This window comes from Paenibacillus sp. JT22N15, assembly GCF_059383755.1.
Genome location: NZ_JBXENV010000011.1, coordinates 115343 through 173013, shown reverse-complemented (window position 1 = coordinate 173013; position 57671 = coordinate 115343). Strand labels below are relative to the sequence as shown.

Sequence of the window (57671 nt, the reverse complement as noted above, 5' to 3'; positions counted from 1 at the left end):
GGAAATTTGCTGGATGAACCCGAAAGTATAATCTATGCTGAAATAAATGAAGGTAATACAAAAATTATTACAGATAACGATTATCTTAAAGATTATTATGATTTTTTAAGGGAAGCTGATGGTGCACGATGTGGAATGTTCGACCTGTGGTCATTTGGAGAGTTATCAAAGCATCAATTTCGTATATCTGATTTCTCTGGAGCAGAAGAAAAATGGATTGAAATTGGACAGGTTTTATATGAACCGGTAGTAATTAATAAAGAATCTGGACAAGTATACCTCTTCAATCAAGAAGAACCTGATACTGAAGGGAGAGACCTAGGATCTGTAAGTGATTTTCTGGCCAATTATGTATTCGGTCCCCAATACGGTGAGTTAGTACCGAATGCTGATTCTGAAGAATGGTATCTATTCCTTAAGAAGAATTTACCGTTGTAGTTGTAAAGCGGATAATTCTTTTCAGCCAAAAATTTAATGACAATGATCTTGGACTGTCAAGCACTAACTTTTAGATTGAGCCCGATTAAAAACTGTTTTGAGAAATTGAAATAATAATTTATAAGTCCATTCCGACTGGCAATTTGAGAAGGAATAGGCTTTTTTCTTAAATCTTACTTTTAACCGCTCTGGTCACGTGAATGGCGATCCGGTTATTTTAATTGACGCATTTGGTACCTTAGTAATAGATAGAGTCTTCTATAAAGCATGTGATTAGTACGTTGAAGAAAAATCCATTTGATAAAATAAATCTATTTAAATAAAAACATGGAGGTGCACAAATGTTTATTAAGGGACTTCATTTTGATAATTGGGTTAATGGCAGAGACAAAGGGGAATTTATACAGGATCAAAATCAAGATTTGAATTGGGGAATGATAGAGAAAATACTAACGGAGCTTAATGGGGATAACAAAACGCAGGTCGTGCTAAGCAAGGATGAAGATATTCATATGGGGATAGGTGGCGGCAATTCGGGTTTATACAATGTATATGCGAATTTCGACAATGTATCTTTTTTTAATCTATTAGATTCATCAAAATCCGAAGATAAAATCATTCAACTTGTAACAGGAGGACAGAAAGGAGATTTTTCTGCAAATAATTGCGTTGATTTGGAAACTATGCTTAAAGCTGCTAAACTATTTGCGCTAGAAGGGGAAATTAATGATCGTTTAAATTGGCAGCATGTATAATAGCTTTGAGGTGATCTAACTTTGCCATCCAAAGATACGTATTCTATTGGTGAAGCGGCTAAAATAGTCGGCTCCACCGTTAAAACGATTCGGTATTACGATGAAATCGGGCTGATTAAGCCATCCCTTCATACAGAAGGAGGCCATCGCCTTTATATAGCAAAGGACTTATGGAGGCTGGAGCTAATCTCTACGCTTCGTTTCCTGAATTTCGGAATACCGGATATCCGTAAGCTGATGAGTGGGGAATTGGGTATGGATCAGGCGCTCGACTTGCAGATTGAAGCGTTGGAAACCCAGGTATATACGCTGAATGCCATGCTTTCGATTTTGCATCAGGCGAAGCAGCACGAAACCGAAACCAAAGCTTCCGGTGATACTAGGCAATCTCTTGGTTACGTATCAAGCCTAGTTGAGTCGCTTACGGCAAATGCTGAAAGGCGGAAACAATTCGTTTCCGCCAAAATGGATGAATCCCGTCTGCTGGAAGGCATTCCACAGGAGTGGAGAGACCGCTGGCATGGAACGAGCTTCAGAAAATGATAGGTGATCCTGAGTATTTAGCCGATCTGGCTCGCTGCGAGCTCCCCTTTTTCACAATGGTCCACCATCCGCAGGTGCAGGCGGAAATCTGGGTCAAGAAAATGGAACAAATCCACGTCCGGGCTTCCGAAGCTTTGAAAAAACAGTGGCCAGCGCAGCCCTTCAGTGAAACCGATGCGAGTAGTTTTTCGTTAGCTGAAAAAGTAACTTCCTCTGTCATGCTTCGTTATACTTTGTCTGGCTGTTTATAAAGAAGAAAGGCATCAGCGATCGTCCATTCTGAAAATGAATCGTTAAAACCTTACATGTCAAGTCACATTGTTGAGCTTTACTCCAATAAATCTGTTAAAATCCCAGCAAAAGTTGCGGAACCGCAATAAACTTGCGGTCGTAATTGCGTTTTTTTACGGTGAAATTACCGTTCATATGGGGTAAGGTTATAAGACAAGCAGTGGTTGCCGGCAGAAGATCAGAGAAACGGGGTTATGCCATAACGTCTTATCAATCAGGGAGGCGACAATTAGGTGAGAAGGACAATGATTAAGGTAGACTCGGTATGTAAAGCTTATGGCTCAAATCAGGCAGTCGATAATATTTCCTTGCGGATAAAAGAAGGAGAGTTATTTGGCATTATTGGTACGAACGGCGCTGGAAAGACGACGCTGCTCGAAATGCTGATGGGACTGCGTCAGCCCGACAAGGGACAAATCGAGGTGCTTGGCATTAATCCGGCTGTAGAAGCAACTGAGCTTCAGGAGCATATTGGCCTTCATTTGCAAAGTATATCGCTGGTGGATAAGCTGAGTGTGAGGGAGGCGCTGGAAATGTTCCGTTCCTTCTATAAATGTTCAACTGAAATGGAAGAGATTATTGACCGCTTTGGTTTGGAAAGCTACTTGGATCGTCCAGTTAGGCGTCTATCTGGTGGCTGGCGGCAGCGTGTGGCACTGGCGATTTCTGTCGTCAACAACCCAAAGATTATTTTTCTGGACGAACCGACTACCGGGCTGGACATGCAGGCGAGAGAAGAATATTGGTCCATCATATTGGAGCTCAAGCGCCAAGGGAAAACGATTGTTTTGTCCTGCCATGATATGGGGGAAATGCAGCATCATTGTGATCGCATTGCCGTGCTGCGCCAAGGAAATTTAGTGAAATGCGATACCCCAAAGCGATTAATTTCGCAAATTCCAGCCGGTGGTTTAACGATGGAAGCCGTATATGTCCATTTTGCTTACGCGGGAGCCGTGTAACAGCAGCAGTTGGAAGGAGGGCTTAACATTCATGAACCGGGATCGTGACACCACAGGCCCATTTGTCAATCGTGCCGACATGCTCAGGAAACGAATGGAAATGATCGCTGTGCTGGTGAACCGAATAAACGAGGAGGAGATGGAACAGGAGCGGCTAAATTCAAAGAGGAAGGCGGGTATTATTTCTAATATATTGAAAAATGTTGGTACGTTTTTACTCCATCGTGTAAAATAGAAAAATCTTGAAACGATGGGGGTCTAAAGTTGGAGGACTGTGTACCTAAAATCGAATTTGAAATGCGAGAGATGGTCAAACGCCATTTTACAGTTGATTCTTTAATTCAGTACGCCTATTTATTTTTAATGGACCGGCTGAATGAGCAGCTTCCTTTTGGACGTTTGACCGTGCTTCACTACCGGATGTTCGGCGGTGAAGGGGCGGCAGTATATCGTGCGGCGGCAGCCGTTGAATTTCTTATTTTAGCGACCGATATATTCGATGATTTACAGGATCAGGATGCGCCAAAGCAGGCCTGGTCTGAAGCTCCTCTGCCTATAGCGCTGCATCTTGCAGCCGCTTTTTTGACCCTTTCGCAGCAAGCGATGATGGATTCTGAATTCGATAGCTCCCATGTGCAAACAACAATGAAAATGATGAACCTTCAACTCCTGCAAGCGGCCAATGGGCAAATGATGGATTTGATGAACGCTGTATCAGATGAACACTCTTATTTTCAATCCATTAAGCAAAAGTCGGCAGCCTTGATCGTTCATGCGTGCATGACAGGCGTTATGCTGACCGGTCGAGGCTGGCATCCGATTGTTGCGGAGTATGCCGTTGAGGTAGGAATGGCGGCTCAAATTAAAAATGACATTCGTGATCTGCTTCGCTGGGATGAGAAAAATGACTTTTTGCAGCGGAAGAAGACGCTTCTTACTTTGTACATGCTTGAGGATGCTGTAGATCAGCATAATTGGATCAGGGATTATTTTGAAGGTCGCTTGAATGAGGCTGATGTAGCTGATAAGCGCGGACTGTTTGAGGAAGCGTATGAAAAATCCGGCGCCATGCTGTACGGCTTAGTTGTGATGCGTACACATTATAACCGTTTTATGGAGCTCATGGAATCGGTTCCTGAAGTGGCCGTGCACAAGGAAATGCTGTTAAGCATATTGGCTAAAGAATAGCTTCGCCATAACACCGCAATGGTAGTTGCGGTAAATACGAACTAGATTTGCGTTTGCTTACCTATCATTTCCTGCTATAGTTATCTACAGAAAGACCTTTACACATTCCAAGGAGGAGTTCCAGTGTTGAAAGAATATATTCGTTCTTTAGCCAAAGACTCGCAATTGATGGATTTAGCAATAAGCGGGAACTTGCAAATGGCTGGAGTAACTCCAGCGGAGAAAAAAGCGATTTTTGAAACCCTGAGCATTCAAGCAGATAAGAAAGATAATTACCAAATGGTCTACTGGACATAAGGTAATGCGCTGCATGAATTTAGGGGGAGAAAGATGAAGCTGTTGCGCTCAAGGAATCTATTGCTTTTTCTCTTCCTGAGTGGATTATTCGCTTTACTTGGTTACCTTACAGTCGTTATCATTAGCGATCCGTTTATTGGTATAGTGACTGTGAAAAATTCGCAAGGTGAATACTTGGTAGAGTCGCTTGAGCCAGCAGGACAAGCTGTTTTGAAGGGTATTCAACTTGGGGATGTTATTGATGAAGTTAATGGAAAGCCAGCTGGACAAAATGTTAATATCATCAAGTTTTCTTCCGTAGAGAGAGTTGAGAGCATTGTCGTTAGTGAAAAAGCTGGCGAACAAAGGCTAGTGACTTTCAATCGAGGTTGGAACGGTGATCATACAGGTTTGGAGCTGCTCATTCAGCTTTATATTCCATGGGCTTCCCTGTTGTTGTTTCTGGGGCTATCCACCTTCCTGTATAGGAAAAGGAAAAATGATAATGCTGCCATTATGCTCATATTGTTTTTCTTGGCGATTGGGCTGAGTTACTTTTCTTCAGCCGCAGCCTATCGTAATGATTTGGTAGGCGTTACCGTCATGTATGCAGTCATTCCATTTGTAGCTATTTTGTTCCTGCTATTTATGAATATGTACCTGCGAAGATATGGCATGATTTTTATTAGCCCTAAGCTAATATGGTATCTGTCGGTAGCTTTCAGTATTGTTTCCTTGTTTTGCCTCGTCTATATTTGGACGAATTTTATTCCGGAGAAAGTATTTCTAAACGCTAGAATGGTATATCATGCCACACTGATAGTCGGGAATTTCATTTGTGTCTATCAGTTGTTTAGGAAGTACTTTTATTATCGGAGTAGCAGGTTCAACTCTTTATTCAAAATAACGCTAACCTCGCATTTGGTTGCTTTTACTCCATTTACGACGATGAATTTATTGCCGTTGTTGGGAGGAAACATTCAAATTTTGCCGGCGGCGTTCACAGCACCGTTTTTGTTCGTGCTGCCGATCGTTTACTTTTATTTATTAACATCCAACCAATTGTTTGATGTTGATTTTATATTGACCCGCTTTAAGTATTATACATTGCTGTCCTTGTTGCCAGCACTTATCGTTACATTGGCGTTTGCTGCGATTGTAAGTGGGGACGTTGTATTCTCTTGGGTCAGATGGCTTCAAATCTTTATCGTTAGTTACGTTGTTATGACCCTGTTTCTTTATTCCAAGGAGCAGATTGATCATAAATTTCGTCCCAAGCTTTTTAAAGCCATGTACAGCTACCAAGACAGCCTCGATCGTTTCTCACGCAAAATTGCACGAGTCATGAAACGGGATGATCTGGAGATGGTGCTGAAAGAAGAAATTGGGGCATTGCTTCCGGCTAGCCGAATTGATTTTCTCATTGTAGACCAGATCGAAGCAGTGGTTAACCCGGTAGGAGAGAAGGAAGACGAGCAGAGTACAGCTATTTTTCTGCTGCAAGTGTCTGATTCGCTTCAAGTCGGGGAAGTCGTTGAGTTGCCTCATGGTCTGGGACTAGTTATTGGCTGCCAGAAGTCAAAGCAGTACATCGTATGGATTGGCTCCAAAACCAACCATACCCGCTTCAATTCAGATGAGCTTCGTTGGCTCAAGACGCTTGCGAATTATGCAAGTATCGTGTTTGAAAACTTATATCTGATTGAAAGCTTAATCGAGGATTTGGAATCTGAGGTTAAGAAAGAGCAGGCGACAACACCTTGGATTTTAAGATTGTTGTTTTGCCTCTCGGAAAATGAACGGCGGAAGCTTGCAGCAGATCTTCATGACTCTGCGCTTCAAGACCAGTTATTGTGGTACCGTAGGCTGGAAGCACTCATGCTGGACCATCCGATTACGGAAAAGCTTGAAGTCGAGCTTGACGAAATCAAAGAAGGGCTGCTTGATGTCATCCATCAAATTCGGGAAACCTGCAATGAGTTAAGACCGCCGCTGCTTAAGGAAATGGGCATTGTTGAAGCATTGGAGTCGATTATTGAGCATACGCAAATGAGAAACAATTTTGCGGTGGATTTTCGGGCCAAGCCTTTCGACAACCTGCTTAACGAAGAGCAGATTACAGCGATTTATCGCATTGTCCAAGAGTTGCTTCGCAATGCTGATAAGCATGCGCGTGCCAATCTGGTCACGCTAGAATTAGAGCAGCGAACAAACATGGTTTATTTTCACTATAAGGACGATGGGGTCGGCATGGATGTCGATTATATGGAGGCTTCTTTCGAGCATATGGGTTTATCCGGTATTAAAGAAAGAGTCGCTAGCCTTGAAGGTGAAATAACATTCCGGTCGAAACGTGGAAAAGGTCTTGAGGTCATTATAATATTGCCGCAAAATATGACGACTGGCCGATCGGAAAGGGGTTTGCTGCGTGATTCGTATCTTATTAGTTGATGATCATCCATCTGTTGGAGAAGGCACCAAAACGATGATTGAACAAGATCCTGAAATGAAGGTGACGGTTGTATTATCGGCCATGGAAGCACTGGATGCGATTAGCAACGAAGGCTTTGACATTATTTTATGTGACTTGAACATGCCAGGCATTAGCGGTCTTGAGCTTGCAAAACGTTTGATTCAGCAGGATCCAGATCGCAAAGTGCTTATATATACTGGGTATGAAATTAGTACGCACTATAATTTATTGATTGAATGCGGCGTTTCCGGCTTTATCTCTAAGACGGTCTCGCGAGAACAGCTGCATAACGCCATTCGATGCGCTATGCGAGGGGAAGCGGTTATTCCGATTTCACTACTCAAGCAGCTGCGACGCAACGAAGTCAAAATTACGCGTGCTGAGAAGGTAATTGAAGAAGTATCGATCAAAGAACGCGATCAGGATATTTTGCAGCAGGTCGCGTACGGCAATAGCAACAAAGATATTGCCATTAAGCTGCATATGAGTCAGCGTACTGTAGAGTACCATCTAACCCGGATATTTGAAAAGCTTAACGTTAGGTCCCGATCGGAAGCGATCGCTGAGGCAAAACGGCTTGGTATTATCCGACTTGAGCAATTTGTCCCTTGAGTTTTACCGTCGCTGCCTATATATTCGATAGGCAATGACATTTCTATATTGGGATAGCTGCGGCAATATTTGCAAGCTGCAGTCACTTGATCCCCTCAGTAATACCCTAAAATTGGTTTCCCTCTCAATGCTTGCGCTTTTATAGCGCAAGCATCTTTTTATATTTTTTAATGACCGCGTTTACCAGCACTATTTTTATATAAAAAAGAACATTAACCAATTCATCTAGCTTGTGAATGGTTAATGCTCTGCTAAGTTATTCTAAAGAGGAAGTGATGTAGCGGATATTATTCACTAAGCGTTTCCCATTGCTCATAGGCTTCGCTTAATGCGATGCGCTTCTGGTCGATTTGCGACTGGATTTCCTGGATCCGCATGTAATCGTTGAAAATAGCAGGGTCTGTCAGCTGAAGCTCCAAATCCGCAATGGCTTGCTCCAAGTCGGCAATATCAGCTTCTACCTGCTCCAGCTTGCGCTGACGGCTGCGTTCTTCTCGCTTTGCCTGCTTGTCCAGCGCGTAATCGCTAACGTTGTCAGAAGACGCAGCTGCTTTATTGCTTGATGCAGCCCGCTTAGCCGCTTCCTCCAGCCGCGCTTCTTCGAGTTCATGCTTTTTCTCTATCATTTCGTCATAATTTCCTAGGAAATGTTCGGTGCCCGCCGGTGTCAGTTCGACAATACGCTCCGCCATTTTATTAAGGAAATATCGGTCATGAGAAATAAAGAGCAGCGTGCCTTCGTAATCGAGCAAAGCGGATTCCAGCACTTCCTTGCTGTATAAATCCAAATGGTTGGTAGGCTCGTCCAAAATGAGCACATTGGCTTGAGCCAGCATGAGCTTTGCTAGTGATACGCGAGCCTTCTCGCCGCCACTGAGCGCCGAAATGCGTTTGAGCACATCTTCGCCGCTGAATAGAAAGCTGCCAAGAACAGTCCGAATACGGGACTCCTCCATATGGGGGTATAGCCCCCAAACCTCTTCCAGTACGGTATTGATCTGATTAAGTCCGGTATGCTCCTGATCGTAATATCCGAGCTTGACGTTCGAGCCCCAGGCGATGCTGCCGCTCGAAGGCTGGCGCTGGCCGACAATCGTCTTGAGCAATGTCGATTTGCCAATGCCGTTAGGCCCGATAAGAGCTACCGTCTCGCCACGCTGCAAGCGGAAGGAGACATGCTGAAACAAGGGCTTGTTTTTCTCGTCGAACAGCACGGATAAATCGGACACCTGCAGCACATCTTTGCCGGTTTGGCGCTCAATTTGGAACGTGAAATTAGCTTTCTTTAAATCGCCCAGCGGTTTGTCGAGCACGTCCATTTTGTCGAGCGCTTTACGGCGGCTCTGAGCGCGTTTCGTAGTCGAGGCACGGACAATGTTGCGCTGAATGAACTGCTCCATCTTGGCGATTTCGTCCTGCTGCTTCTCAAACTGCTTTAAATCGCTTTCGTATTCTGCAGCCTTCAGGTCAATATAGCGGCTGTAGTTGCCAGTATACCGTTTAGCGGAATGCCGTTCGATTTCGACAATCGTCTGCACAAGCGCATCAAGGAAATAGCGGTCATGAGAAACGACAAGGATGGCGCCAGAATAGCTGCGTAAGTAACCTTCGAGCCAAGTGAGCGTCGGAATATCCAAATAGTTGGTCGGCTCATCGAGCATGAGTAAATCAGGCGCTTGAAGCAAAATACGGGCGAGTGCCAGCCTCGTCTTCTGACCGCCGCTCAGCGTATGGATAGGTGTATCCGGCGGAAAAGTACCGAAGCCCATGCCGTGGAGAACGCTGTTGATGCGCGTATTGATTTCAAAGCCGCCTTGCTCGCGGAACCAGTCGGAGCGGCGGGAATAGCGGTCGAGCACCTCTTCATATCGCTTCGGCTGTTCATGCAGCGCAGGATCAGCAATTTGCTGCTCCAGATCGCGCAGCTCCTGCTCGGCCTCCAGCAAATGAGCGAACACGGCGCGCATTTCGGCTTCAATGGTGCGGTCGGATTGCAGGCCGCTGTTTTGAGCCAAATAGCCGAGCCGCGTTTCCTTGGCCTTGTGGATGGCGCCGGAGTCGAAAGACAGCTCTCCGGCAATGATTTTTAACAGTGTGGACTTGCCGGCGCCATTGACGCCAACGAGCCCGATGCGTTCGCGTTCAAGCACCTGCATCGTAATGTTTGATAATATGGGATCTACACCGTAGCTTTTACTTATATTAGAAACTTGAAGCAGCATGAAAAATACCTCCAACGAATAATTGCTTAGCTTTCGCTTGCTTGCTGTTTCATTATATATTACCACAAATGCAAGCCGCCATTGGCGAAAGTTGCATAACAATGGTAAACTGAACATAATCGAAATTGAGGAATTGGAAAGGCAGAATAGCGGTTATGGCGGACAATGAAAAATCGCAAATTAAAGCGGAAAAACAGCGTATTCGAGCGGATGCTGCTAAAGTCCGTGATCGCCTGTCGAAGCAGGATCGGGCATTATGGTCCGGGCTTGCTTGCGGCGCGTTAAGCCAGTGGCTGGAAGCGCACCCACAGCAGCGCGAAATCATGTGTTATGTTCCGTTTCGCTCCGAGCTGGATATGTGGCCGCTAATGGACTGGTTGTGGTCAACAGGACGTGAAGTAATCGTGCCTCGTTGCCATCCGCTTGATCGCTCGATGACACTGTACCGATTGCAATCGCCAGCAGATTTGATGGAGGGCGCATACGGAATCCGTGAGCCTGATCCGGCAAAATGCGAGGAGCTTCCGCAGGGGCATGTGCCAGACAGCATCATCGTCCCCGGCATTCGGTTTGACCGCATGGGCGGACGAATGGGTTATGGCGGAGGCTATTATGATCGCTTCGCCGAGCGGGCAGGCGAAGCAGGGAAGCACGCGATATGGATTGGCGCAGCTTTTGAGGCGCAGGTTGCAGAGCAGGTTCCGATGCAGGAGCACGATTTGAAGATGAACGGAATCGTAACGGAATCCGGGATTCATTTCATATAAAAGCCGTGAGGGGGAGAGTGTGCTGTGGGGTTGACGCATTTTAACGAGCAGGGCAGAGCCAAAATGGTGGATGTAAGCGATAAGGACGTTACGTCTCGCAGCGCTACAGCACAGACGACCGTTACGATGCACAGCGAGACGCTGGAACGGATTAAAGCGGGAACGATAGGCAAAGGCGATGTGCTGGCCGTCTCTCAGGTTGCAGCTATTATGGCCGCAAAAAAAACATCGGACGTCATTCCAATGTGTCATCCGCTTCCATTGACTGGCGTGGATGTGCGCTTTGACGACAATGGCGCAGATGAGCTCTACATACAGGCATCCGTGAAAACAACAGGTAAAACTGGGGTCGAGATGGAGGCGCTGACGGCGGTTTCGATCGCCGCGCTTACCGTTTACGATATGTGCAAAGCAATCCAGAAGGATATGGTGATTGGCCCAACACATCTTGTTTCAAAAACCGGTGGCAAAAACGGCGATTACCAGTTTCAAGCGGAAGCAGACTCGAGAGAAAAATAAAGCAGGGCGGCTGTTTCCAGCGATGGAATCACCCATGATCGGACAAGGGATGGGAGGAACGGTATATGCAGTGGAAAGTGGCTATTTTGACGGCTAGTGATAAAGGCTCGCGCGGTGAACGTGAAGATACGAGCGCTCAAGTTATCAGGGAACTGGTAGAGGAGGAGCTTGGCGGCGTTATTGTCGATTATCGCATCGTTCCGGATGAGCAGGATGAAATTATGGCAGCCATCATTGAGATGACCGAATATTATCAGGCGGATTTACTGCTGACAACGGGAGGGACAGGCCTTGCGATCCGTGATGTGACGCCTGATGCTACATTGCGCGTGGTTGATCGGGTCATTCCAGGGCTGGCAGAAGCGATGAGGTTTGGCGCTATTCAAAAGACGAGAAGCGCGATGCTGTCCAGAGGCGTATGCGGCATCCGTGGCAAGTCGCTGATTGTGAATTTGCCGGGCAGCCCGAAAGGCGTCCATGAAAGCTTAATGGCCATTATGGATCAGCTGCCTCAGGCGCTTGAGATTATTTCCGGTACACAGGGCGAGGACGTGCTATGAGCAGCTCCGGACAGCAAGAGCAGCAGCAAGAGCAGCAAAAGCAAGCAGTCACAGCGGCTGAGCTGAGTTTGGAAAGCAAGACGGTGCTAAAGGAAGTATCCATCTACGATGCTATTGGTTTGCGGCTGGCTCATGACCTGACCCGTATTGTGCCGGGCGAGTTTAAAGGCCGAATTTTTAAAAAAGGCCATATTATAACCGAAGCCGATATTCCCAATCTGCTCGATATTGGCAAGGAGCATATTTACATTATGGAGCTTGCCGATGGCGAGCTTCATGAGGATGATGCTGCAAGCAGGATGGCAAAGGCGCTTAGCGGAGACGGCATTTGGCTTAGCGAGCCGCATGAAGGCAAAGTAAGCATGAAATCAGAGCTGCTGGGGCTCGTCGAGGTTGACGAAGCATTGGTGCATGCGATTAATTCGCTGGGTGAAATTGCGCTTGCGACGGTAAAGACGAATAGCGTAGTGAAGAAGGACGGGCAGCTCGCGGCTACTCGCGCCATACCGCTTGTCGTGCCGGAGTCCAAGGTAGAGGAAGTGGAGCGGCTGGCGGCTGAATATCGCTCGGCACATAAGGGCGCTGCTCCACTTCGGGTAAAGCCGTTTCGCAAGCTGCGAGTTGGTCTGCTTACGACGGGTGGAGAAGTATACGGCGGAAGGATCGAGGATAAATTCGGTCCCGCTGTCCGCAGCAAGCTGGAAGCCTTCGGCTCAGAGGTCATCGAGCAGCGTTTTGCACCCGACGACAAGCAGGTGATCGTTAATGAAATTAACTATTTGCTTAGGCAAGATTATGATATGATATTGGTAACAGGCGGAATGTCTGTCGATCCTGACGACCGCACACCAGGCGCAATTAAGGCGTCGGGTGCACACATTGTTAGTTATGGAACGCCGATGCTGCCTGGCTCCATGCTGTTAATGGGTTATTTGAACGAAGTGCCAATTCTTGGCTTACCGGGATGCGTCATGCATGACCCGTTTACTTCATTCGATGTCCTGCTGGCACGCATACTTGCTGGGCATCAAATTGTGAAGGAAGATATTACACAGCTCGGTTATGGCGGTTTGTACGGATGCTGAGTTTGGACAGACAACCAAGAGTGAGAAGGAGGTAGACGATTATGCCATCTATTGGTGCAACGGGAATTATTTTGCTGGTGCTAGTGGCCCTGCTGTTGTTTGGTCCGAACAAGCTTCCTGAATTGGGTAGAGCTTTCGGTCGGACGCTTAAGGAATTTAAAGCGGGTGCAAGAGATGTATTGGATGACGAGCCTAAGGAAAAAGAGGAGAAACGGATCGACGTTTCCAAATCAGAAAATACTGAGTCGAATAACAAGCGGCTGCCGGATTAATCGGGCCCGCTTTTTTTCTGGAAGGAGATTGTGACAGATGGGAATCAGGCAAGACAAAGCTACCGAACAACCCTTTAATCGCGAACGGCTGCGTGAGGAAGGCCTGATGCCGCTGCTGGAGCATATCGGAGAGCTTCGCAAACGGATTTTTTATATGCTGCTTGTTATTTTGGTCGGTCTTATTGCCGGATTGTTTGTGGCCAAGCCTGCATACGATTTCATTATGAGCCTTGAGCCAGCGCGCTCTCTGCCGATGCATACGTTTTCCTTGTGGGATGGCGTCGGCGTCTATATGAAATTTGCGCTCGTCATTGCGCTTATTATTACGATTCCGTTTACGGCATATCAGCTATGGGCATTCGTTAAGCCGGCTTTGCATGTGAAGGAACAGCGGGCAACGCTTAAATATATTCCATTCGCTTTATTGATGTTTTTGGTGGGATTGTCGTTTTCTTATTTTGTCGTTTTTCCACTCGCGTTCCATTTTACCAGAAATGTATCGGACAGTTTGAATTTGGTGGAGACGTTCGGAATTATTCAATATTTCACCTTTATGTTTAATATTTTGATTCCGATTTCGCTCTTATTTGAGCTTCCGCTGGTCATTATGTTTTTGACCGCAATCCGGATTTTGAATCCGATTCGTTTGCGCAAAATGCGCCGTATCTCTTATTTTATTATGATTTTTATTGGGGTTGTAGTGACGCCGCCCGATTTTGTATCGGATGCGCTCGTTGCTATCCCATTAATCGGCTTATATGAAATGAGCGTCTTCCTGTCCGCTGCAATATACCGCAAGCAGCTTGCGGCAGACAAACTGCGGGAAGAGGAAATGAATGAAGAAGCGTCATAGCTTCATGCGATCGGCATGATAAAAATCCCTGTATCCGTTGCTTTTATGGCAGCGGGCACAGGGATTTTTATCATTTATTTGGCTGAAGCTCGACTTAATAAGCTAGCTGGAAATCATAATTTTCATGTTGACAATTTTTGAAGCAAAATATATTATTAAAACAGTTGTTTAAATCGATTGTTTAAAACATTTGTTTAAACCGGATAAATAGACACAGACAGGATGGGATTGGCGATGAAAAACACGATTCAAGCTTTTATGAAGCGTCCAACAACAATTGTTGGTATTATTACGGCGCTTATGTTTCAAATTGTATTTTCAGTTATATGGATGACAGGTTATAATGGAGTGACCGATCGTATTGATAAATTGCATATTGCAGTAGTCAATGAGGATCAACAGTTCGGCACGCAAATTGCAGGCTCCTTGGTTAGCAGCTTGCCTTTCCAAATGTCGCAGCCATCCAGTCTTGAGGATGCGAAGCAGCAGCTTAACGCACGCGAGCTGCAAATGATCATTTATTTCCCTGCTGATTTTACGCAAAAGGCGATGGCAGCAGATGGCAAAGCGGATATTGGCTATATTATTAATGAATCCAATCCTGCATTAATTAAATCTATTATGAGCGGCGTTGCCGCAGAAGTAACGAAAGAAGCTAATGCACAGGCGATAGAGCAAGGTATTGCCGGTACGCTTGGCAAGGCGGGTATTCCGACGGAGCAGGCGGCAATTGCCGGTCAAAGCTTAGCGGAACGTATTACGGCGAACATTGAATCGACCAACCAAGTCAAAGGCATGAACAATCAGATGGTTCCGATGATGATGGTACTAGCTTCTTATGTTGGCGCGATGATTATGGGGATGAACCTGGAGCAATCGTCGATGATGGTTAGTGCTGGGGCAGGCCGCTGGAAGCGTTTTGCAGCTCGCAGCATCATTACGGCAGGATCGGCAATTTTCGTTTCTCTGATTGGTTCTTCTTTGCTTGCTGCATTCAATGGACAAATGGAGCAGGGCTTCTTGAAGCTGTGGCTGTTCCAGCTCATGTTCGTGCTTGCTTTTATGTTTGTTTCTCAAATGTTCCTGTACGTGTTCGGCATGGCTGGCATGCTGTTTAATATTATTGCGCTGTCTGCGCAGCTCGTTTCTTCCGGCGCAATTGTGCCGCGTGAGCTGCTCCCAGATTTCTATGTAAAGCTTGGAGAAGCGCTTCCTGCAACTTATGCAGTTGAGGGGCTAATGAATGTGCTGTTCGGTGGCACGGGCATCGGAAGCGAGGTCGCAGCACTGGCTATTATTGCGATCGTCGGATTTGTGATCAGCATGGCAGCGGTTGGCTTGAAGAAGCAAGCTGTGATGAAGCCAGGGCAGATGGCAATGAAGTCTAATTAATTCGTTTCCGCGCTTTCTGGTCAGCCCCGAGTGCTTGCGTCAAATAAAGTGGTTGCCGTTAGGAGGCTGAGATGAAAGCTGCGGATATCGATGTGAAAATGAGAATTTTGCTGGCAGCGAAAAAGCTGTTTGCCGCTCAAGGCTTTGACAGGACATCCGTCCGGCAAATTTGTGAGGAAGCGGGCGCGAATGTGGCGCTGATCTCTTATTATTTTGGCGGAAAAGATAATTTGTTTTTCGCCCTGTTTGAAGCTTTTTTTCCTAGCAGAGGCATTGCTTCTATCGCTCAGGATATGGAACCGCTTGAAGGCATAAAGCTCGTTATTCGGGAGCTGCTCACCTTTCGTTACGAGGATGCTGAGCTCTCTTACATTATTCAATGCGAGTTTGCGCTGAACACTCCACGTATTGAAATGATTGAAGAGCGTGTCCTGCCGTTATGGCAGCTGGTGCATCAATGGCTGTTGAAGGGGCATGAACAGGGAGTGTTTGAATTTAACTCCATTCATACGGCTTTCACAGCGGTTAGCTCAACCCTGCTTTTTCCTAAAGGTAATACTCGTATGCTGGTGCTTATGGGAGAGGATACGACCACGCTGGAAGAGCGGATTGCAGATACGACGGCCTTTATTCTAAAAGCGTTAAAACCGTCGGAATAAGCCGAATAGCATTATCCATAAATACGAGAAAACCAACTTTAACTCCGTTTTAACAAGCGGGGAGTGAAGTTGGTTTTTTTCACCTAAGATGAGCAAATTCCAGCTTAGTGCCTAAATATGAATGCTTACATTTTTCTTCATCATCAGGGAAGCAGCTTCCGCATCACGGGCTTCCAGCGCGTCAATGATCGCCTGATGCTCTCTAACTCCTACCTGGGCAATGAAAGCAGGCTGTTTAATAAATAAATACTTATAGCGGCGCAGGTGCATTTGCAGCGAGGAGGTGAAGGATTGAATATAGGCATTATCCGCCAGCTCCAAAATGACATTATGGAATTCCTCATCATATTCGATCGCTTCATAAGGCTTATTCTCCTGAATGCATTTCGCAAACTGGGCGTTCAGCTCGTTAAGGCGGGTTATATGCTCCGGCTGAATATGCGGCACTGCAAGCTCTGCCGCGAGAGCATTCAGAGCAACAAGCGGCGCATAAAGCTTAGGCATATCCTCTTCTTCAATCATCGTCACTCTTGTTTCCTTGCTGGGCAGCATTTGTACAAGCCCTTGTACTTCAAGCAATTGCAGCGCTTCGCGAATCGGCGTCCGGCTGACGCCAAGTGCATCTGCAAGCTCGGCATCGATCAGCTTCTCTCCGGGCTGAAGCGTGCCTTCTATAATCCATTTCTGGAGCTGGGCTAAAGCCCGGTCCTTCGCAGATATGCGCAGCGGCGAGGAATAATTAGTCGGTATCGGCATTGCATCACCTTCTTCAAAAAAAATTCGAGCCGCAGCTCTTAAACGGCGTTATTGGCTACTTCCTATCATATATCGAAGCAGCAAGAGGGCGCAAATGGATTAAAGTAAGCTCGATATAAACAAAAAGCAATCGTGAAAATAAATCTTGCTATATCATACATAATCAGAATATAATATGCAATATATCGCATATCAAACGTCGATTTTTACTTCGAAAAAGGAGAACCTAATGTCAACCAATCAAGCTGCTATTCGGCCAGCTCCGGCCAATGTCGCGGCCACCACTTTTTTTCCGATTTTGTTTGCTGCAAGCTCCGTGCATTTGCTCAATGATACGATTCAATCGATTGTGCCTGCGCTGTATCCGGTGCTTAAAGATTCTTTTTCGTTAACCTTCTCGCAAATTGGTTTTATTTCTTTAATTATTAATTTGACAGCAGCGATTTTACAGCCGCTTATTGGTATTTTTACTGATAAACGGCCGATTCCAAGGCTGCTGCCGATTGGCATTCTTTTCACCCTGGCGGGTGTGCTGGTGCTGTCCTTCTCAGCGTATTATTGGATGATACTCGCTGCGGTTATGCTAATTGGGGTCGGGTCAGCAATATTCCATCCGGAGTCGGCGCGGGTAGCTTATGTGGCAGGCGGGGCGCGCAAAGGACTGGCGCAATCGATTTTTCAATTTGGCGGAAATATTGGACAAGCGCTTGCTCCGATTATGACAGCGATGCTGTTCGTACATACGGGGCAAAAGGGTGTCGTCTGGTTTTCCCTGCTGCTTGTTGTCGGGTTCATGCTGCAAAGCTACGTCGCCCGTTGGTATACGAAGCACTTAAAGGCTGAGAAGGAGCGCAAGGGGACGGTGCAAAATCATCCGTTCGCGAGAAGCGGTCTCTCTAAGGGAAGAGTTGCAGTTGCGGTTACGATTATTATGATTTTGGTATTTTCTAAATACGTTTATATTTCAGCGATAACGAGCTATTATTCTTTTTACGCAATAGAAAAATTCGGGGTATCGACGAGCCAGGCACAATTGATCTTATTCGTGTTTCTGGTTGCAAACGTTATTGGGCTGCTGTTCGGCGGCATGCTAGCGGATAAATTCAGCCGCAGGGCGCTGATTTGGTTTTCGATTTTGGGCACGGCACCCTTTTCACTTGCCCTGCCGTATGCGAATTTGACGCTTTCGGTTATTTTGATCTTTTTTGCGGGGCTGATTTTGGCTTCGGCGTTCTCGATCATTATGGTGTATACGAACGAGCTGCTGCCAGGCAAGGTCGGGCTTGTATCCGGCATATTCTTCGGCCTTGCCTTCGGGCTTGGCGGTGCGGGATCGGCGATTCTCGGCAATCTTGCTGATGCGACAAGCATTGTGTTCGTAATTCAATGCTGCTCGTATTTGCCGCTGCTGGGGCTATTCACTGTATTTCTCCCCTCTGACAAAAAGAATAAGCCGCTGCAAGCATAAGCGAAAAAAGGTAAGAGCGATGATTGGCGCCATAAGGTGCTGGTCATCGCTTTTTTTTGCCAGATGCTCAAGCTTGCCTGCGATAAAGTCAAAATAATGATATAGGTTGGCAAAATACCGTCACAGCGCGAGCGCCATTTTTTCTATGATAAAGGTATCCATTATAGATCGAGGTGAAGGCTCATGAATCCGCTACAAGAAACAACGACCAAGCAGAAGCATTCAGGCAAACAGCAGCTGGCGGCGAGGCGGTCAAGCGGCGCGATCCAGCGAAAAGAAACGCTCGCAGGTTTTCTGTTCGTAGGCCCGATGCTCATAGGAGTGACGGTGCTGACGCTGCTGCCGATACTCGCTACCTTCGGGCTGTCGCTGGCGGACTGGAATTTTATCGCTGGCTTTGATGGCCTGAAATGGGTCGGCTTCGATAATTTTGAGCGGCTGGCGAAAGATGCGGCATTCCTAAAATCGCTGAAAAATAATGCTTATTTTCTACTGACCGTTCCCGCTTATTTGGCGGTTTCGATGTTTCTCGCGATTATGATCGACAAGCATGTGTATTTGAAAGGCTATTTCAAGGTTGCGTATTTCATGCCGTACATTTCCAGCATAGTAGCGGTAGCTATCGTCTGGCAGGTGCTTTTCCACCCGTCAGCGGGACCGGTTAATCAACTGCTCATGGCGCTCGGTGTCGAAAATCCGCCGAAATGGATTGCTGATCCCAAATATGCGCTTCCATCGCTCATGATGATTACCGTCTGGACGGCTATCGGTTTTAATATGATCGTGTACATTGCAGGACTGCAATCGATTCCGCGGGATTTGTATGAGGCGGCCGATATTGATGGAGCAAACGCCTGGGTAAAATTCAAAAGCATTACGTTCCCGCAGCTGTCGTCAACCTCCTTTTTCCTGCTTGTAACAGGCATTATTTCGACGTTCAAGGTGTTTGATTTAATTGCGATTTTGACCAAAGGCGGGCCGCTTTCCTCGACCAGCATGATCGTCTGGTATTTATACGATACGGCATTCGTCAATTTGAAAATCGGCTATGCCTCCTCGATGGCGGTCGTCCTGTTCGCTTGTGTGCTGCTCATTACCCTTCTGCAATGGGTCGGACAGAAGAAGTGGGTGAATTATTAATAGCATTTCTATAAGGGAGGCAAGAAGAGAATGAACCAAAAAACGATAAATACGGTTCGCAAATCGATTTTCACGGTGCTTATGATGGGCATGAGCATTTTGTTCCTGCTGCCCTTCGTCTGGATGCTGTCCACTTCCTTCAAAATTGAGGCGGATGTGTTCACCTATCCAATTCAGTGGATACCGAAAACGTGGCATATCATCGAAAATTACAAGGAAGTGTGGAATGGGCAATTTCCATTCTATAAATACTATTTGAATTCCATTAAAATTACAGTAGTCACGACGATACTATCGTGCATCGTATCCGCGCTTGCTGCTTATGGCTTCTCCAAAATCCAGTTTGCAGCAGGAAAATATTTGTTTCTTATCGTACTCGCCACTTATATGATCCCGCAGCAGGCGATTTTGGTGCCGCAGTTTATTTTGTATCGCTCGATTGGTTTTTTCGACAGTCATGTGGGACTTATTTTGCTCGGCAGCTTCAGCGTGCTTGGCACCTTCATGCTGCGCCAGTTTTTTATGGGCGTTCATAATGAATATATTGAATCGGCGAAAATCGACGGGGCGGGACATGCCCGGATATTTATGCAAATTGCGTTTCCGCTCGTGCGTCCAGCCGTTGCGACGTATGCGATTTTGCGCTTCATTTGGACATGGAACGACTACCAGAATCCGCTGATCTTCCTGCGGACGGACAGCTTGTACACGATTCAATTGGCGATGCAAAAGTTTACGACCATTAACGGCGAATTTTATTCGCTCATTATGGCGGCCGCCGTATCGTCGATCGTGCCGCTGCTGATTATTTTTGTCATTGGGCAAAAAAGCGTCATCGAAGGTATTGCACTGGGCGGAGTAAAGGGGTAGTCTAATCTGTTGCAAGATGTACAGCGGCAGACACTGCCCCAAGCGGGCTGCTAGGGGAAGTCAAAATAGTCGTAAATGTAGTCAATATTGTAGTATAGGAGCGGGCAGCCGCATTGCTACAATAACGATAGATAGAAAGCGCATACACACATATTTCACACAGCTATCGTTATTTTTTTATTTTCATGAGGAGGGTTTGCATGTTTAGAAAAATGAAATGGTTATCGCTTATGCTGATGTCGATCATGATGGTGGCGGCGGGCTGCTCATCAGGCGGAAACGCAGAGAGCGGCGGAGCAGCGGCTTCGCCAGCAGCGAGCAGCAGCACGGAAAGCCCGATGCAGGGGGCGCCTGATGAAGAGGTTACGATTAAGCTGCATACGTTCGGCAACGAAGCGAGCTATAATTGGAAGCAGACGATTGCGGCATTTGAGGAGAAAAATCCAAACATCAAGGTTGATGTTGTCGTATTGAGCGAGAAGGGCGATACGCAGGAGGCGATTCAGAAGCTGGATCTTGCCGCTTCCTCCAATGAGCAGATGGACGTCATTATGTTCAGTGACCCGGCTGGCTATGCGCAGCGCGTTGGTCTTGGCATGGTTGCTCCGATTGACGATTTTATTGCTAAAGAGGGCTTTAAGGTTAATGAGGAGTACAAGGTTGATACGATGCTGGACGGCAAATATTATGCGCTGCCAGGCAAGTTCAACCCTTGGTATGTTCTGCTGAACAAGACGCAGCTGACCGCTGCCGGACTAGATGTGCCAACCGAATGGACATGGGATGACTTTATGAGCTATGCGAAGACGCTCACGACAGGCGATGGCGCATCGAAGCATTACGGCACGTATTTTCATGGTCCGCAAAATGGCGGCTGGATGGAATTTCTGAAGCTGGCGCTGGCGAATCAACCGGATAATACCGAGTTTTTGAAGGCGGATGGCACGTCCAATCTGGACAATCCGCTCATGCGCAAAACGCTGGAGCTGCGCGTGCAAATGGAGAAGCAGGACAAATCGGCATCCCCTTACACCGATATGATTTCGCAGAAGCTGCATTACCGCAATCAGTTTTTCAACCAAGCAGTCAGCATGATCATGATTGGCAGCTGGATGAACACGGAGCTTGGCGGAACCGAGCAATTCCCGCTTAACTTTGAAGTGGCAGTCGCTCCTATTCCGAAAAATGCAGCCACAGACGAAGGCGGCTACACGATGGTGACGACGGATTATGTATCGGTTGCAGCTGCTTCCAAGCATAAGGATGCTGCGTACCAGTTTGTTCGCTGGTATACGACTGAAGGACAGATCGCTCAAGGTAAAAATGTTCCGTCCTGGAATGGCATTGACGATTCCCAGCTGGAATCGATTATTGATACGATTTTGAGTGGTACGGCAAATCCGGAGAAGGTCGACAAGCAGTCGCTGCTGTCGGTGCTGAAAAACGCCAAATCGTCCAAAATCATTCCGCCCGTTACGTATCAAGCGGAAATTTATAAAGTGATCAATGAGGAGTACGAGAAGCTGATTTTTGATCAGCAGGACGTTGATCAAACGATTGCCGCCTTGCAGGAGCGTGTGCAGCAGGTGATTGATTCGAACAAAAAGTAGAAGAGGGTATGTGGTGGAAGAAAGTCTGCTGCGCAAACTTTTTCAAAATATAAGCATTTATAAGTTTCACCCTTATACTCAGCTTATATTTCACCGCGAAACGTTAGCTTTACCGCCAGAGGATGGCGACAGCCGTTTCACCTTGCCACACGGGTAAAGCATAGGAAGAAGTGCAGAGCTGTTGCTGCACTTCTTTTTGCCTGAAACCGCAGAAAATCAATGATTTTGCTGTATAGGTTGAGCTAAAGATTCCTGCCACCCTACTCCTTCCTTGCCCAAGTTGCTGCAACTGGGGCGGATCTTTACTGCTGGCGGAAATTCACTTGGCTCATATAGCTTTATACCGTGGCGTTCTTTATGCAATTGCGCTCTTTGCGTTGCTCGCGGACTGTAAAGTCCTTATTGCCCCATTTTCGTCCTTTTTCACATCGCTGCGGACTGTGAGGCGGTTATATTCCTCAAACTAGGCTCATTTCATGTTATGCAGCACATATAGCGGCTTCTGAGTCCGCGAGCACGGCCAAAGCTTGTTTTGCTCACAAATAACGGCGTCACAGTCCGACAAAAGGTATTTTCCATTTAAACAGCTTCATCTTAGGGGCAAAGCTGATCGACTGAAGCTTCCCGATCTTATATGCTCTAGTCCAATCGATATAGAAAAAATCTTAAGGGAAAACGACGCGGAAATGGTGCGTTTCAGTTACACTTGAAAGAACGACGAAAAAAAGGGGTGGGGTTATGTCTAGTCAATGGCTGTCGCTGCTGCGGCTGAGGTCGTTTCGCTATCGGTTGATGGTAGCGGCCGTCGTCTGTCTGCTCCTCCCCACTTTAATTACGCTCGCCGTCTACAATATGCTGACGAAGGATGCGATGAAGCAGGAGGCGGTCACGCAATCGCAGCAAAAGCTGGAGCTGGTGGATGGCTATGTGTCGAATTTGTTTAATTATATGTTTTATATCGCCAATAACGTACAGCTGGACTCGGAAATGAACCGGATTATGAAAGCGATTGCTTCAGGCAAAACCTACGAGGGCGCAAGCGCGGAATATGACCGCTACCTCGATCGCATGAAGATTATGAATAAAATTGAAAATATGACCGTCGTCGGCGATAAGGCGTATGTGACGATTTTGCTGAAGGACGGGACGAATTTTGCCAATTATTCGTTTGATGAATACGACCCCGGCTTATTTCGCGAGGAGCCTTGGTTCGCGCAGTTAAATGGGTTGTCCGGACTGCAATCGTTTTGGCCGGGAGCTACGCCGACGGTGTTTGACAGTGATAAAGGCCGCAGTCCCTACCAGCTGTCCATTGCCCGGGCATTGCGCGGCGACAGCGTAAATCCCTACGGCTACGTCATCGTGACGATATTGGAAACCAAGGTGAGCGATATTTTTCGGAAAATCGAGCTGGAGCAGGAGACGATGCTGCTTGGCAGCGAGGACCACATTTTATCGCATCCCGACGCCAAGCGTGTGGGCGAGATTTTTCCTTATGCAACGCTTGCAAGCGAGCAGTCGGACCCGCATATTTTGCAAATTGAAAACGAGGATTATTTAATGGCCTGGCATACGAATTCGCTTACGGGCTGGAAACTGGTGTCGCTTACTCCGTATGACCGCGCTGTATTTAAGCTGAATGTTATTTTCAAACGCGTCTTTACGTTCCAGCTCGTATCTTTCTGCTTATTTATGGTGCTGCTGCTTTATTTGCTGGGTAAATTTACACGGCCGCTCGTTCGTCTAGGGCGGGTAGCGGAGACGGTGCAGCGCGGCAATTTGGAGGTGCGCTCGGGCATTCGCGGGGAGGATGAGATCGGCTATTTGGGCCAGTCCTTCGATTTAATGCTCGATAAGGTGAAGGAGACGATTGGCGAAATTACGAAGACGCAGGTGCGAAAGCGCAAGGCGGAGCTTGCGATGCTCCAGGCGCAGATCAACCCGCATTTTCTGTTTAATGTGCTGAATTCGATTCGGATGAAGGTGCTGCGCAAAGGAGATTCGGAAAGCGCAGAAATGATCAGCTCGCTGTCGAAGCTGCTGCGGATGACCATTAGCCAGGATAAAGGCGTCATTCCACTTCATGAGGAAGTCGATCTCGCCATTGATTATGTAAGGCTGATGAATATGCGGCAAAAGGAGAAGGTGGAGCTGACGCTCGACCTGTCGCCTCTGAGCTTAACGGCACTCGTCCCGCGCTTCTGCCTGCAGCCGATTATTGAAAATGCGCTCATTCATGGCTTCAGCCAGCAGGCCGGCTTAATGACGATTAGTGCGAGCGAAGCGGAAGGCGGCTATCAAATAACGGTAAGCGACAGCGGTCAAGGCATTGAGAAGGGAAAGCTTGAACGGCTGCGATATAAGCTGGGCGCAGGAGCTTTAGAAAAGCTGGACCAGGGAGCCGCGGGCGAGGAAGAGGGAGAAATAAGCGCCTTGCCGGGCAAGTTTTCGGGCATTGGACTTGTTAATGTGTATGAGCGGATGGGCATAACCTACGGCGAGCGCTTCCAGATGACGATAGACAGCGATATCGGGCAAGGCACAGTCATTACGCTGTACATTCCGAAGCAGGTGGTGGATTCTGATGGTTAAGGTGATGCTGGTTGATGATGATTATCCTGTGCTGGATCTGCTGGCTTTTGCCATTGAGTGGGAGGAGCTGGGCTTTCGGCTGTTAGGCATGCATGAGAACGGTGAGGTCGCGCTGGCAGCGGCGCTGGAGGAAATGCCGGATATTCTGATTACAGATATCGGGATGCCGCGCATGGACGGACTGGAGCTCATACGCCGGCTGAAGGAGCACAAACCAGAGCTGCGCGTAGCGGTGCTGTCCTGCCACGATGAGTTTCGTTATGCCCAGCAGGCGCTCAAGCTGCAAGTGCAGGATTATTTGCTCAAGGATACGCTTGATCCTTCGGATATACGCAAGCTGCTGCTGCAATTTCAGGCGGAGCTGAATGAGACGAAAGATTTGCATATGGAGCAGCTCCGCAAGGAGCATATGGTCGATCGCAACAAGGCGCTGCTGAAGGAGCAGTTTATTAGGGCGACGCTTCATCAGCCGATGCTGGATCCCGAAAAATGGCAGCAGGAGCTGGGAGCATTCGGCCTGCCGTTCGGAGCCTCCGAGCGGGTCATTCCCGTGCTCGGCATCATCGACGATTACCCTCGGGCGCTGCAGCGTTTTCGCTCGGAGGAGGTGCTGCGTTTTGTAGTGGACAATGTTACCCGCGAGGTGATGGCGAGCAGGGAGACGGGCAGCCCCGCTGCCCATTTTGTGTACAGTCCACAGGAATCCTTCTTCATGCAGGTATGCCCGCATGGATTGAAAATAAACGGCTTTGACGAGGTAAAGCTGCTGCTCGCGGAAGTGCAGCGGATGCTCAAAAGCTCGCTGAAGCTGACGATGTCTTTTCTGATCGGTGATAGCGCGAGCGACCCTTTGCGCTTGCGGGAATCGCTGGCGGAGCTGCTTTCCGGGGCGGAGGCGCGCTTTTACCGCGCGCCTGGCTCTATTGTGAAGGCAGGCGCCGTGCAGGCGGCGCAGCCTGCAAAGCCAGGCAGCGACAATCCGCTGCTTGAAAGGTTTGGTGAGGCGGCCGAGCTGCTGCGGGAGGCGCTGCTGGGCCATAAGCGCGAGGCGGCAGAGGAGCTGGTGCGCCAGTGGCTGTTGCTCGCGGAGCAGCGGAGGCTGCCGCCCGAGCAGGTGAAGGATTGGGTGTTTAAGCTGCTGCTGGACGTAAAGCTCAAGCTTCAATTGATGCAGCATACCCGCTCAGCAAGCTCGATTGACGTCAGCCACCATGAGGTGTGGGAGCTGGGCAGCCTCTCCGAGCTGCAAGCGTGGCTGATTGCCCACTGCCTGTCAGCGATAACCGCCTCCGAAAATGGCGTCAGCGGCAGCAAGCGAGCCGAGGTCATCGACGCATGCGAATACGTTTCGCTGCATTTGGACAAAAAGATCAGTCTCGACGAGGTCGCCGACCAGCTGTTTATGAACCCCAGCTACTTCAGCCGCCTGTTCAAGAAGGAAATGGGCGAGACCTTTATCGAATATGTAATACGGATGAAAATGCATCGGGCCAAAGAGCTGCTTGATCAAACCGGCTCGCCCGTAGGCAAAATATGCGAGACGCTCGGCTACGATAACCAGAGCTATTTTATAAAGCTATTTAAGTCATGTACGGGTGTGACGCCTGTGGAATATCGGAGAGGGCAAAAGCGATTGTAAGAAGGACAAAGCGATTGTAAGAGATGCTAAGGTAGCTGGAAGCCTGTTATTTTAAGGTGAGATGGATAGTTGCTGAAGGTGTCGGGATCGGCTTGGAAATGGATAGAGTGGAGATAGGTAACAGATAGAGAGGAGATCGAGAGCAGATAGAAATGGATTGAGAATAGATCAAGAGCAGATCAAGAGCAGATAGAGAACAGATCAAGAGCAGATCGAGAACAGATCGAGGGCAGATAGAGAGCAGATCAAGAGCAGATCGAGGTCAGATAGAGGGCAGAACGAAAGCAGATAGTAACGGATAGGGAACGGAGAACAAACGAAAGGCTGTAGAAGTTTGGGGAGAGGAGCGGGATATATGGAGCAGAAGAAGCAACAGCAACAGCAACAGCAACAGCAACAGCAACAGCAACAGCAACAGCAACAGCAACAGCAACAGCAACAGCAACAGCAACAGCAACAGCAACAGCAACAGCAACAGCAAGAACAACTACCGCTGGAAAGGCGCTTTGCGGAGCGTTTCTCAGGGCAGCTTTATTTGCCGACAGAGCGCCGGAGTGGACTGGCGCTGTTGGTGAATGGAGAGCTGCTGTCTGAAGGACAGCTAGGCGAGGCATGGCATGACAAGCTGCGCCAATCTGAGGTGCAGCGTCCGTTAGTCGAGGAGATTCGCGCCGAGGCACAGCGCCAATTGGTAAGCGAAGAGCCGGAGCTGAGCGAATCCTTGTTTCGGATGTACGGGGAGACGGGGGAGCGGCTGCCGTACGAACGGGTTTATTTTCAAAAAAGGCGGCGGCTGAATTCATTCGCACTAATGTCCTTGATTGAGCCGGAGGAAGCGCCATATTTGGAGGCCCTTCAGGCTGCGCTTTGGTCGATCTGCGAGGAGCGGACGTGGTGCCTGCCTGCGCATCTGGGCGGGGCGGAGCAGCAGACGCCGATTGATTTATTCGCTGCGGAGACGGGCTTCGCGCTCAGCGAAATAAGCGTGCTGCTCGGCCCCCGGCTGCCAGAGGAGCTGCACTTGCGTATTCGTGAAGAAGTGGAAAAGCGGCTGTTTCAGCCATTTTTGACCGAGGGGCCTTATTTTTGGGAGAATGCGGAGCATAATTGGGCGGCGGTATGTGCCGGGTCGATTGGCGCAGCGGCGCTGCATTTGATGGATGATTGCGAACGGCTGGAAGCGGTGCTTTCGCGCGTATTAGCTGCGATGGATTGCTTTTTGGACGGCTATGGCGAAGATGGAGCTTGTGCGGAAGGGTATTCGTATTGGCAATATGGTTTTGGCTTTTATGTTTATTTTGCTCAGCTGCTTAAGGCGGCAACGGATGAAGCCATTGATTTATTCCGCAGCGCAAAAGTACAAGAGATCGCAATGTTTCAGCAGAAATGCTTTACGGGTGGACGCAGCATTGTGAATTTTTCCGATGCCCCTTCTGAAAGCGGTATCTTCATGGGGCTGAGCTCATATTTGCATCAGGAGTTTCCAGCTGTGGCTCTGCCGCATGCCAGCCTGCGCGACAGCTACACAGGGGATCACTGCGCAAGGTGGGCGCCTGCGGTGCGGAATTTGCTTTGGTGGGCGGAGTCGGCAAACGCAACGGCAACGGCAACGACAACGGCAACGAGAACGACAGCGGCAACTAATAGTGAAAGTGCCGAGGGGCGAAGCGACTCGGAAAGCGCTGCAGCTCTATGGCCGACAGAATCGTTTTATTTGGAAAATGTACAGTGGCTGCTGTCCCGTTATGTCGCAACGGATGGCGCTACTTATAGCTTTGCCGCCAAAGGCGGACATAACGCTGAGCCGCATAATCATAATGATGTCGGGCAGTTCGTAATGCATGCGGACGGAGAAGCCTATTTGGCGGATTTGGGCAGCGGGGAGTATACGGCGGACTATTTTGGCCCGCAGCGGTATACGATTTGGTGCAACGGCTCGCACGGACATTCCGTGCCGATTATTGGCAGCGCGCGCCAGCGCGAGGGCGCGGACGCGCGCGCCGTGGTTGTGCAGGCGGCGACCAGCGCGGAGCTTGACGTGCTGGAGCTGGAAATGCAGGCCGCGTACGGCGAGGAAGCGGGCCTTGCGGTGCTGGGGCGGCGCTTCGAGTGGAACAAGAAGGGCGCGCTGCCTGTGCTGACGATCCGAAATCGGTATCGGTTTCGGGAGGAAGTAGTCGGCGGGCGCGAGATTATCGAGCGCTTCGTTGCATGGCAGATGCCGGAGGCCGGGGAGGCCGGCGGTGTCGTGGTCCTGCAGGGACGCAAGAGGCTGACGATTGCGTTCGATGCGAAGCAGTGGAAGCCAGTGGTGACGCAGCGGAGCGACATGGATCATTTTGGGCATGAACGTCAATGGTACACGCTGGATTTTCATCATTTGGAGGCGGGAACTGCGACCGTGGATTCCGAGTTTGTTTTTCGCTTTGAGCCATAGGGTGGAATAGCTAAAAGCACGAGATTAAAGCGCCAAAGAAAAGGAGAGCGAAGCAATGACCGTACAGGAGAAGGTGCAGGAGCAGGAGCAGCAAAATTGGGTGAATGAAGCTTGGGACAAGGTGAATCAGAAGATCGGACGGACTAGCGGCCGAATAGGCTCGCAATTTCCCCATGCAAGCGTGAACGGGGTTTATGTGCTGGAGGCGGCGCATTGGTGGACGGCGGGTTTTTGGCCGGGGCTGCTATGGCTGCTCTATCAAGATGAGAATTCGCGTACGGAGCGCTACAAAGAGCTTGCCGAAGCCTGCGAGCTTAAGCTCGACGAAGTCATCATGGGCTATGACCGGCTCGACCATGATATCGGCTTCATGTGGACGCTGACTAGTGTGGCACGTTATAAGCTGCTTGGGGAGGAAGATTCCCGGCGGCGGGCGCTGCTTGCAGCAAACCTGCTATGCGGCCGCTTCAATATTCAAGGGCGCTATATTCGGGCATGGAACCCTTGGCGGGAAGGCGAGCGCAATGACGGGCTGGCTATTATCGACTGCATGATGAATTTGCCGCTGCTCTATTGGGCTTCGCGCACGACGGAGGACCCGCGCTACAAGCATTTGGCGATGGCGCATGCCGATACGGTGCTGGAGCATTTTATTCGGCCGGATGGCTCGGTTTATCATATCGTAGAGTTTGATCCGCAAAGTGGCGAAGTAGCTGCAAAGCATGGCGGGCAAGGATTTGCGGCCGAATCGGCATGGTCGCGCGGCGCGTCCTGGGCGATTTACGGCATGGCACTCAGTTACGCCCATAGCGGCGAGCAGCGGTATTTGGATGCGGCGAAGCGCACGGCTCATTTTTTCCTGGCGAATTTGCCAGAGGATTCCGTACCGCATTGGGATTTCCGGTTACCGGATGGCGTGGAGACATACCGCGATTCATCGGCGGGCGCTTGCGCGGCCTGCGGTTTGCTGGCAATTGCGGATGTAGTGCCAGAGGTCGAGCGTGAGTTGTATCGCCGAGCGGGCGAGCGGATTTTGAAATCGCTGTACGAGAACTATGGCGCATGGGCGGACGATGCACAGGAGGAAGGGCTGGTTTTGCATGGCACGAGCCACTACCCGGAACGCAAAAATCTCGACGTCCCGCTCATCTACGGCGATTATTTCTTTACGGAGGGCTTGTCCAAGCTGCGAGGCTACGATAGCTTCTGGTCGTAAGGCGAACATCAAGTGTCATCTGATCGTTATCCAATTTGCATAGATAGGGAACAGAAAGGGGCGAACGGCCATTGATTGGGGAAAAAGGTACAGATTCAGGCGAGAGAGTACGGTTACTGGAGGAACGCGAGTATTGGGTGAGCGAGCTATGCCGGGTTGCTGAGCCTGTGCTGCGCCTGCTTGCGGCTCGTGAGTTGAAAAAAACGATGCCCGTGCAATCTGCTGCGGGACAGGATCGCTCTGATGTGACCCATCTGGAGGCGCTAGGCCGCCTATTATGTGGAATAGCGCCCTGGCTTGAAAGCAGAGGCGGGGCAGACGAAGCGGAAGAGCGGCTGCGCCAGCAATATGCGGAGCTGTCACGGGCTGCGATTGCTGCTGGCTGTGATCCGCAGTCACCGGATTATATGAATTTTGCAGAAGGCTTTCAGCCGATCGTTGATACGGCGTTTCTGGCGCAGGCGATTTTGCGTGCGCCGACGGAGCTTTGGGACAAGCTGGATGCCAAGGTGCAGAAGCACGTTGTCCAAGCTTTCAAACTAACCCGTTCGCGCAAGCCATTCGCCATGAACTGGCTGCTTTTCTCCGCGATTATTGAAGCGGCCTTGTACCGCATGGGAGAAAGCGACTGGGACCCGATGCGCATTGATTATGCCCTTAAGCAGCATGAGCAATGGTATGTCGGAGACGGAGCGTACGGAGATGGCCCGTCGTTCCACTTCGACTATTACAACAGCTTTGTAATCCAGCCTATGCTCGTTGACATCGTAGCAGCCGTTCAAGGCTGCTATGAAGATTGGGATGCAATGCAGGCGAGCATCACGGAGAGAGCGAAGCGCTGGGCGGAGGTGCAGGAGCGGCTCATTTCGCCGGAGGGCACATTTCCGCCGCTGGGCCGCTCGCTTGCTTACCGCTGCGGCGCCATGCAAAGCTTGGCGCAAAGTGCGCTGCTTGGCGAGCTGCCAAGCAGCGTAACTCCGGCGCAGGCGCGCTGCGCATTAACAGCGGTTATCCGCCGCAGCTTGTCTGTTCCCGGCACATTTACAGAGGACGGCTGGCTGACCATCGGCTTTTGTGGAAGCCAGCCAGACATTGGCGAGCATTATATTTCCACAGGAAGCCTGTATTTATGCGCGGCTGTGTTTCTCCCGCTTGGCCTTGCCGCGGAGCATCCCTTTTGGAGCGGCGAGCCTGAGGATTGGACAGCGCGCAAAGCATGGTCAGGGTCCTTTTTTTCAATTGATCATGCACTGAAGGGGTAGCAGTCATAATAGGCAGCGAGATTATGAACAAGATTATGAGCAAGAGTATGATTACCAGCTACCAGCAGCGAGAGTAAGTGAAGAGGCGCAGCCATTTTCGTACAGGTGCGCTTTCTCTTATTTTTGCAGCTATCTGTGGCCTGCGCACTTTATAAATGCGAAGCTTCAGCCGCGCCTCAAACTTTTACAGAAGATCGTTTACCTTGGCATAAGCTCGGTAACAATGGATGAGGGGCTTTGCTAGCGCTGCATGAGTTAAAGCAGACGGTCTCATAAAGCGGTCTTTTTCCAGTGGTATGTAAATTTCCTGCAAAAATCGTCCTCAAGCACTTGAAATTAATAACGAAAAAAAGTATGATAAACATGATTGTTAGCACTTCATGCTCATGAGTGCTAACAAAAATAAGCGACAAATTTTTAAAGGAGGCTATTTTCAATGATCAGACCTTTGGGTGAACGTGTATTAGTAGAAGCGATCGCGAAAGAAGAAACGACTGCAAGCGGTATCGTTTTGCCAGATTCGGCTAAGGAAAAACCGCAAGAAGGTAAAGTGGTGGCTGTTGGCAGCGGCGCGCTGAAAGACGGAGTTCGCGTAGCGCTTGAAGTTAAAGAAGGCGATCGCGTCCTTTTCTCCAAATATGCGGGAACAGAAGTTAAATACGACGGCAAAGAGTATTTGATTATGAAAGAAAGCGACATTCACGCGATCTTTGAATAGGCTGCTCACATACAGCTTGACTGGACTTAAACGAAACGGCGCAGGCCGTTAAGCATACTTATATGAATATATTTTCGGGAGGTAAATGATAATGGCAAAGGATATTAAATTTAGCGAAGACGCTCGCCGCGCAATGCTGCGTGGTGTTGATGCACTTGCAAATGCTGTAAAAGTTACACTCGGACCTAAAGGCCGCAACGTCGTGCTGGAGAAGAAATTCGGCAGCCCGTTGATCACGAACGATGGTGTATCCATCGCGAAAGAAATCGAGCTGGAAGATGCATTCGAGAACATGGGTGCACAGCTTGTTAAAGAAGTAGCAACAAAAACAAATGATGTTGCCGGTGACGGTACAACTACAGCTACTGTTTTGGCTCAAGCGATGATTCGCGAAGGTCTGAAAAACGTAACAGCTGGCGCTAACCCAATGGTTATCCGCAAAGGTATTGAAAAAGCGGTTAAAGCTGCAGTTGAAGAGCTGCAAAACATCGCTAAACCAATCGAAGGCAAACAATCCATCGCCCAAGTTGCGGCTATTTCTTCCGCTGACGATGAAGTTGGCCAACTGATTGCAGAAGCTATGGAAAAAGTGGGCAACGACGGCGTTATTACCGTTGAAGAGTCGAAAGGCTTTGTAACGGAGCTTGAAGTGGTTGAAGGTATGCAATTCGACCGTGGATACATCTCCCACTACATGGTTACTGACACGGACAAAATGGAAGCTGTTCTGGATAACCCGTATATCCTGATCACTGACAAAAAAATTACAAACATTCAGGAAATTCTTCCTGTGCTTGAGAAAGTCGTTCAATCCGGCAAACAGCTTCTGATCATTGCAGAAGATGTTGAAGGCGAAGCGAACGCAACTCTGGTTGTGAACAAACTGCGCGGCACATTCACTTGCGTAGCTGTTAAAGCACCAGGCTTCGGCGACCGTCGTAAAGCGATGCTGCAAGATATCGCTGCTCTGACTGGTGGTCAAGTGATCACTGAGGAACTGGGCCTTGAGCTGAAATCGACTACGGTTGAGCAACTGGGTTCCGCTCGTCAAGTACGCGTAACAAAAGAAAACACAATCGTGGTTGACGGCAGCGGCGACGCTTCTGACATCGCGGCTCGTGTAAGCCAAATCCGTACGCAGCTGGAAGAAACAACTTCCGACTTCGACCGTGAGAAGCTGCAAGAGCGTCTGGCTAAATTGTCCGGCGGCGTAGCAGTCATCAAAGTCGGCGCTGCTACTGAAACAGAATTGAAAGAGCGCAAGCTCCGCATCGAAGATGCCCTGAACTCGACTCGCGCAGCGGTTGAAGAAGGTATCGTATCCGGTGGTGGTACTGCTCTAATTAACGTATATAAAGCTGTTGCTGCTGTTAATGCAGAAGGCGACGAGCAAACAGGCGTTAACATCGTTCTTCGTTCCCTTGAAGAGCCGCTTCGCACAATTGCTGCGAACGCTGGTCAAGAAGGTTCGGTTATCGTTGAGCGCTTGAAAAATGAAGAAATCGGCGTAGGCTACAACGCTGCTACTGGAACATGGGTTAACATGTTCGAAGCAGGTATCGTTGACCCTGCTAAAGTTACACGCTCCGCGCTGCAAAACGCAGCTTCCGTTGCAGCTATGTTCCTGACAACTGAAGCGGTTGTTGCTGACAAGCCAGAACCAAAAGGTGCTGGCGGCGGCATGCCTGACATGGGCGGCATGGGTGGAATGGGCGGCATGATGTGATGAAATCATTATCGAAGTAATTCGATGATGAGCGACCGCGCTTAAGCGGTAGATTTCATCGCCGATGGAGCAGAAAAGCGCTCCATGCGGTAATCAGGCTGAGAAGTCTGCAGCATCAAAAGTTTCCTTAAACGGAAACACCGTTTGACCACATCATGCAAAAATGAGAGACCTTTCAAGAGTTCATTGAACTCTTGAAAGGTCTCTTTGATTTCGCAAAATCAATCTAATTCTTGCTCTAAAACCGCTTTTACTAAATGACGTACTTCATCTGTTGACGTTGTATCCATTAACTGGTTTCTTAGTTCGCCTGCGCCTCTAAATCCGCGAACATAGATTTTGAAAAAGCGAAGAAGCGGTTTAAATGAACGTGGCAGAATTTCTTTCGAATATTTATCGTGAAGATCCAACTGTAAAAGAAGCAAATGGAGAAAATCCTTTGCGCTATGTTCTTTAGGCTCTTTTTCAAAAGCGAATGGATTGGTGAAAATGCCGCGTCCAATCATGACGCCATCAACGCCGTATTGTTCTACTAATTTTAATCCTGTTGCGCGGTCAGGAATATCTCCATTAATCGTTAACAACGTATGTGGAGCAATTTCATCGCGTAATTTTTTTATTTCAGGGATTAGCTCCCAGTGTGCAGCTACTTTACTCATCTCTTTTTTTGTACGAAGGTGAATGGAAAGATTCGCAATATCTTGTTTCAAAATATGTCCTAACCAATCGCGCCACTCGTCAATGTTATGGTAACCTAATCTTGTTTTAACGCTAACCGGCAATCCACCTGCTTTTGCGGCTTGAATAATTTCTGCTGCAACTTCAGGATGTTGTATTAATCCAGCACCTTTTCCATTGGAAGCAACGTTTTGTACAGGGCATCCCATGTTTAAATCGATACCACGAAAACCGAGTTTTTTCATATCCATACTCATCTGTTCAAAAAATTCTGGTTTATTGCCCCAAATATGAGCGACAATCGGTTGTTCATCTTCTGTGAACGTTAACCGGCCACGTACACTGTCTTTTCCTAGAGGGTGACAATAACTTTCTGTATTTGTGAATTCCGTGAAAAATACGTCGGGCTTTGCAGCTTCACTAACGACGTGACGAAATACAACATCTGTGACATCTTCCATTGGTGCTAATATGAAAAATGGCTTCGGTAAGTCAAGCCAAAAATTATGTTCGTTACTCATAGTATCTCCTCTTGTTGCAATATATAAAAAAAGCTATGGCAAATTCCTTTATCCATCATACATCATACATAATATCATTTTTTTTCGTTTGATGCACTGAATCGATTGTGTGAGCGTAAACACATGATATTGACTTGGAAATATAGGGCTGATTTTTAAGGGGATTCGGATAGAAAACCTATGATAAGACCTAAAATACACAAAAAACTCACATCGTTTTGTTAGTATACCTTAGAGTTCACTGGAATATTTCAGTAGACTCTAAGGTGCTTTTTATATAGTTTGAGGTAATCGTACATGGTGGAATAAAAAGTAAAGTGGATAATTTACTTATCCACTCGACAGTGTTATATTATAAGCAACAGAAGCATATAATGCAGAAAGGAGCCGTGCGCTAACACGACTCCCCATGCAACAGCTGCTTTTAAGGGCAGTAGGCTTTAATCAGGTGTTACGATCGAAATAGACCGCATTCCTTGACCAGGGGGCGGTCTATTTTCGTTTCTCGGACAGTAGCGCTACGATAAGCAAACCAAAAGTAAGCATGATCATGAGTGCTTCAAATACTGTCACAAGGCATCACCTCCCATAAACAGTCGCTTTATGGTCGGTCACGTCTGAGCCGTTTTGTGAACCAGTCATTCAGCCTACTTCCTATTCCAAGGAGGTGGGCTTTTTTATTTAATTGGTCAGCTTTTAACGATAAAAACTAAAGTATTTGTAAATCCTCATTTCTCTTGCGATCTTGCATTGATTAATCAACAAACAATAGGTATGATAAATGAGGCAACAAAAAAGCAATTAAAACAACACGAAAGCTACGTCGTTTTAATCGAAACGAAGTGAAAAACATGCAAGATATCGTACAATTTGAATGTGGATGAGGGATAGGCTTGGGGAAGCGTACGATCGGAAAGTCTGAATTTACTCGCGAGATGAAAGGATTAGTCGTTCCATCTGTGCTGCAAATGCTAGTTGCTAATTCATTCTCGCTCGTTAATATGCTAATGGTAACCAGCTTGGGAGATGGAGCAGTCGCGATTACTGCCGCAGCAGGCAGAATCAGCTTCATTTTATCAATGATTCTTACCGCCGTTTATGGAATGACCGCTTATATGACCCAGTACTATGGAAAACAGCAGTATATGCTTTTGCGTGCGACATTCGGTTTTATGCTGCTGACGGGTATCGGCATCAGTCTTCTGGCATTTGCTGCTGTGTCGATTTGGAAGGGGCCGATCCTCTCTTTATTTATTAAGGACGCTGAACTCATGCCGCTTGGCATTCAATACGTGACGATTATGGCGTGTGTTTTCCTAATCAGTGCGATTAGAGATGCTTATGCCCAGGCGCTTGGTTCTATAGGGAAGGTTAAGATCACTTTGTATGTCGGTCTATGTGCGATGGCCGTCAATATTACACTGGACTATGGGCTGATTTACGGCAGGCTGGGCTTGCCCGAGCTTGGTGTTGCAGGAGCTGCATGGGGAACGTTAATCGCTTCGGGTGCGAGCCTGCTGGTTTTGCTCGTCTTCATTTATAGTAAATCCTATTATGTAAACATTCGCGTCCGCGAGCTATTTAGCTTGCCTCTGCTGCTGCGCAAACAGGTATTGAAAACGATCACGCCGCTCGTGTTCCACGAAGGAATGTGGTCGATTGGCAATATGCTGTATGCCGTAGCTTTTGGAGCATTGGGCATCGCGGCATTGACTACCTTTCAGCTGGGGAATACGCTGCAGGGCTATTTTATGATGGGGATTCACGGATTTGCTTATGCAGCAAAGGTCATGATTGGACAAAAGCTGGGACAGGATGAGCCGGAGCAGGCGATGGATTATGCGCGCAGATTTACTCGCATTTCGGTCATTGCTGGTATAATCATAAGTGTTGTCATTATTATGGTTTCGCCGTTTGCAGCCTTGATTTTTCCTCACTTAAGCGCGGAGGTTCATGCATCATTAGGGAATGTGCTTCTGCTGCAAGCACTGGCAATGACAGCATTTTTCTTGAATAATGTTTGGATTGTCGGTATGTTTAGAGCAGGCGGAGATAATTTGTTTACGATGAACATGATTTTAATTACAACATGGGCCATTGCCTTGCCAGCAGTATTTGTTGGCGTGTACGTGCTCCATCTGCCGCTTGAATGGGTGTATGCTTTATTTTTATGTGAAGAGATTAGCAAAGCTTTGATCGGGTATAAACGTTATCGTTCCCAGAAATGGATGCGGAATTTAGCTGGGCCTAGCCCGGAAGCGCCAGCAGCGGCGGCATCTTTGTAGGGTTCTGGGTGCGTGAGAATAGTAACGAAGTAGAATGGAGGGTTTGTGATGTCTCTCGCAGGCGAAGAAAGAAAGCTAAGCATTATGAACTTGCTGAATGAGCATGGAAAGGTCATTGCGGGCGACCTGGCGCGTATGTTTGAGGTTACAACAGAAACGATTCGCAGAGATCTCGATGAGCTGGAGAAGGAAAATAAGCTTAAGAAGGTGTATGGAGGCGCAATCAAGCTGAAGGTAGAAATAGAGCCTACATTGTTTGAAAGAGCCTGCATTAATCAAGAGGCGAAGGAGAAAATTGGCTATCTTGCTTTTTCACTAATCGACGATTATGACGTGATCTTTATAGATGAAGGCACAACACCGCTGCAGATTATCCCGTTTCTATCCCAAAAGCAGCAGGTTACCGTACTAACGAGCTCGATATCTGCCATGATGGCCTTGATTGAGCTCAAAAAAAGAGAGCAATTCGATGGCCGGATTATTATGCTTGGCGGCGAGGTGAATGTGAAGCATTCCCGTGTCACGGGCGCTATTACGGAAGCTAATATGTCGGATATTTTTGTGAATAAAGCATTTGTAACCGTAGATGCCTTATCGATCGAGCACGGATTTACGAGCTATGATTATGAGAAGGCAACGTTGACCCGCAAATGGATTCAGCAGTCGGAAACATCGATCATTTTGGCGGATTCATCGAAATGGAACAAGCGGTCCATGGTGAAAATATGCGATTTTGAAAATGTCGATATCGTGATTTCGGAACTGGAGCCCCCGACCGAGTGGAAGACGCAGCTGGAAGAGAAGAATACGAGATGGATGATGCCAACTGAATAGCAAAGCAGAAGAAAAGCATGAGTAAAGGATGAGTAAAGTATAAGGTTTGCATCAAACGATCGAATGAAATGATCGAATTAGATGGTCCAACCAGATGGTCCAATCCGTCGTAAAAGCCAGCAGAGAAGCGCAACTTCTCTGCTGGCTTTTTTTGATGTTGTTTGTTGTTGTGTCAAAATTGTAATCCCTATGTTAAATCTTTCGAATCGCATTGTATTGGTCATTTTTTCGCAGTAGAATGTTTAAAACAACATAAATAAAAATAAAAGCAATAAAAAGCAATTATTTGCTAAGCGAATGGATAACTAGGAAAACAGGAGTGATGACGATGAAGGACGCCGTGTATTTAGACAAAAGCAAAAGAAAGTACAAGGGGAATTTGCATACGCATACGACATGGTCAGATGGATCGCAGGAGGCGGCGGATGTTGTGGCTGCTTTCAAGGCTAAAGGCTATGACTTCATCAGCATAACCGATCATGATGTCTACGCTCGAACGGCTGATTATGACACTGAATCCTTCATCGTGCTGCCAGGCATGGAAAGAGGCGGCTTGAATTTAGTGCCGGACGAAGACCCAGGTTACCACTTTGGCGTGCTGGATGATCCGACGATGCGACCGGAGAAAGAGAGATTTCATCATTTGCAAGCATTCGAGGTTCCCATTCCTTGGGAGGGGCCGCAATCCCCACAGAAGCTGATTGATGAAATGAAGGCGCATGGCAATCTCGTTATTTTCAATCACCCCGAATGGCATTTGACACGCTTCGAGGATATGGTGCAGTACGACGGTTTTTTTGCAGTCGAAATCTATAATCATGCAACAGAATGGACACCAAGCTCTTCTTATGGGGCGGCCTACTGGGATCATGCGCTTCAAAATGGCAAGCGCGTGTTTGGTATCGCTGCTGATGACTCGCATGAGCATGACCAGGGCAGCAAAATTTCTGAGTATGGCGGAGGCTGGGTATGTGTCGAGGCGGAGGAGCTTACGCAGCAAGGGATTATTACAGCCCTGAAGAACGGACAGTTTTATTCCAGTTCGGGTCCCGAAATTTTTGATTATCGTGTGGAGGATGGGTTTGTCCATGTGGAGTGCTCGCCCTGCCAGTATATGATGTTTAAAGCATTTCCGCTGCGCGGACCCTTTCTCGTGGAACGCGGGACGGGCGAGCTGATGTCCTCTGGAAGCATGAAGATTAAGCAGGGCATGCAATATATTCGGGTTGAGTGTGTGGACGAGAAGGGCAGAATAGCGTGGTCTAATCCGATCTTTGTGGCAGATTTGGCGGAGGGGGAATAGCGATGAGAGATGCTGTTATTTTAGATGCTGAGCGGCAAAAGTATAAAGGTAACATTCATGCGCACTCCGTTCGCAGTGACGGGGAATATACGATAGAGCAAATGAGAGAGGCTTATCGTTCAAAAGGCTATCATTTTATGTGCTTAAGCGACCATGAAATATATTTTCACAGCGATGCGTATGACACCGGTGATTTTATTATGCTGGACGGCTATGAAATGGCATGCGAGATGGATCGTGAAACGACTGGCCAGCAGTATCATCTGCATGGACTATTGGACCGTTCGCTGCTGGCGGAGAAGCCCTTTCAGCATGATGAGGTGCATGAGAAGCCCGATTACGAGAGCCTGAATACGATTCAGCAATTGATTGACGACATGAGAAGCAAAGGCAATCTCGTCATTATGAACCATCCAGAATGGTCGAAAAATCGAGAAGAGGATTTGCTTCAGCTGGAGGGTTATGCAGCGATTGAAATCTATAATCACCAGTCGGAAATTCAAGAGGCGGTCGGTTATGGCGTATCCTACTGGGATTATGTCCTAAAACGTGGCAAGCAGGTAAATGCCATTGCAGCAGACGATGCCCATGGTGGTCCGACGGAGATGGCAGTATCCGAATTTTATGGCGGCTGGATTGTCGTAGAGACCGAGCGATTAGAGCAGCAGGCGATTATTGAGGCGATGAAAGCAGGTCGTTATTACAGCTCCAATGGTCCGACCATTTATGATCTTCGCATGGAGAACGATAGGCTTAAGGTCAAATGCTCTCCTGTGCAGAGTATTCGCTTTATTACCTTTCCCCACAATGGCTTGGCTGAAATGGACCCAACTGGCGAATACATCACCGAAGCGGAATATTTCATTCAAAATGATGAGCAATATGTGCGAGTGGAATGTGTAGATGCATGGGGAAAAGTCGCATGGAGCAATCCTATCTATCCCAAATCCGAGTGGCAAGTATAGGAGGAGCTATGAGCAATCCATATGTATTATTGACGCCGGGTCCCTTATCCACAACATTAACGGTCAAAGAGGCGATGTTAAAGGATTGGTGCACGTGGGATCATGACTATAAAGCCATTGTCCAGCAGATTCGTCGGCAGCTGCTAGAGATTGGCCGCGCATCTCAGGAGCACTATACAGCTCTGTTCATGCAGGGCAGCGGCACCTTTGGGGTTGAAGCGACGCTTGGCTCGGTCATCCCGAATGATGGCAAGCTGCTTATTTTGCAAAATGGCGCCTACGGGAAGCGCATGGAGGATATAGCAAAGGTGCTCCATATTCCACATGAATCCCTTGAGTTTGAGGCGAATGTGCAGATAGATCCTCAAGTCGTTGAGAGGAAGCTAATTGAGGATACATCGATTACGCATGTCGCTATGGTCCATTGCGAGACGACGACCGGCATTTTGAATCCGCTGGAGGCGGTAATGGAGGTCATTAAGCGATATAAACGAATCGCAATCATCGATGCCATGAGCAGCTTTGGCGGCATTCCGATTGGGGTAGAGGAGCTGCAAATCGACTTTATCATTAGCAGCGCAAATAAATGTATTCAAGGTGTTCCAGGCTTCAGCTTTATGCTTTGCAAAAGGGAGGAGCTTATGAAATGCAAAGGGAGAGCGCGCTCGTTATCGCTCGATTTATATGACCAGTGGGAGACGATGGAGAACGACTCCGGCAAATGGCGCTTTACTTCACCAACGCATGTCGTACACGCATTTGCACAGGCACTAGAGGAGCTGGCTGAAGAAGGCGGTGTGGAAGCACGCCATGCAAGATATTGTACCAACCAGCAAATCGTCGTGGAAGGGCTGACGTTAGCTGGCTTTACAGCTTACTTGCCGAGAGAGCTGCAATCTCCCATTATTACAACCTTCTTGTATCCGACGCATATCCCTTTTGAATTTGAACATTTTTATAGCTTTTTGAAGCTGGCTGGCCTTGTTATCTACCCTGGCAAACTGACAGACGCCCAGGTATTTCGAATCGGAAATATCGGGGACGTGCATGCAAAGGATATGGAGCATTTAAGTGAGCAAATATTACGTTATGTTGGAGAGGGCAACTATGAAAATTGAAGGCGTTATTTTAGATTGGGCCGGGACGACCATTGATTACGGCTGTTTTGCACCCGTGCAGGTGCTTATGGATGTTTTTGAGGAGCTAGGCATTCCAGTTACGGTGGAAGAGGTTCGTGTTCCTATGGGGCAGCTGAAGCGGGATCATATTCAATCGCTGCTGCAAATGCCGAGAATAGAAGCTGCTTTTCAAGCAAAATTTGGCCGCAGCTATACGGAGGCGGATATTGATGAGCTTCATGACCGATTCGAACCTAGATTGCTGGCTATTCTATCGAAATACGGAAAACCAAACCCATATGTAGTAGAGACGATACAGCAGTTGAGACAGCAAGGTTTAAAAATTGGAGCGACTACAGGCTATACGTCCACCATGCTGTCCATCGTGGCGAAAGCAGCTAAGGAATGCGGCTACGAACCTGATCATTGGGTAACGCCCGATCTTGTTATGGACAAAGGCAGACCTTATCCCTATATGATCTATGAAAATATGAAGCAGCTTGGCCTGCGCCATCATGCGCAAGTTGTAAAGGTTGGCGATACGATTTCTGATATACAAGAAGCGAATAGTGCTGGCGTATGGGCGATTGGCATTGTGAAGGGCAGCTCCATGCTTGGCTTTACGGAGGCAGAGGCGCAGCAGCTCTCGCCAGAGGAAGAACGCCATATTATCGCTGCTGTGAGCAAGAGCTATATGGAAGCAGGAGCCCATGCCGTTATTGAGGACATGTCCCAGCTGCCAGCAATGATCGAGCAAATCAATGAACGTTTGATGAAGGAGGAGCTGCCTTATGCCAAACCGCATCAATAGCCGCATAGAAGGAGATATCAATGGAACGGATGCCCGTCAAGCTTGGCAGGATGAGCATCTAAGCGAAGAGACGCTTGCTGTACTCGAACAGGACAGCAAGCTTTTTCTTCATCAGTCTATGTCTACGCCATGCTTAAATGTCATCGTAAATGCAGAGGGCATTTACATTGAGGATCAGGATGGACGCAAGGTGATCGATTTTCATGGAAACAGCGTTCATCAGGTCGGCTACAAAAATGAGTATGTGATGAATGCCATCATGAAGCAGATGCAGCAGCTGCCTTTCCTGCCGCGCCGATATACGAGCCAGGTAGCTATTCAGCTGGCACAGAAGCTGGCCCAGCTCGCGCCGGGAGATTTGAACAAGGTGTTGTTTACGCCAGGCGGCACTAGCGCAATTGGAATAGCGCTAAAGCTAGCCCGCAGGGCAACTGGCAAGCACAAAACGATATCGACCTGGGATTCCTTTCATGGCGCAAGCTTGGATGCGATATCGATTGGCGGCGAAGCTGTATTCAGAAGCGGGATCGGACCATTAATGTCTGGAACGGAGCATATGATGCCCTATAACAGCTATCGTTCGATCTTTGGAGAAGGAGAAGCTGCAGCTGCCAAAAATCTCGATTACTTAAGCTATATGCTGGAGCGGGAAGATGACGTGTGTGCGGTCATTTTAGAGCCGATTCGCAGCACGGATGTACAGATTCCTACCATTGCATATATGCAGCGGCTGCGTCAAATTTGCGATGATTATGGGGTGCTGCTCATCCTGGATGAAATACCGACGGCATTAGGCCGTACGGGCAAAATGTTCGTTCACGAGCATTATGATATTGTCCCGGATATCGTTGTTATTGGCAAAGGCTTAGGCGGCGGCATTTTTCCAATGGCAGGCATTATTGCGAGAAAGCATCTAGATATTGCCGGCGATATTTCACTCGGACATTATACGCATGAGAAAAGCGCTGTAGGCTGTGCGGCAGCTTTGGCTACCATTGAATACATCGAACAGGAAAACCTGCTTGAGCACGCGCAAAAGATGGAGCAGTGGCTGACGCTGCAGCTTCAGGAGCTGCAAAGGAAATATGCCGTAATCGGCGATGTGCGGGTGAAGGGCATGCTGGCGGCAATTGAGCTTGTATCTGATCGCGAGACGAAAGAGAAGGAAGTTGCAGGTGCTGAAAAGGTTCTCTATGAATGCTTGTCCCGTGGACTAAGCTTCAAGGTGTCTGGAGGAAATGTCATTACGCTTGTTCCACCATTAATTACAACCGATCAACAGATGGAAGAAGCAATCACGATTTTGGATCAAGCACTTGAGCAAGTGTTCACCAAATAAAACAGATCAATCATTTTGAAAACAACATCATTGCAATTAAAAGGATAAAAAAACAATTTATTAATGTGTAATTGACACAGGTTTTACAATTCTCCTTTATAGTTTAGTTAAGCCAGTGATAACTGGATAACGAGGAGGGTTTAAAAGCATGAAGAGGCTTGCACTTGGATTGGTTAGTGTAATGGCTAGTACCGCATTGTTAGCTGGATGTGGGACAGGCTCAAACTCTGGCACTGCTGCAAATAGCGGTACAGAGACTTCCAGCAATGGGGCGAAAATGAAAGAGGTCGTGATTTCCGTACGCGAGAACACATGGGGAGCACGGAAGGACAATTTTGTAGAAGCAGAAAAGCGTTTGAATGAACAATTGAAGCCGGAAAACGTGCAGGTGAAAATAGATTGGTGGCCTGGTATTGGCGATGATGAGCTGATTTTGCAGGCACAAGCGAATAAGGTAGCAGATGTATTTATTAACTCCAGCGTAGATATTGGCTGGCAGCTGAACGCCGGACTCATCCGTGATGTGGACTGGGTTGGAACTTCAGACGTGTTCAAAAATATGCCGGAGTCCTACAACAACATGATGAAATACGAGGACCATTACTATGGCGTCATTCAAGATATGGATGCTTCTCCCGTATTCATTAGCCGCAAAGCGCTGGAAGGCTTAGGCTGGACAACGACGCAAATCGATGAGCTGAAGGCTCGCGTTGATGCTGGAACCTTCACATTCAGTGAGCTTGTGGATCTTGCAGATGCGGCTGTTAAGCAAAAGCTGGTTAAAGTAGGCTTTGGCGTTGAGGATACAAGGTTTGAAGGCTGGAATTATACATTCGGCAACTTCAATTATAGTGCGGAACAGAACAAGATGGTACTGTCGAAAAATACGCAGAAGGTTTATGAGTTTTGGCAGGATGCGAAGCAGCGCGGCGTAGTTACGGAGGGCATTGCTGAGATTGATACGGACAAGGCTGCCGAGCTGTTCATTAAAGGCGAATTGTTTGCTGAATTTGCCCGTACTGAATTTTATCAAGTGATGCGTACACAACTTGGCATGGAAGAGGACTTGGCTGGCTATGAAGCATGGTTTAAGGAAAATGCAATCTGGATTCCGGTTCCGTCGGTCGAGCAGGGAGGAAAACCTGTATCCTACAGCAACCCCGCGATGATCTATGTGGGACCTACTGTGGATGATGAGAAGATGCCTTATGTTCAAAAATTGATTGAGCATGTGCTGGATCCGGACCTGCAGGTTAATCATACGCTTAAGAGCGGCAAGCTGCCTGTAACAGCAGCAGCGCAGGAGGATGCCCGCTTCCAGCAAATGAGCTTCTACAAAGATCATGCTTATTTAATCGAATTTACGAAAACGCGCCCAGCCCAAATGGATTATGCGGTCTACATGAAATCCTTTACGCTTGGCATTGATGCCATTCTGACGAAAGGGCAAACCGCCGCACAGGCCTTTGAGTTATTCCAAAAGGATGTCAAGCAAAACGTGCCAGCGGACAGTCTCATTGTAGAATAACGATGATACAAGGAAAGGTGCTCTGATGACAGGAGCACCTTTCCATCTATTTTGCTTATAGGAAGCAGGTGCAGATCTCATTATGGAGATCCCGGTAACTTCAGCCAAGACAGCTTACAAGAAACCTTTTGACAAGAAAGTGTACCCCTATTTATTCATTATGCCCTTTGCTCTTCTGGTGCTGGTCTTTTTTATTCTTCCGGCTATTGCGACCATTATTATGTCCTTCACTGATTTAAATGCATCCATGAAAATCAACTTTGTTGGTTTCGATAACTTCAAGCGCATATTTTCCGATTACAGCATGCCGCAAATTTTATGGAATACCGTTATATTTGCCGTGATTACGCTCGTGTTCTCTTTGTTTTTTGGTTTGTTTATATCGATCGCAACCCAGTACTTCTTAAAGGGCAAATTGACGGCAGTCATTTATCGTGTCCTATGGTTAATTCCGAGCATCATTCCTGCAGTTGTATATGTAACCTTCTGGAAATATTTATTTGATCCCACGGAGGGTGGGCTGATCAATAAATTTCTGCTCTTATTCCAGCCAGACAGCGATCCCGTCTCATGGTTTACGAAAATCGCTATGGCTATTGTGATCATTGCTACGATTGTATCTACAACTTCAGGAGGCATGATTTTATTATCTGCTGCAATCAGCTCGATACCTGAAGATTTGTATAAGGCTGCGAAAGTAGATGGAGCAAGTGAAAAATCGGTCATCACTAAAATCATCCTTCCATCCTTAAAATGGCCGTTAATGTATATTACGATATCCGATCTTATTGGCTTTGTGTCCTCCTATTTCTTCATCCTGCTGCTGACGAATGGCGGACCTATGCGAGACACGACGACGTTATCTCTATATGCGTACCAGCAGGCCTTTCATTTAAAATATTATGGCTACGGCGCTGCTCTTTCGCTTTTGGTTGTGCTGATCTCGCTTATTTTGACCTTATGGCTGCTGAGGCTGTTCGATTTTGATGAAATGATAAAGCCATCACGGATTGAAGATTAGGAGGCAAATATGTCGACAACGATTGTAAAAAAGCTGCTCGTGCACACGTATCTGCTGCTCTTCACGATGCCTATTATCGGTATGATTGTATGGTATTTTCTTGCAGCCACCTTTAATGGGACGACGGGCCAATTTTCGCTTGAAAACTTCAATTTTGTTAAGGAGCCTGTCGAGTATGCGGGCGTCCGTCTGCCAGCGATTTGGCCCATTGTTCTAAATACATTAGTTTATTCGTTTCTTATTGTATTGATTGAAATCGGCATTGCTGTACCTGCTGCGTATGCGTTCTCTCGGCTCGATTTCAAAGGAAAGCTTGCCGCCATGAAGTTTCTGTTTCTTATGCGCTCCTTTCCGGGCATCACGCTCATTATCGCTACGTTTTTCATATTGGTTCAAATGGATCTAGTAAATACGTACTTAGGCGTTATCCTCGTTGCTATAACGGGCTCCTTGCCAGGCAGGGTGTATATTATGAAAGGTTTCTTCGATGAGGTGCCGTGGGATTTGGAATGGGCGGCGATGGTAGATGGATGCTCAAGATTTCGAGCGCTCATGAAGGTACTCGTTCCCTACGTATTGCCAGGCATCGGGGCAATTGCTGTTTTTGCCTTTTTAGGAGCCTACGGCGAATGGTTTCTGTTCAAGCTGTTTATATTCGATGACAATATGCTGACGCTTGCTGGCTATCTGTCGCGGCTCGTAACGAAGGAAAATGTCATTATGAACTATGGATTGATTACTGCGATTGGTTTGTTTTATACGATTCCGCTAATCGTGTTTTATATTTTTACCCAGAAAATATTCCTGAAGGTGAATTTGGGAGGAGCAAAGCAGGTATGATCTCTCTTGTAAATATTGTGAAAAACTATGATGGCAAGCAAAACGGAGGCCGTGCGGTTGACGGATTGAATCTCGAAATCGCAAAGGGCGAATTTGTCGCGCTGCTGGGCCCTTCAGGCTGCGGAAAAACGACTACGCTAATGATGCTGGCGGGGCTGCTCAAGCCAACCTCCGGCGAAATTTATTTTAAGGATAAGCTAGTCAATCATGTGGAGCCGAAGGATCGAAATATTGGAATGGTGTTCCAATCCTATGCGCTGTATCCTCATTTGACGGTTCGAGACAATATTGCGTTTCCGCTTCGCGAGCGAAAAATGGCCAAGAAGGACGCCTACGAGCGTGCTTTGCAGACGAGTAAAATATTGCAAATCGATCATCTGCTTGATCGCAAGCCGTCGCAGCTGTCAGGCGGACAGCAGCAGCGAGTCGCCATGGCGCGCGCGTTATCCAAGGACCCGGAAATTTTGCTGCTGGATGAGCCAATGTCCAACTTGGATGCGCGATTGAAATTGGATGTACGGGATGAAATCCGAAAAATCCAACGTAAATTAGGAGTAACGACTATTATTGTCACGCATGACCAAGAGGAAGCTTTGGCCATCTCTGATCGGGTAGCGATTCTTAACGGCGGGAAAATTCAGCAATATGCCCCTCCAAGCGAGCTGTTCAATCATCCGTATAACCTGTTCGTCGCAAGCTTTCTAGGCAATCCGCCTATGAATTTGATTGAGGGCATAGTGGAGCAAAGAGAGGACCGACAGTGGGTTAAGACGAAGCTGTTCGAGCTGGAAATCCCTCAGTCGCGCAGGCTGGAGGCGCAGCACATAGGAAAGGCGGTCAAGCTGGGCATACGTCCGCATGATCTGTACATTCCCGAGCAGCCAAGTGAGACATCAATTAAACTCGAAATTGATCTGATTGAGCATTTAGGCAGCGGGCAGCTCGTTAAAATGACGGATAGGGCTGGACAGTCCGATATGATGATTCGTCTGCTGACCGATAACGAGAAGCGGTTAAAGGAGCGCGAGACGGTCTCGATTGATATAAGGCCGGATAAAATCCATTTGTTCGATATGACAGATGAAGGGCGCAATTTATTGCAGTTTCAGTAGAATGAGAAGGAGAAAAGGATGACAATACCTAATCTTTTAATCGATCAGCATGTGCATTCCTCCTATTCGCCAGACTCCAGCTCCACGCTGGAGGAGCTAGTGCGATATGCGCTTGCGCTGGGAAAGCCGGCTGTCGTAACGACAGACCATTTAGAGTATGATTGCAAATATTTCAAACAGAATGTTCTCATTGATTGGAAGAGCTACAAGCAAGAAGCGGAAGAGCTGACACAGCGTTATAAGATGGAAATTCGCAAAGGCATTGAGGTCGGCTATCGGAGCGATTATAAAGACGTCATAAACGACTATTTGGCTCAGCAACAGTTTGACGTCATTCTGCTTTCGGCGCATAACGACGGCACCCTCGATTTTTCCGAAAAAGCCTATCATGATCTGCCGATTCAGCAAAGGCTTAAGCATTATTTTACGAATGTAAGAGAGGCTGTCGACCAGATGGACAATTTCGATATCGTGGCCCATTTGGATTATGTAGCGAGGTATACGACCTATCCGGTTGAGGAGCAAGATATAGCGGCTTGCAAGCCTATTTTGTACGATATTTTAAAGCTGATCATTGAAAAGCAAAAGGTGCTGGAGCTGAACACAACCGGACTTTATCGCCAAGGCTGGATTCATCCGCATCCGTATATTCTGGACATGTATGTGGATTTAGGAGGCAGAGCGGTGTCCATTGGCTCAGATGCCCATCAGGTGGGGCATTTAGAGCAAGGCTTCGCAGAAGCGATCGAGCTGCTGCAAAGCCATGACATTCGAGAGGTTGTGCAATTTAAGGGCAGAGTGCCTTATTCGGTGTCTATTTAGCTTCTGAAAGTGAACAAGCTAACTACAGCACATTTACCGCATGGCCGGTAGCAATCGACTCATCAATAGCCAGGGATAGACGAACATCGATTAAAGCCTCGGATAGTGAATAAAAGCTTTCTCCGCTTGCTATATATGCCGTCATGCGAGTCAAAACTTCGGCAATCGCAATTTCCTCATCGGATAGCTGGGCAGGGTAGTACGGATTGCGAAAAACGCACTCTGATCCTGCCCGCAATTCCCGAAGCGAAAGCGGAGCAAGGCTGCCCTCCAAGCCGTCTTGCATTCTTCTAATCGTTACGTCTTCATAGCTATTGGCACCTAATCCTCGGGTTACCTCATTATCCCGGATTTCCCCTTTAGAGCCGCGTATTAGTATGCGATTGTGTCGTATTGGCGAAAAATATTGAGAGCGTGCGAAATCAAGAACGGCACTTTTCCCATCTCCGAAAGTAATAATGGAAATATCCTGAATCTCGGTCTCCAGCCGGTCTTGCGCGGCTCGTCCTCGATGGGGCACTTCTTGAATGGGGAGTTCAAAACGTCGCGAAACGATTTGGCAGCTGGAATCCGTGACGGAAAGCCACTGTCTAATTAAACTGATGCCGTGATAGCCATGTGCCGTCGATACTTGTACGTGGCGTACTTCTCCCAGGCTTCCCGATTGAATCAGAGCGGTTCTGGCTTGATGATGCGGCTGCAAAAGGTATTGCTCGGCGATTTGGATACGGGCGCCGGATTGGATGAGCGAGGAAACGAGCTGATAGCCTTCGTCGTTGAAAGCCGGAGGCGTTTCGGCCAGCAGTGGAATGTCCAGTAACGCCGCTTCCTTCAGGACGTGGGGCATGGAAGTTTTCGAGACGGCTGCCACAAGAAATTCACAATGCTTGGCCAGCTCCTGCGGCGTCGAATAAAGGGTAACGCCCCATTGATCAGCAGCATGCTCATATTTTGCAGAATCTCTAACCACAATACCAATTATTTTAAATAAATGCGGCAATTGCTTGGCAATTCGCAAATAAGCTTCCGCTCTCCAGCCGAATCCGATGATGCCGAAAGGTGCAGGTTTTAGCATGATTTATCTCCTTTAAAACAATCCCTATAAGTCTAATGAGAATAGTAACATACAAATATAACACAGTATGTAATTAGAAATCAACTATAAAAGCTTGTTATTTTGTGGGAGTTGGTTTATGATTAGGGAGGAAAATAAATGATGAATTTGAAAGTGGAGGTGAAAATAATGACGACAAACATGATGATGATGATGTGTATGGAAGAAATGATGTGCAAGATGAAATGTATGAAAATGATGATGGATTCCATGGACAGCAAAGAAATGATGGACAGCGACATGATGATGTCCAAGATGCAAGAGTGCGACGAAATGATGACTGGTATGATGGCTATGATGCGCGACAAAAAGGAAATGATGGCCTAAGCCTCGCTGGTCGGTCCTTATAAAAGTTAGCGGCATAGCAGACAACTGCTTGCCTTTTTTATTTTCAGCCCAAATAACCGTTTAATCGCTAGGCTTGCTTGATTTGTTTTGCTAGATTAACTCTTCTAAGCTTTAGGCTCCACAGCTGTTTCTCTATATTTAAATCATCTTTAAATGCGCTATTGCGCAGCTGTTCATAAATGGCCAGCATTTGTCGAAGCACCTCATCATACTGGCGCCACAATTGCTCCTTAACAACCTCTTCCGAAGGATAGCTCGGCACATTCATTTCCTGCAAAGCAGCTACAAGCTCAGCTTGCCATTCCTGATCCCCGATTTGCATAGCATAATTGATTAAATCCAAATGGTCATTGATCCAAATCTGAGTGTACGCTTCTACTGTCATGTCCGTTATCTCCCCGCTCAAGTTATATACCAAGTATTATACTCGGTTTTGTTGGTTAATCAACCTTTTTTTGAAAAGAAGGTGATAGCATTGGGTTTCATAGGAACGATAAAAGTCTTATCGGGCACTGCATGGATTGTGGGGTGAAAAAGTAAAAGCCCCGCTCTTATAATAAATTGTAAGCGCTTTATTTATAGCGGTATCTGAAATGTATCTGCCATTTTTTCAGTTATTTTTTTGCATAATAAAGGAATCCGAAGCAACATCTGCGAATTATAGAGTTTCACTAGGAACAAGGGAGGAAGCCGAATGTATAAGGTGCTGCTGGTGGATGATGAAATGTTTGTCCGTAGAGGGCTGATGAATTTAATGGACTGGGAAGCCTTGGGCTATAAAATTTGCGGCGAGGCTGAAAATGGCATGGATGCGCTGGAGCAGATGAAGCGGCTTAATCCGGATGTCGTGATGGCGGACATTCGCATGCCGATGCTGGATGGCCTAGAATTGATTCGTGCAGCTTCGGAAAAGGAACAGGAATGTCCGGCCTTCATTATTGTAAGCGGCGTTCACGATTTTCATTACGCCCAGCAGGCGCTGCGCTATGGGGTTCATGACTATATATTAAAGCCTATTGATGAGGGCGAGCTTACGGCGACGCTGAAGAAGCTGACCGGAACGCTCGCCCTTAAGCGTATTGCGAGCTTGACGGGCGATAAGCTGGCTGCCGACTCGATTTTTGAAACGTTGATTAAGGGGAGCTTTAAAGAAGAGGATATGAAGACGCTATGTTCAGCCCTTGAGCTAGAGGAGGTTGGCACGTATGTTTATGTGCTGGCTGAACTGCATACAGGTACGGCGCCCAAGGCAACAGAAGCAGCATCAGAAACGGCAATAGAATCGAGAGTCCACATGGCGGGCACCACTGATACGACGCCGAAAGCCTTCACAGCCGCTTGCCAGGCGGCTATTCGCCATATCCAATTTAGCCAATCCAACCAATCAACGGACAAAAAGCACGAATCACCAGCCATATTCACCTATGAGCAGCAAACGGGGCTGTATGGCTGCCTGCTGCATATGAACAGCTTGCTGGCGGACGATTCCGATGGGCATTATATTTTTCGCCTCTTGCACAGCACCTTGGAAAATCAGTTAGGGCATCCGGTCACTTTGTATGTAGGCAATCCAGTTGAGCGGCTGCAGCATATTAAAGAGTCCTACCGCGGAGCGAATGAAGCGATGGCCTATAAATTTGCTGAAGCGGACCAAGTTATTGTGCATGCGAGCCGTGTACAGGGAACGCCGCTGTATTATTTTGATATGGAGGCAGCATTGTACAGCAGAGTGATTGAGAAGGTGGAGGAAAATAAACCGGAGCAATATGAAGCTGACATCGACCTGCTGTTTCAGGCGTTTCGCGAGAAACGTTTTGCTCCCGATGCCGTATCGAATGCGATGGTCCGCTTCCTCATCGGAATCATTAATATTATTCGCAAAATGAATGGGGATGAAAAGCAGCTGAAGCAGCTTCCCGCTATGATGAATTGGCAGCAGCAGGGCACACGCTTATGCGATTTGAAGCAGCTGTTTCTCTCTTTTACGAACGAGGCAGCTGCCTACATCGCTTTGCTTCGCAGCGACCAATCCAAAGGCGGCATCGAGAAGGTTAAGAAATACATTGAGGCTCATTACAACGAAAATATTAGCCTAAAGGGGCTGGCAGGCAAGTTTTATATGAATTCCGTTTATTTGGGGCAGCTGTTCCGCAAAACCTATGGCGTCTATTTCAACGAATATTTGCTCAGCATTCGGGTCAGGGAAGCGAAGAAGCTGCTGCGGCAAACCGATATGCGCATGTATGAGGTGGCAGAGATGGTTGGCTTCCAGAATTCGGACTATTTTGTCACCCAGTTTGAAAAGCTGGAGAAGGTTACTCCAACCGACTATCGCAACGGCCTGTTTGACAAAACCTAAACGGATGGAGGCGGCAGGTGGATGCATCTATTAAATCAATTGAAATTGCGGGATAAGCTGCTTGTTATGTACATATGCTCGGTGTTTATTCCGATCGTACTGACGAACGTCATCTTCTACAACGTGACCACAAACAACATCAAAAACCAGAAGACGCGCGATGCGGACATGGTTTTGGAGCAATTACAGCGGGAGGTGCGATCCGTCATTGATGAGGCGGCGGGCATCTCCTATTTATATTATATCGACCCGCTGCTGAATGGGCATTTGGATCACACGTACACGTCAAAGCTGGAATATGTAGAAGCGTTTACGGATATGAAAAGCGTGTTTATGAAGTCGGAGCAAGCCTATTCTACGATTAGCTCGACAGTCATTTATACAGACAATCCGACGGTGCTTGCCTCGGGGCAGATTTTGCCGCTCGACGATACAGCTCTCGATGCCGACTGGTATAACCAGTTCAAGCAAACGAGCGCTTCGTATCCCGTCCTCATTCATAGCGGAGATACGATCAGCCTTATTCAGCGTTTGAATAATAGCGGAGACGGGAGATACAACAGCCTGATCAAAAGCGATTTGAATATGGCGACCTTCAGGCAGCTGTTTGCCGGCATCGGTTTTGAAGGGAGCATGTATTTCGTCAATGCAGATGGGATCATTCATTATACGAATGAGGCGGGGGCAGACTGGGAGGCTGGGACGCTGCGGCTTGAGCAGATGGCGATGCCGGAAAAGTCGATTGCATTCAATAAGCCGTATGCGAACAACAATTATTTAAACGGCTGGCGGCTGTATGGCGTCATGGACGAGAAGGTTATTTTGCAGGAGGTACGCAAGTCGGGCACCTTTGTTTTATTGTTGGCGAGCATTAACATTGTCGTTCCGTCTTTGATTATTGCCGCCATTTCTCGATCTATCCACGTAAGACTGGTCCGCATTTTAAGGCATATGAAGAAGGTGAAAAACCAGCATTTCGAGACGATTCCATTCGAAGAGTCGCGCGATGAGATCGGGCAATTGACGGGCGAATTCAACCGAATGACGATGCGGATTGACAATTTAATCAACGACGTCTACATGGCGGATATTCAGAAAAAGGATTTGGAAATCCGCCAGCGGCAAGCGCAGCTTCATGCCCTTCACAGCCAGATCAATCCGCATTTTCTTTTTAACGCGCTGGAGACGATCCGCATGCGCAGCTTAATGAAGGGGGAAACGGAGACGGCGCGGACGATCCATTCGATGGCCAAAATATTCCGCAAGTCGATTATATGGAAGCGCAGCTGGGTATCGGTTCGCGAGGAGCTGGAGCTGATTGAATGTTTTCTGGATATTCAGAAATACCGTTTCGGCGACAAGCTGCAATATCAATTGACGGTCGAGGACGCGGTCTACGAGCATACGATTCCTAAAATGACCTTTCTTCCCTTTGTCGAAAATGCCAGCATTCATGGCGTTGAGAGCTCGCCGGGCATCGGTCTCATTGGACTGCATATTGGTTACGAGGATGGCCGGATTTTGTTCCGTCTAACGGACAATGGTATGGGCATGCCGGAGGACAAGCTGAGCGAGCTGATGCAATATTTGCAGGAGGACGGGGCGATGGGCGACAACGTAGGGATGAAAAATGTATACACCCGGCTCAAGCTCTGCTATAAAGACGCCTTCGATTTCACCCTCCGCAGCGAATTCGGCTCCGGCACCACCATAGAGCTTCGCCTCCCGGTAATGGATAAGGGCGCGTAGCAGGGACGCCCCGCCCTCTTGTCCATCCGACTAGGGGAGGGTGAACAAGGGGTGAAGCGGATGTGAAAGGTTTGGGTGGAGAAGCGATAGCGTTCGCTTTTGCGCCTGAAATTTAACCGCTTGAGCGGTCCCAATTGAAAAATTTCAGGCGGAATGGCGATCGGAACCCAAACCTTTCGCGCAGCGCAGCCCCAATGTTCCCCCGACCTATAGTTTTCACAGTAAAAGCTAAAGTTTTTAGGGTAACGCAGCCTCTTTCCACGTTTTACAATGAAAGTGCTTACAAAAAAACAAACCAATAGATTGAAAGGGGTCATACCAATATGGTCAAAAAGAAGCTTTGGACAATGGGACTGGCAGCGACGCTATCTGTCGCATTGATCGGATGCAGCAGCAGCAACAGCGGCAATTCAGGCAATGCTGGAAATGCTGGCAATGCGTCAAGCAGTCCGGCATCCTCCTCAGAAGCAGTGGGCGAGCAGGAGCCCGTCACCTTCACGTATTACGGCTTTGCCGCTAACAAGGATACACTCGCAAGCGATACGGTCATCGGCAAGGAGCTGCAAAAGCAGACTGGCGTTGATTTCAAAATGGAGTTTATCGTCGGTGACGTAAAAACGAAATCCGGCGTTATGATCGCCAGCGGCGACTATCCTGATGTGATCGTGCCAGATGGCGAAATTGATAAGCTGATGGACGCCGGCGCCTTCATTCCGCTGGATGATCTAATCGAGAAATACGGCCCTAATATTAAGCGCGTATATGGACCTTATATGGATAAATTCAAGCAGGCTGACGGCAAAATCTATCATCTTCCTTTTTCCGCGGACCAAGGCTACATTGGCGACCCGGGCATTAGCCAAGGCGCATTTTGGATGCAGCGCTCGGTCTTGAAGGAATTCGGCTATCCGAAAATTAAGACGCTGGATGAATATTTTGACCTGATCAAGCAGTATCAGGAGAAGCATCCGCAAGTGGATGGCAAGGATACGGTGGGCTTCGTTATTTTTGCAGGTGTAGCTGACAACTTCTTTACCCTTACTAACCCTTCGATGCATCTGGCCGGTTATCCGAACGACGGCGGCGTGCTCGTTGATATGAATACGCATGAAGCGAAAACCTATCAAGCAAGCGAATACGAGAAACGCTGGATTCAGAAGCTGAATGAGGTGAATGCCGAGGGGCTGTTCGACCCTGAATCGTTCACTGCAAACAAGGATCAATATTTGGCGAAGCTGACCTCCGGCCGTGTGCTTGGTTATTTCAACTACGGCTGGCAGGTTGGAGATGCAACGAACAATTTGAAAAAAGCGGGCATTGACGAGAAACGCTATACGCCGCTTCCAATCGTATTCGATCAAAATACGAAGGATCAATATGTCGATCCGCCTGCCTTCGTTAACAACCGCGGTATCGGCATTTCGGTCAATGCGAAGGACCCGGTCCGCATTATCCAATACTTTGACAATATGCTCAAGGAAGAAAATCAAATTCTCGTGCAATGGGGCATCAAAGACCAAAATTACAGCGTCGATGCAAACGGGCGTTTTATTATGAACGAACAGCAAATCAGCGAGCGCAATGACACGGAGTTCACTCGCGAGTTCGGTTGGTCCTACTTCCAATACAATTGGCCGCGTTACGGCAATAACTCCCTGCTGGCGGATGGCAACTCCTATGCGGTAGGCAATCAGCCGGAGGTCGCTTATGCAGGCTATACGGACGGGGATAAGGCGATCTTGGATGCCTACGGCGTCAAGACGTTTGCTGAAATGTTTGCGAAGCCGGATGAACGGCCGTGGTACCCCGCTTGGAGCATTAATAAAGGCCAAGGCACGCCGGAGCAGATTTTTGAACAGAAGAGCAGCGATATCGCGAAAAAATATTTGCCTAAGCTCGTGCTCGCTGATCCGGCGCAATTCGATTCCATCTGGAGCGAATATACGGCTGAATTCGGCAAGCTGGATTCCGCAAGCTATGAGTCCTTTATAACGAATATCGTCAAGGAGCGCGTAGCAGGCAATTGGTAGACGGTTAGAGAGAGGAGAATTTTCAGGTGGAGAAGCAGACACAGCCAGCTATTTCAACCGATGAGGGGCGAGCGCTTAGGCGCTCGCGCCTGCCCTTTTTTTTCAAAAAGCTGCTGCAGCAAAAGGTTCTAGTGGCGATGTCCGTCCCTTTTTTGCTATGGCTGGTGTTATTTAAATATGTGCCGCTATGGGGCTGGACGATCGCATTCCAGAAATTCCGCCCGGCTAAGGGGCTGTTTGACCAGGAATGGGTAGGCTGGAAAAACTTTAAGTTTTTATTTCAGGACGATACGTTTTATCAGGTGCTGCGCAATACAATCGTCATGAGTACGATTAATTTGGTTTTCGGCTTTCTAACGGCGATAACGCTGGCGATATTGCTCAATGAGCTGCGCCATATTTTGTTCAAACGGGTCGTGCAGACGATCAGCTATTTGCCTCATTTTATATCGTGGGTCGTTGCGGCCAGCATTGTATCCTCGGCGCTTTCGCCGGAGGGCATTATTAATATTTTGCTCGTCAAATTGCATATTATCGATCAGCCAATACTATGGCTTGGCAAGGGCGAGTATTTCTGGGGCATTATCGGATCGGCGGAAGTGTGGAAAAATGTCGGGTGGAACACGATTATTTATCTTGCGGCCATTACAACGATTGATCCCGCGCAATATGAAGCGGCTGAAATTGATGGTGCAAACCGCTTCCAGCGCATCGGATATATTACGCTGCCGGGCCTGAAATCGGTCATCGTCATTTTGCTCATTATGAATTTAGGGCATATTTTGGAGTCGGGCTTCGAGCCGCAATATTTGCTGGGCAATGGGATGACGGTCGAATACTCGGACAACCTTGATATATTCGTATTGAAATACGGGATGGATATGGGCAACTATTCGCTGGCGACCGCCGCGGGCATATTCAAAACCGCCGTCAGCTTTATTTTCCTCTTGTCTGCTAACGGAATTGCGAAACGGCTTGGCGAGAGCAGACTATTTTAAAAAAGCAGGGAGGAATCGCTATGAAGGAAGGGCGTTTGGCGCGGAGCAAATTTTATAATTGGCCGGATAAGCTGTTCGATTTATGCAATATTGTGTTTATGATCGGCTTAATGATCGTTACGCTGTATCCCTTTATCAATATGTTCGCGCTGTCGTTTAACGATGCGAATGATTCGATTCGCGGCAATATTTATTTATGGCCGAGGCTGTGGACGCTGGACAACTATAAATACATTTTTAATGAGGCCTCCATTTATTATGCGACGACGATTTCGGCACTGCGGACGATCGTGGGCACTATAGTGTCGGTGTTCTGCACCGCCATGCTGGCGTATACGGTCAGCCGCCAAAGCTTTGTGCTGCGCAAATTTGTCACGGTCGCCTTTATCTTCACCATGTATTTCAGCGGTGGCCTCATCCCCGGCTATCTATTAATTAAGGAGCTGCACCTGATCAATTCGTTCTGGGTCTATATTATTCCCGGCATCATCGGCGTATTTAATATGATCGTTATACGTTCGTTTATTGAAGGGCTGCCGGACGGCATACTGGAATCGGCGAAAATCGATGGAGCGGGCGAGTTTACGACGTTTAT

Annotated in this window: 55 protein-coding genes (2 of these 55 running past the window's edge); 47 read left to right on the top strand and 8 right to left on the bottom strand. The window is 47.8% G+C overall.

Features of this window, described 5'->3' with window-relative positions:
* From AC50X8_RS22110 to AC50X8_RS22065, 10 genes are all read left to right on the top strand, one after another.
* Positions 1-438: the 3' portion of a hypothetical protein gene (locus AC50X8_RS22110; RefSeq protein ID WP_056043537.1), read on the top strand. It extends 39 nt beyond the left edge of the window; only the last 438 of its 477 coding nucleotides appear in the window; its start codon lies beyond the left edge, outside the window; its stop codon occupies positions 436-438.
* Between the two features lie 341 nt (positions 439-779).
* Positions 780-1193 carry an Imm1 family immunity protein gene (locus AC50X8_RS22105; RefSeq protein WP_494881525.1) on the top strand — a complete coding sequence of 138 codons (414 nt, stop codon included), beginning with the start codon at positions 780-782 and terminating at the stop codon, positions 1191-1193.
* A gap of 21 nt (positions 1194-1214) precedes the next feature.
* Positions 1215-1736 carry a MerR family transcriptional regulator gene (locus AC50X8_RS22100; protein ID WP_056043543.1) on the top strand — a complete coding sequence of 174 codons (522 nt, stop codon included), beginning with the start codon at positions 1215-1217 and terminating at the stop codon, positions 1734-1736.
* The gene (locus AC50X8_RS22095; protein ID WP_494881523.1) at positions 1733-1987 is read left to right on the top strand and encodes a hypothetical protein; all 255 of its coding nucleotides are present in this window, start codon (positions 1733-1735) and stop codon (positions 1985-1987) included. The genes AC50X8_RS22100 and AC50X8_RS22095 overlap by 4 nt, the downstream gene beginning before the upstream one ends.
* A gap of 273 nt (positions 1988-2260) precedes the next feature.
* Entirely contained in the window at positions 2261-2989 is a 729-nt protein-coding gene (locus AC50X8_RS22090; RefSeq protein WP_494881521.1) for an ABC transporter ATP-binding protein, read from the top strand.
* Positions 2990-3020: 31 nt separating this feature from the next.
* A complete protein-coding gene (locus tag AC50X8_RS22085) occupies positions 3021-3224 on the top strand; it encodes a hypothetical protein (RefSeq protein WP_046229097.1) in 204 nt (67 codons plus the stop codon).
* A 29-nt stretch (positions 3225-3253) separates the two neighbouring features.
* Positions 3254-4177, top strand: coding sequence for a polyprenyl synthetase family protein (locus AC50X8_RS22080; RefSeq protein ID WP_056043552.1), 924 nt, complete (start codon positions 3254-3256; stop codon positions 4175-4177).
* Positions 4178-4300: 123 nt separating this feature from the next.
* Positions 4301-4474 (top strand): competence pheromone ComX, encoded by a 174-nt coding sequence (gene comX / locus AC50X8_RS22075; protein WP_155973652.1) that lies wholly within the window; start codon positions 4301-4303, stop codon positions 4472-4474.
* Between the two features lie 33 nt (positions 4475-4507).
* Entirely contained in the window at positions 4508-6904 is a 2397-nt protein-coding gene (locus tag AC50X8_RS22070) for a sensor histidine kinase (protein WP_056043556.1), read from the top strand.
* Positions 6882-7538, top strand: coding sequence for a response regulator transcription factor (locus AC50X8_RS22065; protein WP_046229099.1), 657 nt, complete (start codon positions 6882-6884; stop codon positions 7536-7538). Before AC50X8_RS22070 ends, AC50X8_RS22065 begins: the two co-directional genes overlap by 23 nt.
* Before the next feature lie 287 nt (positions 7539-7825).
* On the opposite strand, the gene AC50X8_RS22060 is transcribed toward AC50X8_RS22065, so the two are convergent.
* Complete coding sequence (locus AC50X8_RS22060; RefSeq protein ID WP_494881519.1) at positions 7826-9760, bottom strand: ABC-F family ATP-binding cassette domain-containing protein; 1935 nt, start codon at positions 9758-9760, stop codon at positions 7826-7828.
* Positions 9761-9915: 155 nt separating this feature from the next.
* Here AC50X8_RS22060 and AC50X8_RS22055 point away from each other — a divergent pair, with 155 nt between their 5' ends.
* The 8 genes from AC50X8_RS22055 (at position 9916) to AC50X8_RS22020 (ending at position 15867) form a co-directional block, all read left to right on the top strand.
* Positions 9916-10527, top strand: a complete 612-nt coding sequence (locus tag AC50X8_RS22055) for a 5-formyltetrahydrofolate cyclo-ligase (protein ID WP_494864190.1) — start codon at positions 9916-9918, stop codon at positions 10525-10527.
* Positions 10528-10551: 24 nt separating this feature from the next.
* Positions 10552-11046 carry a cyclic pyranopterin monophosphate synthase MoaC gene (gene moaC / locus AC50X8_RS22050; RefSeq protein WP_056043561.1) on the top strand — a complete coding sequence of 165 codons (495 nt, stop codon included), beginning with the start codon at positions 10552-10554 and terminating at the stop codon, positions 11044-11046.
* A gap of 65 nt (positions 11047-11111) precedes the next feature.
* The gene (locus AC50X8_RS22045) at positions 11112-11606 is read left to right on the top strand and encodes a MogA/MoaB family molybdenum cofactor biosynthesis protein (protein WP_046229101.1); all 495 of its coding nucleotides are present in this window, start codon (positions 11112-11114) and stop codon (positions 11604-11606) included.
* A 68-nt stretch (positions 11607-11674) separates the two neighbouring features.
* A complete protein-coding gene (locus AC50X8_RS22040; RefSeq protein ID WP_494864305.1) occupies positions 11675-12691 on the top strand; it encodes a molybdopterin-binding protein in 1017 nt (338 codons plus the stop codon).
* Positions 12692-12732: 41 nt separating this feature from the next.
* A complete protein-coding gene (gene tatA, locus AC50X8_RS22035) occupies positions 12733-12963 on the top strand; it encodes a twin-arginine translocase TatA/TatE family subunit (RefSeq protein WP_056043563.1) in 231 nt (76 codons plus the stop codon).
* Positions 12964-13000: 37 nt separating this feature from the next.
* Entirely contained in the window at positions 13001-13816 is an 816-nt protein-coding gene (tatC, locus tag AC50X8_RS22030; RefSeq protein WP_081419174.1) for a twin-arginine translocase subunit TatC, read from the top strand.
* Positions 13817-14050: 234 nt separating this feature from the next.
* Positions 14051-15208 carry a YhgE/Pip domain-containing protein gene (locus tag AC50X8_RS22025; RefSeq protein WP_056043566.1) on the top strand — a complete coding sequence of 386 codons (1158 nt, stop codon included), beginning with the start codon at positions 14051-14053 and terminating at the stop codon, positions 15206-15208.
* A 71-nt stretch (positions 15209-15279) separates the two neighbouring features.
* Complete coding sequence (locus AC50X8_RS22020; RefSeq protein WP_056043569.1) at positions 15280-15867, top strand: TetR family transcriptional regulator; 588 nt, start codon at positions 15280-15282, stop codon at positions 15865-15867.
* A gap of 111 nt (positions 15868-15978) precedes the next feature.
* On the opposite strand, the gene AC50X8_RS22015 is transcribed toward AC50X8_RS22020, so the two are convergent.
* Positions 15979-16623 carry a GntR family transcriptional regulator gene (locus tag AC50X8_RS22015; RefSeq protein ID WP_056043572.1) on the bottom strand — a complete coding sequence of 215 codons (645 nt, stop codon included), beginning with the start codon at positions 16621-16623 and terminating at the stop codon, positions 15979-15981.
* A gap of 229 nt (positions 16624-16852) precedes the next feature.
* Between AC50X8_RS22015 and AC50X8_RS22010 the strand changes: the two genes are divergently transcribed.
* From AC50X8_RS22010 to AC50X8_RS21995, 4 genes are all read left to right on the top strand, one after another.
* Positions 16853-18091, top strand: a complete 1239-nt coding sequence (locus AC50X8_RS22010; RefSeq protein ID WP_494864191.1) for an MFS transporter — start codon at positions 16853-16855, stop codon at positions 18089-18091.
* Between the two features lie 183 nt (positions 18092-18274).
* Positions 18275-19231 carry a carbohydrate ABC transporter permease gene (locus AC50X8_RS22005; protein ID WP_494881515.1) on the top strand — a complete coding sequence of 319 codons (957 nt, stop codon included), beginning with the start codon at positions 18275-18277 and terminating at the stop codon, positions 19229-19231.
* 30 nt (positions 19232-19261) lie between these two features.
* Positions 19262-20101: a carbohydrate ABC transporter permease gene (locus AC50X8_RS22000; protein WP_494881511.1), complete on the top strand. Its 840-nt coding sequence runs from the start codon at positions 19262-19264 to the stop codon at positions 20099-20101.
* Positions 20102-20301: 200 nt separating this feature from the next.
* On the top strand, positions 20302-21711 hold the full coding sequence (locus AC50X8_RS21995; RefSeq protein ID WP_494881507.1) for an ABC transporter substrate-binding protein: 1410 nt from the start codon (positions 20302-20304) through the stop codon (positions 21709-21711).
* A gap of 109 nt (positions 21712-21820) precedes the next feature.
* Here AC50X8_RS21995 and AC50X8_RS21990 read toward each other — a convergent pair whose 3' ends face one another.
* Positions 21821-21970, bottom strand: coding sequence for a hypothetical protein (locus AC50X8_RS21990; protein WP_155973654.1), 150 nt, complete (start codon positions 21968-21970; stop codon positions 21821-21823).
* A 479-nt stretch (positions 21971-22449) separates the two neighbouring features.
* On the opposite strand from AC50X8_RS21990, the gene AC50X8_RS21985 reads away from it, so the two are divergent.
* Both AC50X8_RS21985 and AC50X8_RS21980 read left to right on the top strand, forming a co-directional pair.
* Positions 22450-24303 carry a cache domain-containing sensor histidine kinase gene (locus tag AC50X8_RS21985; protein WP_494881502.1) on the top strand — a complete coding sequence of 618 codons (1854 nt, stop codon included), beginning with the start codon at positions 22450-22452 and terminating at the stop codon, positions 24301-24303.
* Positions 24296-25942: a response regulator transcription factor gene (locus AC50X8_RS21980; RefSeq protein WP_494881500.1), complete on the top strand. Its 1647-nt coding sequence runs from the start codon at positions 24296-24298 to the stop codon at positions 25940-25942. Before AC50X8_RS21985 ends, AC50X8_RS21980 begins: the two co-directional genes overlap by 8 nt.
* Positions 25943-26204: 262 nt before the next feature.
* On the opposite strand, the gene AC50X8_RS21975 is transcribed toward AC50X8_RS21980, so the two are convergent.
* Positions 26205-26417: a hypothetical protein gene (locus tag AC50X8_RS21975; protein ID WP_494881498.1), complete on the bottom strand. Its 213-nt coding sequence runs from the start codon at positions 26415-26417 to the stop codon at positions 26205-26207.
* 60 nt (positions 26418-26477) lie between these two features.
* Here AC50X8_RS21975 and AC50X8_RS21970 point away from each other — a divergent pair, with 60 nt between their 5' ends.
* The 5 genes from AC50X8_RS21970 to groL all read left to right on the top strand — a co-directional run bounded on the left by AC50X8_RS21970 (position 26478) and on the right by groL (position 33301).
* Positions 26478-28379, top strand: a complete 1902-nt coding sequence (locus AC50X8_RS21970) for a heparinase II/III family protein (RefSeq protein WP_494881496.1) — start codon at positions 26478-26480, stop codon at positions 28377-28379.
* A 55-nt stretch (positions 28380-28434) separates the two neighbouring features.
* A complete protein-coding gene (locus AC50X8_RS21965) occupies positions 28435-29595 on the top strand; it encodes a glycoside hydrolase family 88 protein (RefSeq protein ID WP_494881494.1) in 1161 nt (386 codons plus the stop codon).
* Positions 29596-29666: 71 nt separating this feature from the next.
* The gene (locus tag AC50X8_RS21960) at positions 29667-30857 is read left to right on the top strand and encodes a DUF2264 domain-containing protein (RefSeq protein WP_235533353.1); all 1191 of its coding nucleotides are present in this window, start codon (positions 29667-29669) and stop codon (positions 30855-30857) included.
* A gap of 436 nt (positions 30858-31293) precedes the next feature.
* Positions 31294-31575 carry a co-chaperone GroES gene (gene groES / locus AC50X8_RS21955; RefSeq protein ID WP_046229112.1) on the top strand — a complete coding sequence of 94 codons (282 nt, stop codon included), beginning with the start codon at positions 31294-31296 and terminating at the stop codon, positions 31573-31575.
* Positions 31576-31666: 91 nt separating this feature from the next.
* The gene (gene groL, locus AC50X8_RS21950) at positions 31667-33301 is read left to right on the top strand and encodes a chaperonin GroEL (protein ID WP_056043601.1); all 1635 of its coding nucleotides are present in this window, start codon (positions 31667-31669) and stop codon (positions 33299-33301) included.
* Between the two features lie 221 nt (positions 33302-33522).
* On the opposite strand, the gene AC50X8_RS21945 is transcribed toward groL, so the two are convergent.
* Together AC50X8_RS21945 and AC50X8_RS21940 are read right to left on the bottom strand one after the other, a co-directional pair.
* Entirely contained in the window at positions 33523-34500 is a 978-nt protein-coding gene (locus AC50X8_RS21945) for a tRNA dihydrouridine synthase (protein ID WP_056043655.1), read from the bottom strand.
* Between the two features lie 492 nt (positions 34501-34992).
* Complete coding sequence (locus AC50X8_RS21940) at positions 34993-35073, bottom strand: putative holin-like toxin (protein ID WP_414811807.1); 81 nt, start codon at positions 35071-35073, stop codon at positions 34993-34995.
* A 362-nt stretch (positions 35074-35435) separates the two neighbouring features.
* Between AC50X8_RS21940 and AC50X8_RS21935 the strand changes: the two genes are divergently transcribed.
* From AC50X8_RS21935 to AC50X8_RS21880, 12 genes are all read left to right on the top strand, one after another.
* Positions 35436-36785 (top strand): MATE family efflux transporter, encoded by a 1350-nt coding sequence (locus tag AC50X8_RS21935; RefSeq protein ID WP_494881492.1) that lies wholly within the window; start codon positions 35436-35438, stop codon positions 36783-36785.
* Between the two features lie 48 nt (positions 36786-36833).
* Entirely contained in the window at positions 36834-37619 is a 786-nt protein-coding gene (locus tag AC50X8_RS21930; protein WP_494881489.1) for a DeoR/GlpR family DNA-binding transcription regulator, read from the top strand.
* A 328-nt stretch (positions 37620-37947) separates the two neighbouring features.
* Positions 37948-38922 (top strand): CehA/McbA family metallohydrolase, encoded by a 975-nt coding sequence (locus tag AC50X8_RS21925; RefSeq protein ID WP_494864202.1) that lies wholly within the window; start codon positions 37948-37950, stop codon positions 38920-38922.
* Positions 38923-38924: 2 nt separating this feature from the next.
* Positions 38925-39887 (top strand): CehA/McbA family metallohydrolase, encoded by a 963-nt coding sequence (locus tag AC50X8_RS21920; protein ID WP_494881487.1) that lies wholly within the window; start codon positions 38925-38927, stop codon positions 39885-39887.
* A gap of 8 nt (positions 39888-39895) precedes the next feature.
* The gene (gene phnW / locus AC50X8_RS21915; protein ID WP_494881484.1) at positions 39896-41005 is read left to right on the top strand and encodes a 2-aminoethylphosphonate--pyruvate transaminase; all 1110 of its coding nucleotides are present in this window, start codon (positions 39896-39898) and stop codon (positions 41003-41005) included.
* Complete coding sequence (gene phnX, locus AC50X8_RS21910) at positions 40995-41816, top strand: phosphonoacetaldehyde hydrolase (RefSeq protein ID WP_494881480.1); 822 nt, start codon at positions 40995-40997, stop codon at positions 41814-41816. Before phnW ends, phnX begins: the two co-directional genes overlap by 11 nt.
* Positions 41797-43155 carry an aspartate aminotransferase family protein gene (locus AC50X8_RS21905; protein WP_494881478.1) on the top strand — a complete coding sequence of 453 codons (1359 nt, stop codon included), beginning with the start codon at positions 41797-41799 and terminating at the stop codon, positions 43153-43155. The genes phnX and AC50X8_RS21905 overlap by 20 nt, the downstream gene beginning before the upstream one ends.
* A 148-nt stretch (positions 43156-43303) precedes the next feature.
* Entirely contained in the window at positions 43304-44683 is a 1380-nt protein-coding gene (locus AC50X8_RS21900; protein ID WP_494881476.1) for an extracellular solute-binding protein, read from the top strand.
* An 82-nt stretch (positions 44684-44765) separates the two neighbouring features.
* Complete coding sequence (locus AC50X8_RS21895; RefSeq protein ID WP_494864208.1) at positions 44766-45704, top strand: carbohydrate ABC transporter permease; 939 nt, start codon at positions 44766-44768, stop codon at positions 45702-45704.
* Positions 45705-45713: 9 nt separating this feature from the next.
* Positions 45714-46544, top strand: coding sequence for a carbohydrate ABC transporter permease (locus AC50X8_RS21890; RefSeq protein ID WP_494881474.1), 831 nt, complete (start codon positions 45714-45716; stop codon positions 46542-46544).
* Complete coding sequence (locus AC50X8_RS21885) at positions 46541-47656, top strand: ABC transporter ATP-binding protein (RefSeq protein WP_494881472.1); 1116 nt, start codon at positions 46541-46543, stop codon at positions 47654-47656. Before AC50X8_RS21890 ends, AC50X8_RS21885 begins: the two co-directional genes overlap by 4 nt.
* 18 nt (positions 47657-47674) lie before the next feature.
* Positions 47675-48478 carry a histidinol-phosphatase HisJ family protein gene (locus tag AC50X8_RS21880; protein WP_494881470.1) on the top strand — a complete coding sequence of 268 codons (804 nt, stop codon included), beginning with the start codon at positions 47675-47677 and terminating at the stop codon, positions 48476-48478.
* Positions 48479-48500: 22 nt separating this feature from the next.
* Here AC50X8_RS21880 and AC50X8_RS21875 read toward each other — a convergent pair whose 3' ends face one another.
* The gene (locus AC50X8_RS21875; protein ID WP_494881468.1) at positions 48501-49553 is read right to left on the bottom strand and encodes a Gfo/Idh/MocA family protein; all 1053 of its coding nucleotides are present in this window, start codon (positions 49551-49553) and stop codon (positions 48501-48503) included.
* A 138-nt stretch (positions 49554-49691) separates the two neighbouring features.
* Here AC50X8_RS21875 and AC50X8_RS21870 point away from each other — a divergent pair, with 138 nt between their 5' ends.
* On the top strand, positions 49692-49919 hold the full coding sequence (locus AC50X8_RS21870; RefSeq protein ID WP_200931695.1) for a hypothetical protein: 228 nt from the start codon (positions 49692-49694) through the stop codon (positions 49917-49919).
* 88 nt (positions 49920-50007) lie between these two features.
* On the opposite strand, the gene AC50X8_RS21865 is transcribed toward AC50X8_RS21870, so the two are convergent.
* Positions 50008-50325: a hypothetical protein gene (locus AC50X8_RS21865; protein ID WP_494881466.1), complete on the bottom strand. Its 318-nt coding sequence runs from the start codon at positions 50323-50325 to the stop codon at positions 50008-50010.
* Between the two features lie 309 nt (positions 50326-50634).
* On the opposite strand from AC50X8_RS21865, the gene AC50X8_RS21860 reads away from it, so the two are divergent.
* The 5 genes from AC50X8_RS21860 to AC50X8_RS21840 all read left to right on the top strand — a co-directional run.
* Positions 50635-52299, top strand: a complete 1665-nt coding sequence (locus tag AC50X8_RS21860) for a response regulator transcription factor (RefSeq protein ID WP_494881464.1) — start codon at positions 50635-50637, stop codon at positions 52297-52299.
* 21 nt (positions 52300-52320) lie between these two features.
* Positions 52321-54048, top strand: coding sequence for a sensor histidine kinase (locus AC50X8_RS21855; protein WP_494881462.1), 1728 nt, complete (start codon positions 52321-52323; stop codon positions 54046-54048).
* A gap of 323 nt (positions 54049-54371) precedes the next feature.
* Positions 54372-56078: an ABC transporter substrate-binding protein gene (locus tag AC50X8_RS21850; RefSeq protein ID WP_494881460.1), complete on the top strand. Its 1707-nt coding sequence runs from the start codon at positions 54372-54374 to the stop codon at positions 56076-56078.
* Positions 56079-56128: 50 nt separating this feature from the next.
* A complete protein-coding gene (locus tag AC50X8_RS21845) occupies positions 56129-57076 on the top strand; it encodes an ABC transporter permease (protein ID WP_235533361.1) in 948 nt (315 codons plus the stop codon).
* A gap of 20 nt (positions 57077-57096) precedes the next feature.
* Positions 57097-57671, top strand: the 5' portion of a protein-coding gene (locus AC50X8_RS21840) for a carbohydrate ABC transporter permease (protein ID WP_494881458.1). The gene runs 349 nt beyond the window's last position; 575 of the gene's 924 nt are visible here — the first part of the coding sequence; it begins with the start codon at positions 57097-57099; the stop codon falls past the right edge of the window.

Coding starts and splice junctions, on each gene's coding strand:
- AC50X8_RS22105 (WP_494881525.1), top strand. CDS start 780: ATGTTTATTAAGGGACTTCATTTTGATAATTGGGTTAATGGCAGAGAC.
- AC50X8_RS22095 (WP_494881523.1), top strand. CDS start 1,733: ATGATAGGTGATCCTGAGTATTTAGCCGATCTGGCTCGCTGCGAGCTC.
- AC50X8_RS22085 (WP_046229097.1), top strand. CDS start 3,021: ATGAACCGGGATCGTGACACCACAGGCCCATTTGTCAATCGTGCCGAC.
- AC50X8_RS22070 (WP_056043556.1), top strand. CDS start 4,508: ATGAAGCTGTTGCGCTCAAGGAATCTATTGCTTTTTCTCTTCCTGAGT.
- AC50X8_RS22060 (WP_494881519.1), bottom strand. CDS start 9,760: ATGCTGCTTCAAGTTTCTAATATAAGTAAAAGCTACGGTGTAGATCCC.
- AC50X8_RS22055 (WP_494864190.1), top strand. CDS start 9,916: ATGGCGGACAATGAAAAATCGCAAATTAAAGCGGAAAAACAGCGTATT.
- AC50X8_RS22045 (WP_046229101.1), top strand. CDS start 11,112: ATGCAGTGGAAAGTGGCTATTTTGACGGCTAGTGATAAAGGCTCGCGC.
- tatA (WP_056043563.1), top strand. CDS start 12,733: ATGCCATCTATTGGTGCAACGGGAATTATTTTGCTGGTGCTAGTGGCC.
- tatC (WP_081419174.1), top strand. CDS start 13,001: ATGGGAATCAGGCAAGACAAAGCTACCGAACAACCCTTTAATCGCGAA.
- AC50X8_RS22025 (WP_056043566.1), top strand. CDS start 14,051: ATGAAAAACACGATTCAAGCTTTTATGAAGCGTCCAACAACAATTGTT.
- AC50X8_RS22020 (WP_056043569.1), top strand. CDS start 15,280: ATGAAAGCTGCGGATATCGATGTGAAAATGAGAATTTTGCTGGCAGCG.
- AC50X8_RS22015 (WP_056043572.1), bottom strand. CDS start 16,623: ATGCCGATACCGACTAATTATTCCTCGCCGCTGCGCATATCTGCGAAG.
- AC50X8_RS22010 (WP_494864191.1), top strand. CDS start 16,853: ATGTCAACCAATCAAGCTGCTATTCGGCCAGCTCCGGCCAATGTCGCG.
- AC50X8_RS22005 (WP_494881515.1), top strand. CDS start 18,275: ATGAATCCGCTACAAGAAACAACGACCAAGCAGAAGCATTCAGGCAAA.
- AC50X8_RS22000 (WP_494881511.1), top strand. CDS start 19,262: ATGAACCAAAAAACGATAAATACGGTTCGCAAATCGATTTTCACGGTG.
- AC50X8_RS21995 (WP_494881507.1), top strand. CDS start 20,302: ATGTTTAGAAAAATGAAATGGTTATCGCTTATGCTGATGTCGATCATG.
- AC50X8_RS21985 (WP_494881502.1), top strand. CDS start 22,450: ATGTCTAGTCAATGGCTGTCGCTGCTGCGGCTGAGGTCGTTTCGCTAT.
- AC50X8_RS21980 (WP_494881500.1), top strand. CDS start 24,296: ATGGTTAAGGTGATGCTGGTTGATGATGATTATCCTGTGCTGGATCTG.
- AC50X8_RS21965 (WP_494881494.1), top strand. CDS start 28,435: ATGACCGTACAGGAGAAGGTGCAGGAGCAGGAGCAGCAAAATTGGGTG.
- groES (WP_046229112.1), top strand. CDS start 31,294: ATGATCAGACCTTTGGGTGAACGTGTATTAGTAGAAGCGATCGCGAAA.
- groL (WP_056043601.1), top strand. CDS start 31,667: ATGGCAAAGGATATTAAATTTAGCGAAGACGCTCGCCGCGCAATGCTG.
- AC50X8_RS21945 (WP_056043655.1), bottom strand. CDS start 34,500: ATGAGTAACGAACATAATTTTTGGCTTGACTTACCGAAGCCATTTTTC.
- AC50X8_RS21935 (WP_494881492.1), top strand. CDS start 35,436: ATGAAAGGATTAGTCGTTCCATCTGTGCTGCAAATGCTAGTTGCTAAT.
- AC50X8_RS21930 (WP_494881489.1), top strand. CDS start 36,834: ATGTCTCTCGCAGGCGAAGAAAGAAAGCTAAGCATTATGAACTTGCTG.
- AC50X8_RS21925 (WP_494864202.1), top strand. CDS start 37,948: ATGAAGGACGCCGTGTATTTAGACAAAAGCAAAAGAAAGTACAAGGGG.
- AC50X8_RS21920 (WP_494881487.1), top strand. CDS start 38,925: ATGAGAGATGCTGTTATTTTAGATGCTGAGCGGCAAAAGTATAAAGGT.
- phnW (WP_494881484.1), top strand. CDS start 39,896: ATGAGCAATCCATATGTATTATTGACGCCGGGTCCCTTATCCACAACA.
- phnX (WP_494881480.1), top strand. CDS start 40,995: ATGAAAATTGAAGGCGTTATTTTAGATTGGGCCGGGACGACCATTGAT.
- AC50X8_RS21905 (WP_494881478.1), top strand. CDS start 41,797: ATGCCAAACCGCATCAATAGCCGCATAGAAGGAGATATCAATGGAACG.
- AC50X8_RS21900 (WP_494881476.1), top strand. CDS start 43,304: ATGAAGAGGCTTGCACTTGGATTGGTTAGTGTAATGGCTAGTACCGCA.
- AC50X8_RS21895 (WP_494864208.1), top strand. CDS start 44,766: ATGGAGATCCCGGTAACTTCAGCCAAGACAGCTTACAAGAAACCTTTT.
- AC50X8_RS21890 (WP_494881474.1), top strand. CDS start 45,714: ATGTCGACAACGATTGTAAAAAAGCTGCTCGTGCACACGTATCTGCTG.
- AC50X8_RS21885 (WP_494881472.1), top strand. CDS start 46,541: ATGATCTCTCTTGTAAATATTGTGAAAAACTATGATGGCAAGCAAAAC.
- AC50X8_RS21880 (WP_494881470.1), top strand. CDS start 47,675: ATGACAATACCTAATCTTTTAATCGATCAGCATGTGCATTCCTCCTAT.
- AC50X8_RS21875 (WP_494881468.1), bottom strand. CDS start 49,553: ATGCTAAAACCTGCACCTTTCGGCATCATCGGATTCGGCTGGAGAGCG.
- AC50X8_RS21870 (WP_200931695.1), top strand. CDS start 49,692: ATGATGAATTTGAAAGTGGAGGTGAAAATAATGACGACAAACATGATG.
- AC50X8_RS21865 (WP_494881466.1), bottom strand. CDS start 50,325: ATGACAGTAGAAGCGTACACTCAGATTTGGATCAATGACCATTTGGAT.
- AC50X8_RS21860 (WP_494881464.1), top strand. CDS start 50,635: ATGTATAAGGTGCTGCTGGTGGATGATGAAATGTTTGTCCGTAGAGGG.
- AC50X8_RS21855 (WP_494881462.1), top strand. CDS start 52,321: ATGCATCTATTAAATCAATTGAAATTGCGGGATAAGCTGCTTGTTATG.
- AC50X8_RS21850 (WP_494881460.1), top strand. CDS start 54,372: ATGGTCAAAAAGAAGCTTTGGACAATGGGACTGGCAGCGACGCTATCT.